Annotated in this window: 57 protein-coding genes (1 of these 57 running past the window's edge); 28 read left to right on the forward strand and 29 right to left on the reverse strand. The window is 65.9% G+C overall.

The window, feature by feature from the left end; all coding sequences use genetic code 11:
* A partial coding sequence (locus tag V7082_RS08125; RefSeq protein WP_334147515.1) for a class I tRNA ligase family protein occupies positions 1-349 on the reverse strand: 349 nt, incomplete at its 3' end.
* Positions 350-481: 132 nt separating this feature from the next.
* Positions 482-1,612 carry a protein adenylyltransferase Fic gene (gene fic / locus V7082_RS08130; protein WP_334147517.1) on the reverse strand — a complete coding sequence of 377 codons (1,131 nt, stop codon included), beginning with the start codon at positions 1,610-1,612 and terminating at the stop codon, positions 482-484.
* Between the two features lie 218 nt (positions 1,613-1,830).
* On the opposite strand from fic, the gene V7082_RS08135 reads away from it, so the two are divergent.
* Together V7082_RS08135 and V7082_RS08140 are read left to right on the forward strand one after the other, a co-directional pair.
* Complete coding sequence (locus V7082_RS08135; RefSeq protein WP_334147519.1) at positions 1,831-2,517, forward strand: YggS family pyridoxal phosphate-dependent enzyme; 687 nt, start codon at positions 1,831-1,833, stop codon at positions 2,515-2,517.
* A gap of 209 nt (positions 2,518-2,726) precedes the next feature.
* A complete protein-coding gene (locus V7082_RS08140) occupies positions 2,727-3,623 on the forward strand; it encodes a hypothetical protein (protein ID WP_334147521.1) in 897 nt (298 codons plus the stop codon).
* A 106-nt stretch (positions 3,624-3,729) separates the two neighbouring features.
* Here V7082_RS08140 and V7082_RS08145 read toward each other — a convergent pair whose 3' ends face one another.
* Both V7082_RS08145 and V7082_RS08150 read right to left on the reverse strand, forming a co-directional pair.
* Complete coding sequence (locus V7082_RS08145) at positions 3,730-4,281, reverse strand: Crp/Fnr family transcriptional regulator (RefSeq protein ID WP_334147523.1); 552 nt, start codon at positions 4,279-4,281, stop codon at positions 3,730-3,732.
* A gap of 169 nt (positions 4,282-4,450) precedes the next feature.
* Complete coding sequence (locus V7082_RS08150; RefSeq protein ID WP_334147525.1) at positions 4,451-5,137, reverse strand: response regulator transcription factor; 687 nt, start codon at positions 5,135-5,137, stop codon at positions 4,451-4,453.
* A gap of 147 nt (positions 5,138-5,284) precedes the next feature.
* On the opposite strand from V7082_RS08150, the gene V7082_RS08155 reads away from it, so the two are divergent.
* Positions 5,285-5,785 carry a L,D-transpeptidase family protein gene (locus tag V7082_RS08155; protein WP_334147526.1) on the forward strand — a complete coding sequence of 167 codons (501 nt, stop codon included), beginning with the start codon at positions 5,285-5,287 and terminating at the stop codon, positions 5,783-5,785.
* A gap of 100 nt (positions 5,786-5,885) precedes the next feature.
* On the opposite strand, the gene V7082_RS08160 is transcribed toward V7082_RS08155, so the two are convergent.
* The 3 genes from V7082_RS08160 to tesB all read right to left on the reverse strand — a co-directional run bounded on the left by V7082_RS08160 (position 5,886) and on the right by tesB (position 8,759).
* Positions 5,886-7,226 carry an ammonium transporter gene (locus V7082_RS08160; protein ID WP_442909768.1) on the reverse strand — a complete coding sequence of 447 codons (1,341 nt, stop codon included), beginning with the start codon at positions 7,224-7,226 and terminating at the stop codon, positions 5,886-5,888.
* Positions 7,227-7,268: 42 nt separating this feature from the next.
* A complete protein-coding gene (locus tag V7082_RS08165) occupies positions 7,269-7,607 on the reverse strand; it encodes a P-II family nitrogen regulator (protein WP_334147527.1) in 339 nt (112 codons plus the stop codon).
* 252 nt (positions 7,608-7,859) lie between these two features.
* Entirely contained in the window at positions 7,860-8,759 is a 900-nt protein-coding gene (tesB, locus tag V7082_RS08170) for an acyl-CoA thioesterase II (RefSeq protein WP_334147529.1), read from the reverse strand.
* Positions 8,760-8,865: 106 nt separating this feature from the next.
* Between tesB and V7082_RS08175 the strand changes: the two genes are divergently transcribed.
* Positions 8,866-10,113: an FAD-dependent monooxygenase gene (locus tag V7082_RS08175; RefSeq protein WP_334147531.1), complete on the forward strand. Its 1,248-nt coding sequence runs from the start codon at positions 8,866-8,868 to the stop codon at positions 10,111-10,113.
* A 138-nt stretch (positions 10,114-10,251) separates the two neighbouring features.
* Here V7082_RS08175 and rimM read toward each other — a convergent pair whose 3' ends face one another.
* From rimM to ffh, 5 genes are all read right to left on the reverse strand, one after another.
* Entirely contained in the window at positions 10,252-10,821 is a 570-nt protein-coding gene (gene rimM, locus V7082_RS08180; RefSeq protein WP_334147533.1) for a ribosome maturation factor RimM, read from the reverse strand.
* A 23-nt stretch (positions 10,822-10,844) separates the two neighbouring features.
* A complete protein-coding gene (locus V7082_RS08185) occupies positions 10,845-11,216 on the reverse strand; it encodes a hypothetical protein (RefSeq protein ID WP_334147535.1) in 372 nt (123 codons plus the stop codon).
* 182 nt (positions 11,217-11,398) lie between these two features.
* Complete coding sequence (locus V7082_RS08190; protein ID WP_334147537.1) at positions 11,399-11,581, reverse strand: hypothetical protein; 183 nt, start codon at positions 11,579-11,581, stop codon at positions 11,399-11,401.
* 263 nt (positions 11,582-11,844) lie between these two features.
* Positions 11,845-12,216: a 30S ribosomal protein S16 gene (gene rpsP / locus V7082_RS08195; RefSeq protein ID WP_334147539.1), complete on the reverse strand. Its 372-nt coding sequence runs from the start codon at positions 12,214-12,216 to the stop codon at positions 11,845-11,847.
* A gap of 92 nt (positions 12,217-12,308) precedes the next feature.
* Positions 12,309-13,904, reverse strand: a complete 1,596-nt coding sequence (ffh, locus tag V7082_RS08200) for a signal recognition particle protein (RefSeq protein WP_334147541.1) — start codon at positions 13,902-13,904, stop codon at positions 12,309-12,311.
* 484 nt (positions 13,905-14,388) lie between these two features.
* Here ffh and V7082_RS08205 point away from each other — a divergent pair, with 484 nt between their 5' ends.
* The gene (locus V7082_RS08205) at positions 14,389-14,889 is read left to right on the forward strand and encodes an EF-hand domain-containing protein (protein WP_334147543.1); all 501 of its coding nucleotides are present in this window, start codon (positions 14,389-14,391) and stop codon (positions 14,887-14,889) included.
* A gap of 36 nt (positions 14,890-14,925) precedes the next feature.
* Here V7082_RS08205 and V7082_RS08210 read toward each other — a convergent pair whose 3' ends face one another.
* Entirely contained in the window at positions 14,926-16,071 is a 1,146-nt protein-coding gene (locus tag V7082_RS08210) for a PQQ-dependent sugar dehydrogenase (protein ID WP_334147545.1), read from the reverse strand.
* Between the two features lie 170 nt (positions 16,072-16,241).
* On the opposite strand from V7082_RS08210, the gene dapF reads away from it, so the two are divergent.
* From dapF to V7082_RS08235, 5 genes are all read left to right on the forward strand, one after another.
* Entirely contained in the window at positions 16,242-17,111 is an 870-nt protein-coding gene (gene dapF / locus V7082_RS08215) for a diaminopimelate epimerase (RefSeq protein WP_334147547.1), read from the forward strand.
* A 153-nt stretch (positions 17,112-17,264) separates the two neighbouring features.
* Positions 17,265-18,521: a tRNA (N(6)-L-threonylcarbamoyladenosine(37)-C(2))-methylthiotransferase MtaB gene (gene mtaB / locus V7082_RS08220; protein WP_334147549.1), complete on the forward strand. Its 1,257-nt coding sequence runs from the start codon at positions 17,265-17,267 to the stop codon at positions 18,519-18,521.
* Positions 18,518-19,702: a signal recognition particle-docking protein FtsY gene (ftsY, locus tag V7082_RS08225; protein WP_334147551.1), complete on the forward strand. Its 1,185-nt coding sequence runs from the start codon at positions 18,518-18,520 to the stop codon at positions 19,700-19,702. Before mtaB ends, ftsY begins: the two co-directional genes overlap by 4 nt.
* On the forward strand, positions 19,683-20,675 hold the full coding sequence (locus tag V7082_RS08230; RefSeq protein WP_334147553.1) for an inner membrane-spanning protein YciB: 993 nt from the start codon (positions 19,683-19,685) through the stop codon (positions 20,673-20,675). Before ftsY ends, V7082_RS08230 begins: the two co-directional genes overlap by 20 nt.
* Positions 20,676-20,942: 267 nt before the next feature.
* Positions 20,943-21,539: a septation protein A gene (locus V7082_RS08235; RefSeq protein ID WP_334147556.1), complete on the forward strand. Its 597-nt coding sequence runs from the start codon at positions 20,943-20,945 to the stop codon at positions 21,537-21,539.
* Between the two features lie 88 nt (positions 21,540-21,627).
* On the opposite strand, the gene V7082_RS08240 is transcribed toward V7082_RS08235, so the two are convergent.
* The gene (locus tag V7082_RS08240) at positions 21,628-22,662 is read right to left on the reverse strand and encodes an aspartate-semialdehyde dehydrogenase (RefSeq protein ID WP_334147558.1); all 1,035 of its coding nucleotides are present in this window, start codon (positions 22,660-22,662) and stop codon (positions 21,628-21,630) included.
* 422 nt (positions 22,663-23,084) lie between these two features.
* Between V7082_RS08240 and V7082_RS08245 the strand changes: the two genes are divergently transcribed.
* From V7082_RS08245 to V7082_RS08255, 3 genes are all read left to right on the forward strand, one after another.
* Complete coding sequence (locus tag V7082_RS08245; RefSeq protein ID WP_334147560.1) at positions 23,085-24,431, forward strand: ATP-dependent DNA helicase; 1,347 nt, start codon at positions 23,085-23,087, stop codon at positions 24,429-24,431.
* A gap of 279 nt (positions 24,432-24,710) precedes the next feature.
* The gene (locus V7082_RS08250) at positions 24,711-25,163 is read left to right on the forward strand and encodes a phasin family protein (protein ID WP_334147561.1); all 453 of its coding nucleotides are present in this window, start codon (positions 24,711-24,713) and stop codon (positions 25,161-25,163) included.
* 145 nt (positions 25,164-25,308) lie between these two features.
* Positions 25,309-25,821, forward strand: coding sequence for a GNAT family N-acetyltransferase (locus V7082_RS08255; protein ID WP_334147563.1), 513 nt, complete (start codon positions 25,309-25,311; stop codon positions 25,819-25,821).
* A 19-nt stretch (positions 25,822-25,840) separates the two neighbouring features.
* On the opposite strand, the gene V7082_RS08260 is transcribed toward V7082_RS08255, so the two are convergent.
* Positions 25,841-26,404, reverse strand: a complete 564-nt coding sequence (locus V7082_RS08260; RefSeq protein ID WP_334147565.1) for a hypothetical protein — start codon at positions 26,402-26,404, stop codon at positions 25,841-25,843.
* A 228-nt stretch (positions 26,405-26,632) separates the two neighbouring features.
* On the opposite strand from V7082_RS08260, the gene dapB reads away from it, so the two are divergent.
* From dapB to leuB, 4 genes are all read left to right on the forward strand, one after another.
* Positions 26,633-27,439, forward strand: a complete 807-nt coding sequence (dapB, locus tag V7082_RS08265; protein ID WP_334147567.1) for a 4-hydroxy-tetrahydrodipicolinate reductase — start codon at positions 26,633-26,635, stop codon at positions 27,437-27,439.
* Positions 27,440-27,483: 44 nt separating this feature from the next.
* The gene (locus V7082_RS08270) at positions 27,484-28,131 is read left to right on the forward strand and encodes a 2,3-bisphosphoglycerate-dependent phosphoglycerate mutase (protein WP_334147569.1); all 648 of its coding nucleotides are present in this window, start codon (positions 27,484-27,486) and stop codon (positions 28,129-28,131) included.
* Complete coding sequence (locus V7082_RS08275) at positions 28,112-28,717, forward strand: DUF4337 domain-containing protein (RefSeq protein ID WP_334147571.1); 606 nt, start codon at positions 28,112-28,114, stop codon at positions 28,715-28,717. The genes V7082_RS08270 and V7082_RS08275 overlap by 20 nt, the downstream gene beginning before the upstream one ends.
* 217 nt (positions 28,718-28,934) lie before the next feature.
* The gene (gene leuB / locus V7082_RS08280; protein ID WP_334147573.1) at positions 28,935-30,050 is read left to right on the forward strand and encodes a 3-isopropylmalate dehydrogenase; all 1,116 of its coding nucleotides are present in this window, start codon (positions 28,935-28,937) and stop codon (positions 30,048-30,050) included.
* A 285-nt stretch (positions 30,051-30,335) separates the two neighbouring features.
* On the opposite strand, the gene V7082_RS08285 is transcribed toward leuB, so the two are convergent.
* From V7082_RS08285 to mnmG, 7 genes are all read right to left on the reverse strand, one after another.
* Positions 30,336-30,590, reverse strand: coding sequence for a hypothetical protein (locus V7082_RS08285; protein ID WP_334147575.1), 255 nt, complete (start codon positions 30,588-30,590; stop codon positions 30,336-30,338).
* Between the two features lie 210 nt (positions 30,591-30,800).
* On the reverse strand, positions 30,801-31,820 hold the full coding sequence (coaA, locus tag V7082_RS08290; protein WP_442909769.1) for a type I pantothenate kinase: 1,020 nt from the start codon (positions 31,818-31,820) through the stop codon (positions 30,801-30,803).
* A gap of 48 nt (positions 31,821-31,868) precedes the next feature.
* Entirely contained in the window at positions 31,869-32,189 is a 321-nt protein-coding gene (locus tag V7082_RS08295) for a phosphoribosyl-ATP diphosphatase (RefSeq protein WP_334147577.1), read from the reverse strand.
* A 141-nt stretch (positions 32,190-32,330) separates the two neighbouring features.
* Positions 32,331-33,227 carry a ParB/RepB/Spo0J family partition protein gene (locus V7082_RS08300; protein WP_334147578.1) on the reverse strand — a complete coding sequence of 299 codons (897 nt, stop codon included), beginning with the start codon at positions 33,225-33,227 and terminating at the stop codon, positions 32,331-32,333.
* Between the two features lie 33 nt (positions 33,228-33,260).
* Entirely contained in the window at positions 33,261-34,085 is an 825-nt protein-coding gene (locus V7082_RS08305) for a ParA family protein (protein ID WP_334147579.1), read from the reverse strand.
* Between the two features lie 4 nt (positions 34,086-34,089).
* Positions 34,090-34,842 carry a 16S rRNA (guanine(527)-N(7))-methyltransferase RsmG gene (locus tag V7082_RS08310; protein WP_334147581.1) on the reverse strand — a complete coding sequence of 251 codons (753 nt, stop codon included), beginning with the start codon at positions 34,840-34,842 and terminating at the stop codon, positions 34,090-34,092.
* On the reverse strand, positions 34,839-36,713 hold the full coding sequence (gene mnmG / locus V7082_RS08315) for a tRNA uridine-5-carboxymethylaminomethyl(34) synthesis enzyme MnmG (protein WP_334147583.1): 1,875 nt from the start codon (positions 36,711-36,713) through the stop codon (positions 34,839-34,841). The genes V7082_RS08310 and mnmG overlap by 4 nt, the downstream gene beginning before the upstream one ends.
* A gap of 189 nt (positions 36,714-36,902) precedes the next feature.
* On the opposite strand from mnmG, the gene V7082_RS08320 reads away from it, so the two are divergent.
* Positions 36,903-37,340 carry a hypothetical protein gene (locus V7082_RS08320; protein WP_334147585.1) on the forward strand — a complete coding sequence of 146 codons (438 nt, stop codon included), beginning with the start codon at positions 36,903-36,905 and terminating at the stop codon, positions 37,338-37,340.
* 284 nt (positions 37,341-37,624) lie between these two features.
* Here V7082_RS08320 and V7082_RS08325 read toward each other — a convergent pair whose 3' ends face one another.
* A complete protein-coding gene (locus V7082_RS08325; RefSeq protein ID WP_334147587.1) occupies positions 37,625-37,975 on the reverse strand; it encodes a hypothetical protein in 351 nt (116 codons plus the stop codon).
* Between the two features lie 424 nt (positions 37,976-38,399).
* A complete protein-coding gene (gene mnmE / locus V7082_RS08330; protein ID WP_334147589.1) occupies positions 38,400-39,746 on the reverse strand; it encodes a tRNA uridine-5-carboxymethylaminomethyl(34) synthesis GTPase MnmE in 1,347 nt (448 codons plus the stop codon).
* 113 nt (positions 39,747-39,859) lie between these two features.
* Between mnmE and V7082_RS08335 the strand changes: the two genes are divergently transcribed.
* Together V7082_RS08335 and V7082_RS08340 are read left to right on the forward strand one after the other, a co-directional pair.
* The gene (locus V7082_RS08335) at positions 39,860-41,890 is read left to right on the forward strand and encodes a thioredoxin domain-containing protein (RefSeq protein WP_334147591.1); all 2,031 of its coding nucleotides are present in this window, start codon (positions 39,860-39,862) and stop codon (positions 41,888-41,890) included.
* Positions 41,891-42,022: 132 nt separating this feature from the next.
* Positions 42,023-42,955, forward strand: a complete 933-nt coding sequence (locus V7082_RS08340; RefSeq protein ID WP_334147593.1) for a sterol desaturase family protein — start codon at positions 42,023-42,025, stop codon at positions 42,953-42,955.
* A gap of 142 nt (positions 42,956-43,097) precedes the next feature.
* On the opposite strand, the gene rho is transcribed toward V7082_RS08340, so the two are convergent.
* From rho to hemE, 3 genes are all read right to left on the reverse strand, one after another.
* Positions 43,098-44,363, reverse strand: a complete 1,266-nt coding sequence (gene rho / locus V7082_RS08345) for a transcription termination factor Rho (RefSeq protein ID WP_334147596.1) — start codon at positions 44,361-44,363, stop codon at positions 43,098-43,100.
* Positions 44,364-44,582: 219 nt separating this feature from the next.
* Positions 44,583-45,110, reverse strand: coding sequence for a protoporphyrinogen oxidase HemJ (gene hemJ, locus V7082_RS08350; protein WP_334147597.1), 528 nt, complete (start codon positions 45,108-45,110; stop codon positions 44,583-44,585).
* 142 nt (positions 45,111-45,252) lie between these two features.
* Positions 45,253-46,302 carry a uroporphyrinogen decarboxylase gene (hemE, locus tag V7082_RS08355; RefSeq protein WP_334147599.1) on the reverse strand — a complete coding sequence of 350 codons (1,050 nt, stop codon included), beginning with the start codon at positions 46,300-46,302 and terminating at the stop codon, positions 45,253-45,255.
* A 412-nt stretch (positions 46,303-46,714) separates the two neighbouring features.
* Here hemE and V7082_RS08360 point away from each other — a divergent pair, with 412 nt between their 5' ends.
* The 5 genes from V7082_RS08360 to dnaQ are packed head-to-tail and all read left to right on the forward strand — an operon-like array spanning position 46,715 to position 50,423.
* Positions 46,715-47,590 (forward strand): pyruvate, water dikinase regulatory protein, encoded by an 876-nt coding sequence (locus V7082_RS08360; RefSeq protein WP_334147602.1) that lies wholly within the window; start codon positions 46,715-46,717, stop codon positions 47,588-47,590.
* A gap of 4 nt (positions 47,591-47,594) precedes the next feature.
* Positions 47,595-48,209: a Maf family protein gene (locus V7082_RS08365; protein WP_334147604.1), complete on the forward strand. Its 615-nt coding sequence runs from the start codon at positions 47,595-47,597 to the stop codon at positions 48,207-48,209.
* Complete coding sequence (locus tag V7082_RS08370; protein WP_334147606.1) at positions 48,206-49,054, forward strand: shikimate dehydrogenase; 849 nt, start codon at positions 48,206-48,208, stop codon at positions 49,052-49,054. Before V7082_RS08365 ends, V7082_RS08370 begins: the two co-directional genes overlap by 4 nt.
* Positions 49,054-49,668: a dephospho-CoA kinase gene (gene coaE / locus V7082_RS08375; RefSeq protein ID WP_334147608.1), complete on the forward strand. Its 615-nt coding sequence runs from the start codon at positions 49,054-49,056 to the stop codon at positions 49,666-49,668. Before V7082_RS08370 ends, coaE begins: the two co-directional genes overlap by 1 nt.
* Before the next feature lie 41 nt (positions 49,669-49,709).
* A complete protein-coding gene (gene dnaQ / locus V7082_RS08380; protein WP_334147635.1) occupies positions 49,710-50,423 on the forward strand; it encodes a DNA polymerase III subunit epsilon in 714 nt (237 codons plus the stop codon).
* 55 nt (positions 50,424-50,478) lie between these two features.
* Here the strand turns inward: dnaQ and secB are convergent, their stop codons facing one another.
* The gene (gene secB / locus V7082_RS08385; RefSeq protein WP_334147610.1) at positions 50,479-50,988 is read right to left on the reverse strand and encodes a protein-export chaperone SecB; all 510 of its coding nucleotides are present in this window, start codon (positions 50,986-50,988) and stop codon (positions 50,479-50,481) included.
* Positions 50,989-51,325: 337 nt separating this feature from the next.
* Between secB and V7082_RS08390 the strand changes: the two genes are divergently transcribed.
* From V7082_RS08390 to V7082_RS08400, 3 genes are read left to right on the forward strand one after another with little or no spacing between them, the layout of a single operon-like run.
* Positions 51,326-52,069, forward strand: coding sequence for a Tim44/TimA family putative adaptor protein (locus tag V7082_RS08390; RefSeq protein ID WP_334147612.1), 744 nt, complete (start codon positions 51,326-51,328; stop codon positions 52,067-52,069).
* Between the two features lie 60 nt (positions 52,070-52,129).
* Positions 52,130-53,248, forward strand: coding sequence for a murein transglycosylase A (gene mltA, locus V7082_RS08395; RefSeq protein WP_334147614.1), 1,119 nt, complete (start codon positions 52,130-52,132; stop codon positions 53,246-53,248).
* Positions 53,245-53,880, forward strand: coding sequence for a Smr/MutS family protein (locus V7082_RS08400; protein ID WP_334147615.1), 636 nt, complete (start codon positions 53,245-53,247; stop codon positions 53,878-53,880). Before mltA ends, V7082_RS08400 begins: the two co-directional genes overlap by 4 nt.
* A gap of 326 nt (positions 53,881-54,206) precedes the next feature.
* On the opposite strand, the gene V7082_RS08405 is transcribed toward V7082_RS08400, so the two are convergent.
* A protein-coding gene (locus tag V7082_RS08405; RefSeq protein WP_334147617.1) for an invasion associated locus B family protein crosses the window boundary here: on the reverse strand, positions 54,207-54,548 show its 3' portion. 183 nt of this gene lie beyond the right edge of the window; the window shows 342 of its 525 coding nt (coding positions 184-525); its start codon lies beyond the right edge, outside the window — the gene reads right to left on this strand; the stop codon is at positions 54,207-54,209.

The raw sequence follows: 54,548 nt of genomic DNA on the forward strand, positions 1-54,548 counted from the left end.
CCATCGACTTGAGCTGGCCCTTCATCGTCTCGATGTTGGCGTAGGTCCACGTCGCCGGATGCGTCTTGCGCTCGATGGCGGCATTCTCGGCCGGCATGCCGAACGCATCCCACCCCATCGGATGCAGCACATTGAAGCCGCCGGCGCGCTTGAAGCGGGCCACCACGTCGCCCATGGCGTAGTTGCGCACATGCCCCATGTGGATGCGCCCCGACGGATAGGGGAACATCTCGAGCACGTAGCTCTTCGGCATGGCGTGATCGTCGGAGGCGCGGAAGATCTCGCCCTCCTCCCAGACCTTCTGCCAATGCTTTTCGCGTGCGGGCGCGTTGTACCGTTCGGTGGCCATGTGACTTTCGTGGATCTTAGGGTGAATTTAGCCGGCTAATGAGCCCGAAACGAGCGAGCCGGTCAAGCGAGCCTCCTGTCGCCGGGTCCGGAGCCGATGCTGCGCATCGGCCAGGACCCGAAGCCCGCCATCTCACGCCCCGGCGGACGCCTCGGAGAACGGAGCGAAATCGTTGCTGTCGCTCGTCAGGAGATCCAGGAAGCGGACATTGACATAGAGCTTTTCGCGGCCCGCCTTCTCCTCGCGCAGAACCCCGGCATTGACGAGCTGGCCGAGATAGCCGGAAACCGTTTTTCGCGTCCCAAGACCCGCATCCACGAGGTTCTGGGTGCGCACATAGGGCTGCACGAAGAACAGCTCGACCAGTTCGCGGCTGTAGATCTTCGGCAGCGCCGTCGCGACGTAGCGGACCGTGTGATCCATGAGACGGCGGATCGCCCAGATCTTGCCGCGCGTCCAGTCCGCGGTCTCCTCGACCGCATGCAGCATGTAGAGAACCCACGGCTCCCAGGACTGTTGGCTCGTCACCTCGAGCAGCAGCCGGTAGTACGCGCTCCGCCGATCGTTGATGAACCGGCTGAGATAGAGGATCGGTAGATCGAGCAGCTCCGCCTCGATCAGGAACAGGATGTTGAGCACGCGTCCCGTGCGGCCGTTGCCGTCCGGAAAAGGATGGATCGCCTCGAACTGATAGTGCGCCACCGCCATTTTGATGAGTGGATCAAGATCGGACTCGTCGTGAATGAACCGCTCCCAGTTGGCCATCTTCTCGCGCAGCACCGCTTCGCCTTCGGGTGGCGTGTAGACGACCTTGCCGTGCTGGTTCTTGAGGTTCGTGCCCGAGGTGCGGCGGATATCGAGGTCCACGTCCTTGATGGCCCGGCACACGTCGACCGCCGTTTTCGTCGTCAGCGGCCTGCCCGCCTTGAGGCTCTCGTAGCCCCTGAGAAGCGCCGTGCGGTAGCGCAGCGTCTCCTTGGTCGCGGTGTCCGCCTGGGTCCCATCCGCATTGACGAACCGGAACAGCTTGTCGTTGGTCGTGACGATGTTCTCGATCGCCGAGCTGTCCTTGGCTTCCCGCAGCGGGATCGAGTTGATGAGCACGTCTTGGTTGGGGATCAGCGCCGCCGCCTCCTTGAGCGCAGCCAGCTTCGTCCGCGCGCTGACGCAGGTCTTGAGGACGGCACGGGACTCGAGCTCCACCCCCGGCGGCAGGGCGGGCAGATCGTTGAAAGGCCGGTTGGGATCGAAGGGATTTGACATGGGTAAATAATCGCGTTTTTTACCCACAAAATCCAGACCTGGGTAGCCGTTACCCACATCACCCTAGATATGGGTAAAAATATGAGTTTTTTACCCATATACGGGCCGACATGGGTAGCCGCGACCCACAACCAGCCTCATATGGGTAAAATACATGCATTCTTACCCAATTCGTCGCGCCGATGCGCATCGGACCGAGATCCGCTAAAACCCGGCCCATGACCGACCCCAAGACCGAGACCTCCGCCCATAACCCGGCCGCCGCCCTCTCCGACATCCAGACCCGTATCGCCGCCGCGGCCCGGGAGGCCGGCCGCGACCCGGACTCCGTGCACCTCATCGCCGTCACCAAGACCTTCGCGGCCAACGACATCCTCCCTGTGCTCGCCGCCGGCCATCGCCTGTTCGGCGAGAACCGCGTGCAGGAGGCCAAGGCGAAATGGCCGGCGCTGCGCCTGCGTTACCCAGACCTCGCGCTGCATCTCATCGGCCCGCTCCAGTCCAACAAGACCCGCGAGGCCGTCGAGCTGTTCGACGCCATCCACACCGTCGACCGCCCGAAGATCGCCAAAGCGATCGCCGAGGAGCAGGCGCGCCTGGGCAAGCGCCTCGCGCTCTTCATCCAGGTCAACACCGGCGAGGAGCCGCAGAAGGCCGGCATCGCACCGAAGGACACCGCCGCCTTTCTCGCCCACTGCCGTGACCTCGGCCTCGACATCGCGGGCCTCATGTGCATCCCGCCGGTCGAGGAGGAGCCCGCCGTCCACTTCGCCTTCCTGGCCAAGCTCGCCCGTGACCTCGGCCTCTCAGGGCTCAGCATGGGCATGAGCGGCGATTTCGAGGCGGCCGCGCAGTTCGGCGCCACCCATATCCGTGTCGGCTCCGCCATCTTCGGCCACCGCTGACACGTCTCTTCCCTACTGCCTACTGCCTACTGCCTACTGCCTACTGCCTACTGCCTACTGCCTACTGCCCACCCCTCCCCCTCTACCCACAGCTTTCAAGGCCCCCCCGCCTGCGCGTGGGGCTCCCCCGCCACCCCCCGATGCTAGCCTCTTGCGAACGGCGTGATTCGCGTTTTCGCAGTGCTCCGCGGGAGCCAAGGGAGACCGGCATGACTGCATCCGCCCTCAAGACAGCCGACGTGGAGGCCGACGCCGCGGCCGCCGATGTGGCCCGCGACGCCCGCGCCGAGGCGCTGAAGGGGGCCGCCGAGACCAAGTCCAAGGCGACGCGCGGCCGGAAGCCGAAATCCGACGGCTGGGACCGCTTCCTCGTCGACATCTGGCTCACCAACTTCAACTTCACCGAGTTCGGCTTCTACAAGCGCGCGCGCAACCGCGCCAAGTCGCGCCAGTTCACGACCGACATGGACATCTTCGGCGAGATCATCGAGAACGGCGAGCGCACCGGCCTCGTCGGCTACCGCGAGGACGCCTGGAAGAAGGCCGAGGGCATGGACAAGCGCCTCGTCTTCAAGCTCTTCACCGAGAGCCTGAACTGGCGCGCCACCATGGATCTGATGATCGGCCGCTCGCTGCAGCAGACGATCGGCGCGCGCGGTCTGCCGGTGATGAGCTTTTCGATCAACACCAACGACGATCACTACATCATCTATCTCGAGCGTTCGGCCAACAAGTACCCGTTCATGCCCGAGTATTTCTCGTTTTTCATCATCACCAACGATGGCACGCCCGAGTTCTACAAGCTGAAGCGCGCCGTCATCAATCTCGGCGGCGACTACGCCCTGATCGATCAGCGCGGCGAGACCGTGGGCTATCTCGACGGCAAGGTGTTCTCGATCGGCGGCAAATGGAAGGGCCGGATCAAGTCCGGCGCCGACAAGCGCCTGAAGACGGTGATGAAGCTGTTCGGCGCCATGATGATCTTCAACACCGATTGCCGCCATCACATGAAGCGGCTCTACAAGGACATGCGCCGCGGCAAGGTGAAGCCGACCCTCGATCGCCAGGAAGCCGACCTCTATACCAACCCGCGCCGCATGCGCTGAGCGGGCCGAAAAACGCAAAAGCGGCAAGCGCAAGTGCGGGAAACGAAGCAAGGCCGGAGCGGACACCGCCCCGGCCTTTCGCTTGAGAGATCCCGGCTTGCGCCGCTCAATGCACGGTCGCCGCAACAGGCTCTGACGACGCCGAGGATACCGGCACGAGAGCCGCACCCTCCGAACCCGACGCCGCATGCGCGTCTCCGTCGGGCGGCCCCAGCGCACGGTCGATCTCGCGCAGGCTCTCCACGAACGACGACAGACGCCCCGCGATCTTGGCTACGAAATGATCGGCAAGGCTCGGATCCGAGGCCATGTGCGCCTGCATCTCCTGGCGCGTGATGCGAAGCGCGCGGACGGGCGTGCGCGCCACCACCGTCGACGTGCACTCGGTCTCGATCAGCATCGTCATCTCGGAGATCAGCGCGCCGGCCGGGATGGCCTCGTTGGCACCTCTCTCGAGCCCCGGCCCCTCGGTGCGCACCGCCTCCCCCGAGACGACCAGCACCGCCGCGTCCGGCTCGCCGTGCGCGGTCACGATCACGTCGCCAGGCTTATAAACGATGCGGTCCGCGCGTCGCGCGATCTCGGTGAGCTGAAGCGGCTTCAGCCCCTGGAACAGCGGCACGTTGAGAAGTGGAAGAACGAACGCATCGATCGCCATTGAAAAACCCCCGCAACCGGAACCCCGCGTGCGCCCGGAAAAACTCCGGACGGCGGACCGAGGCGCGCCGCACGGCCAGCGCCAAACTCACGGGGCGGAAGACTCGGGCGATTCGCAGCCCGGGTCGAGGGTCACGAGGGCACGTGTTGAAAGGCTGAGGACAAGCTGTTCAAGACATCAGCTTGTAGCCGCCGGTCTCAGTCACCAGGATCTCGGCGCTGGACGGGTCTTTCTCGATCTTCTGGCGCAGCCGGTAGATGTGGGTTTCGAGCGTATGCGTCGTGACGCCGGCATTGTAGCCCCACACCTCGTGCAGGAGCGTCTCGCGCGACACCACCTTGTCGCCGGTGCGGTAGAGATACTTGAGGATCGCCGTCTCTTTCTCCGTCAGCCGGATCTTGCCGCCTCGCTCGTCGATCAGGAGCTTCGAGGCCGGCTTGAAGGTGTAGGGGCCGATGGTGAAGACAGCGTCCTCGCTCTGCTCGTGCTGGCGCAGTTGCGCACGGATGCGCGCCAGCAGCACGGCGAACTTGAACGGCTTCGTCACGTAGTCATTGGCGCCCGCGTCGAGGCCGAGGATCTGATCGGCATCGCTGTCGTTGGCGGTAAGCATGATGATCGGACTTTTGAAGCCGCCCTTGCGCAAGAGGCGCACGGCTTCGCGCCCGTCCATGTCGGGCAGCCCGACGTCGAACACCACGAGATCGTGGTGCCCGCTCTTGGCCGCCTCGATCCCCTTGCCCGCGGTGCCCGCCACCGACACCTCGAACTCGTCGTGCAGTGCGAGCTGATCGTGCAGGGAACCGCGGAGATCCTCATCGTCATCGACAAGCAGGATCTTGCGTGCAGTGCTCATGCGCGGCGGCTCCGGTTTTATCCAACGTTGCGGGCCCCTCTTAGCATCTGCCTGTCCTCGGAGGTAGGGTGCCCTGGGCCGGACGGTTATCGACCGTCCGTCCGCCGCCGGACAAGGGGATGCGCCATTATCGCCCATAACATCGTCGTGAGAAGCCTCGGCGCGCAAAGCACCTCGGGCCGGCTCGTCTGCGGCAATCTGGTGCTGCGCTGCGCCCTCGGCCGCAGCGGCACGCGGACCCTGAAACGCGAGGGAGACGGGGCGACGCCGCGTGGGCGCTTCCGGCTCGAAAGCGCCCTTTACCGGCGCGATAAAATCGTGAGGCCCTTATCCGCCCTGCCGCTCTCCGCCACGCGCCGGGACGACGGATGGTGCGATGCAGCGAACGACCGCAATTACAACCGCCGCATCCGCCACCCCTATCCGGCACGTGCGGAGCATCTGTGGCGCCACGACGGTCTTTACGACGTCGTCGTCGTGATCGACTACAACCGCCGCCCGCGGCGGGCGGCGGCCGGCAGCGCCATTTTCATGCATGTGGCTGGGCCGGGCCTCGCGCCCACCGAAGGCTGCGTCGCGCTGTCGCGCAAGGATCTTCTGAAGGTGATGGCGCGGATCGGCCCGCGCACGCGCATCGTCATCGTCTGAACGCAGGCCCGGACAAAGACCCGGGGAGTGCCAAGCAGGGCAGACGAACGGCCCCATGACGGGGCTCGGCCGGCAACGCGGGTTGCCGGCCGAGGAGAGGCTACTGAACGGTCTCGCCGTGCAGGCCCGCATCGAGGCCTTCCACCTCGACCGATTCCGGCACGCGCAAACCCATCACGACCTTGATCAGGAGCAGGATCACGAACGTCGCCAGCGCGCACCAGACGATGGTGGCGAGGATGCCGTAGACCTGAATGCCGACCTGCGCCGCGTTGCCCTCGATGAGGCCGGCGGTGCCGCCGATCGCCTCGCGGGCGAGCACGCCCGTCCCGATGGCGCCGACGATGCCGCCCACGCCGTGCACGCCGAACACGTCGAGGCTGTCGTCATAGCCGAACGCGCGCTTCACGGACGTCGCGAAGACGTAGCAGACGACACCTGCAACGGCACCGATCAGCATCGCGCCGACGGGATCGACGAACCCGCACGCGGGCGTGATGGCCACCAGGCCGGCGATGGCGCCGGACGTTACGCCGAGCACCGTCGGCTTGCGGTGAACGACCCACTCGACGACCATCCACGCCAGCGCCGCCGCAGCCGTCGCGACCTGGGTGTTGAGCGCCACCATCGCCGCGCTCTCGTTGGCGGCGACCGCCGAGCCAGCGTTGAAGCCGTACCAGCCGACCCACAGCAGCGAGGCGCCGATGAGCGTCAGCACGAGGTTGTGGGGCGCGAGGTTCTCGGTGCCGTAGCCCTTGCGGCGGCCGACCATGATCGACGCGACGAGACCCGCGATACCGGCATTGATGTGCACCACGGTGCCGCCGGCGAAGTCGAGCACGCCGTCCTGCGAGAGGAAGCCGCCGCCCCAGACCCAGTGACAGACCGGAATGTAGACGACGACCGCCCACAGCGCGAGGAAGACGAGCAGGCTCGAGAACTTCATGCGATCGACGACGGAGCCGACGATCAGAGCCGGCGTAATGGCGAAGAACGTCATCTGGAAGAAGACGAACAGCGATTCCGGGATAGTGCCCTGCAGGCTCTCCTTGGTGACGCCCGCGAGCAGCATCTTGTCGAGGCTGCCGACGTAGGCCTGCAGCGCGCCGCCGTCCGTGAACGCCAGCGAGTAGCCGAAGAGCATCCAGACGATGGAGAGCAGGCAGACCGGCGCGAACACCATCATGGTGGTGTTGAGCACATTCTTCTTGCGCACCATGCCACCGTAGAAGAGGGCGAGGCCTGGAAGACTCATCATCAGCACGATGACCGACGAGACGAGCATCCATGCCGTGTCGCCCGAGTTGAGAGCGGGTATCGTCGCGGCCGCCGGTGCCGCCTCGACTGCCGCGTCCTGCGCCACCGCCGGAAGCGTGGCGGTCATGAACGCGCCGAGGATCGCGAGGGCACGCGTCGCACCCGTGAACAAGTGTGGCTTCATGTCGTGAACTCCCTGTCTGTCAAGCTGGATGCGAGCGGTTGCTCAGAGCGCCGCGTCGTCGGATTCACCCGTACGGATGCGTAGCGTGTGCTCGATCGGGGAGACGAAGATCTTTCCGTCGCCGATCTGGCCGGTCTTGGCGGCCGCCACGATCGCGGCGACGGCCTTGTCGACGAGGGCCGAGGACACCGCGACCTCGATCTTGATTTTGGGCAGGAAGCTCACGGCGTACTCGGCGCCGCGGTAGACCTCGGTGTGACCCTTCTGGCGGCCGTAACCCTTGACCTCGGTCACGGTCATGCCCTCGAGGCCGATGTCGGTCAGATGGGACCGCACCTCCTCGAGCTTGAAAGGCTTGATGACGGCGGTGATCAGTTTCATGGAGAGCACCCCTTTTTGAGTTTCGTCCCCCGCGTGTCTGTCGGCGCGAGACAGGTCTCCGGCTTGCCGCCGGCGACGCCGGCAGCAATCGAGCGAGGGAGAGTCAAGAGATGTGCCAAGTCGGAGCTATGATCGTAGCGGATTGAAACCGCTAATGATTCAGGAAAGCGACAGCAGAGATCCGCCATCGCGGCCTCGTGTGGACGCACAAATTTCGTGCAACGAAATGAGGTTGCTTATTATTTAATCAGCCTATTTAATTACGAAGGCCGTCGCGCGTTTGCGGATGAGCCCTTCCTGCGCCGTCGAGGCGACGAGCTCGCCGTCGCGTGTGAAGAAGCTGCCGCGGCAGAACCCGCGCGCGCCCGAGGCGCTCGGGCTGTCCTGACTGTAGAGCAGCCACTCATCGGCCCGGACCGGCCGGTGCAGCCAAAGGGCGTGATCGAGGCTCGCGAGCTGGATGTCGCGGTCGAACAGCAGCTTGCCGTGGGCGATCAGCGCCGTGTCGAGCAGGGTGAAATCCGACGCGTAGGCGAGCACGCACTGGTGGAGCCTTGGATCGTCGGGCAGCCGGCCGTTGGCCTTGAGCCAGATGTGCTGGACCGGCGGATGCGGTTCGCGACTGAGATAGCGCGAGACGTCGACCGGGCGGAGCTCGATGGGGTTCTCGCGCTGCCAATAGCTGCGCATGTCCGCGGGAAGCGCATCGATCAGCTCCGCCACCCGCTCGGCCGCCGAAGGCAACGCCTCGGGCGGGGGCACGTCGGGCATGGCGGCGCCATGCGCGAAGCCCTCCTCGTCCTTCTGGAACGAGACGCTCATCGCGAAGATCGGGCGGCCATGCTGGATGGCCTTCACCCGGCGCGTCGTGAAGCTGCTGCCGTCGCGGATGCGCTCGACCTCGTAGAGGATCGGATGCGTCGGATCGCCGGCCAGCAGGAAATAGCCGTGCAGGGAGTGCGCGGTGCGCGGCTCATCGACCGTCCGTCCGGCCGCCACGAGGGCCTGCCCCAGCACCTGCCCACCATAGACGCGTTGCCAGCCGTTCTGCGGACTGATGCCCCGGAACAGGTTGACCTCGAGCCGCTCGAGATCGAGCACCTCCATGAGCCCGGCGAGTGCGCGCGAGGGTTGCTCCGGACCGGCAGACATGGGACGCTCTCCAAAAAAGATGCTATCGATCAAGGACGTAAACGATGGTCTGCGCCGCACGGGCGGTCAAGGCCGCCCGCGACGCAGCCCTCACGCGAGACCCGTGATGCCCCCCGCGACGATGCCCTCACGCTTCGACATTGCCATCTCGGGCGCGAGCTTCGCCGGCCTCGCCTTCGCGCGCGCCCTTCTCGCCGCATTTGGAAGCGAGATCCGCATCGCTCTGATCGACCGCAGCGTCCGCAACCGGGCTGCCCTCCCGGATGCGCGCGCCTTCGCGCTCTCGGCCGGATCGCGCCGCATGCTGGACATGCTGGGCGTCTGGTCCGCCATCGCCGCGGAGGCAGAGCCCGTGCGCGAGATCGAAATCACCGATTCCAGCCTCGACGCGGGCATTCGCCCGATCCTCCTCAGGTACGACAACACCGTCGAGAAGGATGGGGAGCCGGCAAGCCACATCGTCCCGGCGCCGGTCCTCGAGCGCGCGCTCTACGATGCCGTCGCCTCCGATCCCGCCGTGACGCTGCTTGTTCCCGCCGAGATCGCGCGCTTCGCCGAGGCCGTGAGCCACATGGCCATCGCCCTCCGCGACGGCACCGAAATAGCGGCCTCCCTTCTGGTCGGGGCCGAAGGCCGCCGCTCCGCCTCTCGGGAGGCGGCAAACATCAAGACCGTCGGCTGGCGGTACGGCCAGACGGCGATCGTCACCACCATCGCCCACGAGCATCCACACGCCGGCCGCGCCATTCAGCATTTCCTGCCCGGCGGGCCGTTCGCGATCCTGCCGCTCACCGGCAATCGGGCCTGCCTCACCTGGAGCGAGGAGGCGAACGAGGCGACCCGCATCCTGGCGCTCGACGACGACGCCTTCCTGGCCGAGGTCGAAACGCGCGTCGCAGGCCGCCTCGGCGCCCTGAGCCTCGCCGGCCCGCGCCAGTCCTGGCCGCTCGAGATGCACCTGGCGCGCGCCTACGTCGCCCCGCGCTTCGCGCTCATGGGTGATGCGGCCCATGGCGTCCACCCGATCGCGGGCCAGGGCGTCAACCTCGCCTTCCGCGATGCGGCCGCCCTCGCCGAGATCGTTGCCGACGGCCTGCGCCTCGGCCTCGACCCCGGCAGCATGGAAAGCCTCGGCCGCTACGAGACATGGCGCCGCTTCGACAGCTTCGCCTCCGCCGCGGCCTTCGACGGCCTGAACACGCTGTTCTCGAACGACGCGCTGCTGGTGCGCGCCGCGCGCGACTTCGGCCTCGGCCTCGTCGATCGCCTTCCAGCCCTGAAGCGCCGCTTCGTGGCCGAAGCCGCCGGCCTCACCGGCGACCTCCCCCGCCTCTTCAAGTCCGAACGGCTTTAGCGCCGGCACGCCCTGGCCCCCAGGTCGGCGCGACGCGCCGCGCAGAGCCGGGCCTCCGGCGCAGGCCGGGGCCTACGCCAGTCTCAGCAAGCGCAACATCTGACGAATTGACGACAGCAGCAATGCGCGCTCACGCGTTTATGCGTCGTCCGGCTCCGATGCACCTTGATCGCCCGCGTCCACCTCCTCGGGCGGGGCGAGTACGATCATGCCCTTGGCGAGGTCGACACCCAGCACGACGGCCTCCGTCATGGGATAGAGCACCGTGCGCGTCTCACCCGCCGGCCGCACCTCGAGAATGTCGCCCGCGCCGTAGTTGAGGACCGCGATCACCGTGCCGAGCGGTGCGCCAGCCCCCGTCGCCGCCTGAAGGCCGATCAGATCCGCATGATAGTATTCGCCCGCACCGGGCGGCGGCAGCCGGTCGCGCCGCACATAGAGCGCAACGCCCTTGAGCGCCTCGGCCTGCGTGCGATCGCCAATGCCCTCGACACGGCAGATGAGGCCTTTCGCGGTCGCCCCTTCCACGTGCAGCACGTAGCAGCGACCGCCCGCCTCATCCTCAAGCGGTCCGTACCCGGCGATAGCCTCCGGTTCGGCCGTGTAGCTGCGCACCAGCACCGCGCCCCGAATACCGTGCGCACCGGCAATATGCCCGAGCAGCACGCGCCGCTCTCCTTCGGTCTCACCTCGTCCGTCTTCTGTCATGGATGAAAGTCTGAACCGCCGATTTATCTGCGGAGAGGGCCGACGAAACGCAACTCGACCACCATCGGCACTCCGCCGAGATCGACGACCGTGGACGACACCGGTTTCGGCGACGGAAAGCGCCCCGAGACAGCGAGCACCGCGCCGTCCGGACCAGCCTCAAGGCCGGTGAGCAGCACCCCGTTCGGCGGCACCGTCAGGCGCACCTCGACGATCGATTCGCCGCGCGCCGCATCATACCGGCACTCTCCGCGAAAGACACTCCCGTAAGGATCGGAGCCCAGAATGTGACCCTGCCTGAGCACGGCCAGCGCCTCGCTACGCAGGGTCGCATCGCCAATGCCGTCGGCATTGCGGAGAGCGAAACTCAGCCCGTAGACACCGTCGTCGAGCATCGCCGATCATCATTTGAGACGCAGGGTCCGGCGGAGCTGCATGTCCGCCACCAACAAGAGCTCGAGAGGGCCACCGAGAGGACCAAAGGCTTCGAGCCAAGGCAAATTTCTACCATGGATTGCGAAACAAGCCATCCGGCTTCTGGACACATCCTTAAATTGTAATTGCCCCAGGTGCCCGCCTACTGGAGGCGTTCGATCCGGTTGCCGATGGCAAGGGCATAAAGCCAGATACGGCGTTCGCGGCGCGTCCACGTCTCGACATCCGGCTTGTCGCTCATCAGCTTGGTGCCGCGCGCCAGGATCTCGCTGCGCCGATCCCACCAAGCCGCCTCGGCCGCACTGAGGTTCGTCCTCAACGGCATGAAAGTAAGCCCCCCGTTCCCGTTTCCCGCCGTGGCATCGTGCGGTCCTGCCCAAACCCTCGGGCCGGGCCGCATCACCAAGCTATGCCAATTCCGGGCGCCGTTCGACACCGCCGTGACGCGCGCCGACACGGGTTCGGAGCCCTGATGCGGATTTGCAGCATCCATACCCGGGCGCCGAGCCGCGGGCGCGCATCCTCCGGACATGCGAACGGGCACCGGCAACCGGTACCCGCAAAAGTCTTCGCACGAACGGAAGAGGCTTACGCCTCGCCGCCTGCAGCGGCCGCCGCCGCATCCTCCGCCGCCTTCGCCTTGGCGGCCGCACGCTCCTGCGCCTTCTTCTTCGGCTGGGCCTTCTCGGGGTTGTTGCGTGCCTCACGCTTCAGAAGGCCCGCCCCGTCAAACAGGCGCGACACGCGGTCCGTCGGCTGTGCGCCGACCGAGATCCAGTGCTTGCAGCGGTCGACGTTGAGCTTCACGCGCTCGGGGTTGTCCTTCGGCAGCATGGGATTGAAGGTGCCGATCTGCTCGATGTAGCGCCCGTCGCGGGGGGAAGCGCTGTGCGCCACGACAACGTAATAGTAGGGGCGCTTCTTGGCGCCGCCGCGCGAAAGACGGATCCTGGCTGACATGACGTGAAGTCCTTTCTCTCTGGATGCTGTTTGGCGGCAGGCCGCCTATGTTCGTGGTACGTGTTCGTGACCTGTGTCCGTGATAGGTATCGTCACTTCTTCTTCCCCGGACCTCCGGGGAATTTCGAGAGCTGCCCGCCGAGCCCGGGAAGACCGCCCGGCAGCCCGCCGCCGAGGCCCGGAAGCCCGCGCGGCACGCCGCCGCCTCCCAGTCCCGGCAATCCTTTCGGCCCCGACAATCCTTTCGGCAGTGCGTCCTTGAGATCCGACGGCAGCTGCTCGAGCGCCTTCGGATCGAGCTTGGCGAGCTCGCCCTGCATTTGGGCGAGCTCCGCTTCGCTCGGACCCCCGCCGCCGCCCATGCCGAACATGCGCGCCATCATTCCGCGGTTCTTGCCCATGGCCTTCATCATGTCGGCCATCTGCCGGTGCATCTTGATGAGCTTGTTGACGTCCTCGACCTTGGTGCCGGAGCCGGCCGCGATGCGCCGCTTGCGCTTGGCGTCGAGCACCTTCGGTTGCCGCCGCTCCTTGGGCGTCATGGACGAGATGATCGCGCGTTGCCGCTTGATGATGCGGTCGTCGAGGTTGGCGGCCGCAAGCTGATTCTTGATCTTGCCGACGCCCGGCAGCATGCCGAGCACGCCGCCCATGCCGCCGATCTTTTCCATCTGGGCCAACTGCTCGGCGAGATCCTCGAGGTCGAACGACCCCTTCTTCATCTTCTCGGCGATCGAGCGCGCCTTTTCGGCGTCGATCGTCTGCGCGGCCTTCTCCACGAGGCCCACGATGTCGCCCATGCCGAGGATGCGGCCTGCGATGCGCGCCGGATCGAAGTCCTCGAGCTGATCCCACTTCTCGCCCGTGCCGATGAGCTTGATCGGCTTGCCGGTGACCGCGCGCATGGAGAGCGCAGCACCGCCGCGCCCGTCTCCGTCCGCGCGCGTCAGCACCGTGCCCGTGATGGCAAGCCGGCTGTCGAACGCCTTCGCCGTGTTGACCGCATCCTGGCCCGTGAGGCTGTCGAGCACGAGCAGAACCTCGTGCGGGTTGGTCGCGGCCTTGACCTCGGCGACCTCGACCATCAGCTCCTCGTCGAGCGTCGTGCGGCCGGCGGTGTCGAGCAGCACCACGTCGTAACCGCCGAGGCGCGCCGCCTCCATCGCCCGCTTGGCGATCTGAAGCGGCGTCTGCCCGGCGACGATGGGCAGCGTCGGCACCTCGGTCTGCTCGCCGAGCACGCGCAGCTGCTCCTGCGCCGCCGGACGGCGCGTGTCGAGCGACGCCATCAGCACTTTCTTCTTGTCGCGGGTCTTGAGCCGCCAGGCGATCTTGGCCGTAGTGGTCGTCTTGCCGGAGCCTTGCAAGCCCGCCATCAGGATGGCGACCGGGGGGGCCGCATGCAGGTCGATGGGCTCGGCCTCCGAGCCCAGCGTGCGGACCAGCTCGTCATTGACGATCTTGACGACCATCTGCCCGGGCGTGACCGAGCGCAACACTTCCTGGCCGATCGCTTTCGCCTTCACGCGCTCGATGAAGTCGCGCACGACGTCGAGGGCCACGTCCGCCTCGATGAGGGAGCGGCGCACCTCGCGCATAGCTTCCGACACGTCGCTCTCGGCCAGCGCGCCGCGCCGCGTGAGCTTTTCGAAAACGCCTGACAGGCGGTCAGAAAGCGATTGGAACATTGCGACCTTTCCGCAAAACACGACAGCACCCGAGGGCGCCACGCGCTGTCGGATGTTGACCCCCCGGCCTCCCGGCTCTGTGACAAGCCATGTGCGGGGCGGCGGCTCTGAGTTCAAAGCCGGTTGAAATTTGGCCGCACCATCTCCGATCGGGCCGGCCCTGTCAATGCGTGCCCGGTGAGACGCGAGCCCACGCCGCAACCGAATCGATGCCGGCCGATGCGCGGCGAAGCAGGTGCCTGTTCAGAGTACCGGTATCCCGTCAGACACGAACAAACAGCGAACAAAGGGACGGAGTCCGACCCATTCGGAGGCTTGGAGGGGCCGCGACGGCCAACGGCGCCAACGGTTTGGTGCATGACGCGCTCAAACGGTTTGATGCGCATGGCTCGGGCGCAGTAGACCGGCTTCAGCCGGGGACACCACATTTCGGCGCCGATCTCGGTCCAGGAACGCAGCCGAGAACGAAGGGGGAGACTTCTCGATGTATGAGCGACGCACGCTTGGCGCGCTGACGGGCCTGGCCCTCTTGCCGGCCGCCCTTGCCGGAGGCTGCGCATCGGGCGGCAACCCGTTCAAGAACACCTCGGACTTCGACCGCACCTTCATCGCCGCCGCCCAGACCTGGGACCTCGACAAGAACGGCTCCGTGAGCTGCGACGAGTGGGCGCGGTACGTTTCGAGCGAGTTCCGCCAGGCGGACGCCAACGGCGACGGCGCCCTCGACGCGGAGGAGTGGAAGAAGCTCGTCTCGAGCGATCGCCTCTTCGAGGTCGCCAACATCGCCTACTACGACGCCAACGGCGACGGACGCGTCACGCTCGAGGAGATGACCGGCAAGCAGAACCTCGCCTTCAAGCTCCTCGACCGCAACGGCGACTGTCAGATCGACCGCACCGAAAGCGTGCAGGTGCACGGCGTCGATCGCGAGAAAGCGACCGGGAAGGCGCCTGACACGACCCAGCAAGGTCCCGCCGGCCGATGATCCGGCGGCGGCAGGTAACGGCGGCTTCCGCAGCCGCTACTGCGGCGTCATGCGCACGATGCGCCCGTCCTCGGCGTCGGTGACGAGATAGACGGCGCCGTCCGGCCCCTGCCTGAGGTCGCGCACGCGCTGGCCGATGTCCTCGGCCAGCGTCTCGTGCTGGACCACCTCGCCGTCCTTCATGACGAGCCGCTGCACCTGCATGAATTTGAGCGCGCCGACCAGGATATTGCCTTTCCACTCCGGAAAGAGATCGCCGGTGTAGAAGAGGACCGACGAGGTCGCGATCGAAGGCTTCCAATAGTAGACCGGCTGCTCGAGTCCTTCTTTTGCTGTCAGGCCCGAGCCCACCGGCCCGCCGGAATACTCCTCGCCGTAGGTGATGATCGGCCAGCCGTAGTTCTTGCCGCGCTCGGGCTGGTTGAGCTCGTCGCCGCCCTGCGGCCCGTGCTCGAGCGTCCACAGCTTGCCGGTTGCGGGATCGAGGGCAGCGCCCTGCACGTTGCGGTGGCCGATCGACCAGATCAGCGGGTCCCAGCCCTCATGCGCGGGCGTGTCTGCGCCGGGCGCGCCGTCCGCCGTGATGTAGATGATCTTGCCGAGATGATTTTTCGGGTTCTGCGCTTCGACGCGCGTCTTGACGTCGCTGCGCTCACCAACCGTCACGAACAGCTTGTCGTCCGGCGTGACGACGATGCGCGATCCGAAATGCAGCTTCCCGTTGTAGGACGGCTGCTGGCGGAAGATCACCTTGAGATCCTCAAGCGCGCCGCCGTCGGCCGCCAGAACCAGCTTGGCGCTGGCGACGCTCGTGCCATTCTCGCCCTTTCCGCGCGGCTCCGAATAGGAGAGGAAGATCCGGCCGCTCGCGGCATAATCGTTGGCCAGCGCCACGTCGAGCAGGCCGCCTTGCCCCTCGGACATCACCTCCGGCACCCCTTTGATGGGTTCGCCGAGCTTGCCGTTCGTCTCAACGACTCTGAGCCGGCCCGGCTTCTCGGTGACGAGCATGCGCCCGTCGGGCAGGAACACGAGCGCCCAGGGGTTCTCAAGCCCCTGCGCGACCGTCTCCAGCCGGACCGCGGTCTTGGGCGCCTCGGGCGCATTGGTCTCAGCCGCCGGCGTCGCATCGGCCAGGAGGATCAAAAGAGGAGCGGCGGCAAGGCCGGAATGAAAGCGCATCGGGAAACCTCGTCTGTTGCAGCACGTCGTCACCCCTTATGTAAGCGGATTGACGCGCTTGCCGAGAGGCCCCGCGGCCAGCAGGTCTTAAAAGCAGGCCGAAAAGAGGCACCCGATATCGCCCTCGCCGTGTTTGTCTTTTGGCGCTGCTTCGCCCATATAGTCGCGTCATGAGCGCCCTCCCTCCCCTCCGCTACATCAAGATGAACGGGCTCGGCAACGAGATCGTCGTCGTCGATCTGCGCGCAGGCGGCCGTCCACTGGACGGAGACCAGATCCGCGCCGTCGCCAGTAATCCGCGCACGGCGTTCGACCAGATGATGGTGCTCAACGCACCACGCACGGCCGGAACCGACGCCTTCGTGACCATCTTCAACACCGACGGGTCGGAATCGGCCGCCTGCGGCAACGGAACGCGCTGCATCGGCTGGCTCGAGACCGAGCGCACCGGGCGTCGCGCGCTACGCTTCGAGACCCGTGCAGGCATTCTCGATGTCAGCGTGACGGACGCCTCCGCGATCACCGTCGATATGGGCGAGCCACGCTTCGGATGGGCGGAGATCCCGCTCGCCGAGCCGTTCCACGACACACGCGCCATCGAGCTGCAGATCGGTCCGATCGACGACCCGGTCCTGCATTCCCCCTCGGTGGTCAACGTCGGCAACCCCCACGTCGTGTTCTGGGTCGACAAACCGGTCGCCGACTACGACCTCGGCCGCTTCGGCCCGTTGATCGAAAACCACCCGCTCTTCCCCGAGCGCGTCAACGTCACCATCGCCCGCGTGACGTCGCCGGCCTCCATGGACATCCGCACCTGGGAGCGCGGCGCGGGCCTGACCCGGGCCTGCGGCACCGCCGCCTGCGCGTCCGCCGTCGCGGCCATGCGCAAGAAGCTCGTGGAGCGGCGGGCTGCCGTGACCCTCCCCGGCGGACCACTGACCATAGAATGGACGCCAAGCAATCGGATCCTCATGACGGGCCCCGCCGCATTCGAGCACGAGGGCAGCCTCGCGCCCGCCTTGTCGCCGAAGCCCGTTTGACCTAGACCATGATCGCCTCCGGCCCGAACCGGTCCTGAGCATCCCTCATCGGTCGCATCGAAGAGCCGGAGCGTGATCCGATCGAACCAAGAACCGCCGCACGCCGGGCAGCCCCGTATGACTCGCCGCGCCGAAGAAGACAGAGCAACAGGGATGCCTGAACCGCAGATCGTCACGCTGGGCTGCCGGCTCAACGCCTACGAATCCGAGGTCATGCGCCGCCATGCCGTGGACGCGGGCTTTGCCGACTGCGTGATCGTCAACACCTGCGCCGTCACCGGCGAGGCCGTGCGACAGGCCGAGCAGACGATCCGCAAGCTCCGCCGCGAGCGGCCGGACGCCCGCCTCATCGTCACGGGCTGCGCTGCCCAGATCGAGCCCCAGCGCTTCGCCGGGATCGACGGCGTGGACCATGTGATCGGCAACGCCGAAAAGCTCGAGCCCGCGACCTTCCGCGCCCTCTCGACCGACGCGCTCGCCCGCGTCGCGGTCAACGACATCATGAGCGTGAAGGAAACCGCCCTGCACATGATCGACGGCTTCGGCACGCGTGCCCGCGCCTATGTGCAGATCCAGAACGGCTGCGACCACCGCTGCACCTTCTGCATCATCCCGATGGGGCGCGGGCCCTCCCGCTCGGTCGCGCCCGGCGAGGTCGTGCGCCAGATCCGCGCCCTCGTCGAAAAGGGATATCCCGAGATCGTGCTGACCGGCGTCGACATCACCTCCTACGGCACCGACCTGCCCGGCACCGCGTCCCTCGGCCGCCTCGTCAAGCAGATCCTGTCGGGCGTCCCCGAGCTCAACCGCCTGCGCCTCTCGTCCATCGATCAGGTCGAGATCGACGCGCATCTCCTGGACGCCATCGCCACCGAGCCGCGCCTGATGCCGCACCTGCATCTCTCCATGCAGGCCGGCGACGACCTGATCCTGAAGCGGATGAAGCGGCGCCACCTGCGCGACGACGCGATCGGCTTCTGCTCGCGCGTGCGCCGGCTGCGTCCCGACATCGTCTTCGGCGCCGACCTGATCGCTGGATTTCCGACCGAGACGGAGGATATGTTCGCCAATACGCTCGATCTCGTGGACGCATGCGGTCTCACTTATCTGCATGTCTTCCCGTTCTCACCGCGCCAGGGCACGCCGGCCGCGCGCATGCCCCAGGTCGACCGCCGCATGGTCAAGGCGCGCGCCGCGCGCCTGCGCGAGAAAGGCGAGGTCGCCCACGCGCGCTACCTCGATCGCCTCGAAGGCACGCGCATCGAGCTCCTCATGGAGCGCGAGGATGTGGGCCGCACGCCGCACTTCGCCGAGGTGCGCGTCGATCGCAAGACGGCGGTCGGCACGATCCATTGGGCAACCCTCGGCCGCCACGATGGCCGCCGTCTGAACGGAACGGTCGACGCGTGAGCACGAGCGAGCCCAAACGCAAAGGCTTTTTCAGCCGCATGTTCGGAACGGGCACCGCGCCCGCCGAGCCGCAGCCCGACGCGCCGGATAAGCCGGATCAAGAGCGCACCGAGAGCGCGGCATCCACGCCTGAAGCCATCACACCCGAAATCGGTGCCCCGGAAACCGGCACTCTCGAAACCGCCGTCCCGGAAACCACCGCCGCCGAAGCCGCCGCCCCCGAGGCTGCGGCCGTGCCGGAACCGGCGCTAAAGCCCGCGCCAGAGCGCAAGGGCTGGTTCGCGCGCCTGAAATCCGGATTGGCGAAAACCTCCTCGCGGCTGACCGAGGGCATCGCCGGCCTCGTCACCCGGAAGAAGCTCGACCAGGCGACGCTCGACGAGCTCGAGGAGCTGCTGCTCGCCGCCGACCTCGGCATCGAGACCTCCGAGCGGATCACGACATCGCTGGCCAAGGGGCGGTTCGACAAGACGATCTCCGCCGACGAGATCCGCGAGACCCTCGCCGACGAGGTAGCGGCCGTGCTGGCGCCGCTCGCCCGGCCCCTCGTGATCGACGCGACCAAGAAGCCCCATGTGCTGCTCGTGCTCGGCGTCAACGGCTCGGGCAAGACGACCACCATCGGCAAGCTCGCAGCCAACCTCAGCCGCGAAGGCCGCCGCGTCATGCTGGCCGCCGGCGACACTTTCCGCGCCGCCGCCATCGATCAGCTCAAGGTGTGGGGCGAGCGGACGGGCGCCCCCGTCATCGCCCGCGACGTCGGCGCCGACGCCTCGGGCCTGGCCTTCGACGCCATGAAGGAGGCGCAGGCCGGCGCCTACGACGTGCTTCTGATCGACACCGCCGGCCGCCTTCAGAACAAGGAAGGGCTGATGGCGGAGCTCGAGAAGATCGTGCGCGTCATCCGCAAGGTGGATCCGACCGCACCCCACGACGTGCTGCTGGTGCTCGACGCCACCACCGGCCAGAACGCGCTCCAGCAGGTCAGCGTGTTCCGCGAGCGCGCGGGCGTCACCGGCCTCGTCATGACCAAGCTCGACGGCACTGCCCGCGGCGGCATCCTGGTCGCCATCGCCGCCCGGCACGGGTTGCCGATCCATGCCGTCGGCGTCGGTGAGGGCATCGACGACCTGCAACCTTTTTCTGCCAAGGATTACGCCCGTGCGATCGCCGAACACTGAGGCTCCGCCGCCCGAGCAGGACGGCGCCGGGAAAGAACCGGGCGAATCAATCGAGGTCAAGGGTCACGCACCGCACATGAGCCCCCGCAAGCGTCTCTACCCATTCAACGCCGAACAGACCGTCAACATCCTGAGCGAGTTCGGCCCGCTGGTGACGATGTTCGTCGTCAACGCAGCCTACGGCATCAACGCGGGCACCTGGGCGTTGATCCTGACCACGCTCATCGCCATCGCGGCCATGGTCTATATGTTCCACCGGCCACCGGTGTTCCCGCTGATCGCCTCGACGGTAACCATCGTCTTCGGCGCGCTCACCCTGGTGACGCACGACCCGATGTGGGTCCAGATCAAGGTCACCATATTCAACGCGCTGTTTGCCGGGTTCCTCTTCTCGAGCTTCTGGCGCTACAAAGGCCCGCGTCAGCTCCTGAGCGAGCTCGGCCCCATCGCCGCCATGCTGGCCGTGAGCTGGCTCATCGGCTTGCAGGCCGGCGTCCTCACGCTGTTTGCGCTTATGGGGCTAGCCTTGATCGCCGCGCGCGGCCGGCTGTCGGACCTGGACTGGGTGACGATCGGCATCGCGTCGGTCTTTCTCGGCCTCGATCTCCTCGCCCACGATACCATCTGGCTCAAGACGAACCTGATCGTCTGCAGCGCGCTCGCCGTCGGCTTCGCGCTCGGCGCCCTGATCATGCGCGAGAACTTCTTCCAGTACGTGTTCGAGAAGACGTTCCACTACACGCAGGAGGGCTGGGACTTGTTCACCCGCAGCTTCGCCTGGTTCTTCGTTTTCACCGCCGTCGCCAACGAGATCGTGCGCCTGACCTTCAGGGACGATCAGGTCTACACCCTGCTCGGGTCCCAGATGACCGGCGTCGACATCTGGATTGCCTTCAAGCTGTTCATCATTCTGCCCTTGAGCGGCCTCTACGCCTGGCTCTTGACCAAGTGGATGAGCAGGCACCACCTTTGACCGGCGCGCAGATCGGCAAAGGGCTCCCAGCGACGGCCAGACCCGTTTCTTTTGCCACTATCGCCCTTTATGGTCGCACGTGTCTGGACCCCGGCCGTCCATGCGGAGCTTGCCTTCACCAAGGCGTCGGGGTGAGGGTGCGTTCAGGCGATCCGCGCTCTCAGTAACGTCATCCCGGCATCATGGCGGAGCCATGCTCCGCATGGACGGCGGGAATCCAGATACGTCTCAAGAGAAGACGCACCAGTCCAACGGACACGGGGGATCATGAGTCAAACCGACACGACCAAGACCGGAACGGACGAGAGCGGCACCCGGCAGCTCCTGAAGTTCGTCGTCGAGCTCGGGCCGCTCGTCGTATTCTTCCTGACCAACGCCCGCGCCGGCATCTTCTGGGGCACGGGCCTCTTCATTGGCGCGACGCTGATCTCGCTCGCCGCCTCCCGCATCCTGTTCGGACGCATCCCCGTGATGCCGCTCATCACCGCCTTCGTGGTCGTGGTGTTCGGAGGCCTGACGCTGCTTCTGCAGGACGAGCTGTTCATCAAGCTGAAGCCCACCATCGTCAACGGCATCTTCGCCGCCGTTCTCTTCGGCGGCCTCCTCTCCGGGCGCTCCCTGCTCAGCTATCTCTTCGGCGACGTGTTTGCGCTGACGGAGGAGGGCTGGCGCAAGCTCACGTTCCGCTGGGCCTGCTTCTTCGTGTTCCTGGCGCTGCTGAACGAGCTCGCCTGGCGCCTTCTCACGACCGATCAGTGGGTGACGTTCAAGGTCTTCGGCATCATGCCGATCACGATGGTCTTCGCCCTCAGCCAGATGGGCCTTCTCCAGCGCCACGCGCTCGAGAAATCCGAGAGCAAATAGCGCGATACGGCAAAACCAACCCCCCACCATGGCCGGGCTTGCCCGGCCATGGAGATTGGGGAGAAATCTGTAGCCTACGGAACCGGCTTTAAGCCGCCGCTTTCGCCTTGATGAGGTCGCGCTCGACCAGCGTCTCAGCGATCTGCACCGCGTTGAGCGCCGCCCCCTTCAAGAGGTTGTCGGCGACGATCCAGAGCACGAGCCCGTTCTCGACGGTCGTGTCCTCGCGGATGCGCGACACGTACGTCGCATACTCGCCCGCCGCCTCGACCGGCGTCACGTAGCCGCCCGGCTCCCGCTTGTCGACGACCAGCAGGCCCGGCGCCTCGCGCAGGATCTCGCGCGCTTCGTCCGCCGTGATCGGGCGCTCGAACTCGATGTTGACCGATTCCGAATGGCCGACGAACACCGGCACGCGCACGCACGTCGCCGTGAGCTTGATCTTCGGGTCCATGATCTTCTTGGTCTCGGCGACCATCTTCCATTCCTCTTTCGTGAAACCGTCCTCCATGAAGACGTCGATGTGAGGAATGCAGTTGAACGCGATCTGCTTCGGGAACTTGGTCGGCTCGACGTCCTGGCCCGGCACATACTTGGCCTTGGTCTGGGCCCACAGCTCGTCCATCGCATCCTTGCCCGCGCCCGAAACCGACTGGTAGGTCGAGACGACGACGCGCTTGATGCCGGCCGCATCGTGCAGCGGCTTCAGCGCCACGACCATCTGTGCCGTCGAGCAGTTCGGGTTGGCGATGATGTTCTTCTTCGTGAAGCCCGTGACCGCGTCCGCGTTCACTTCCGGCACGATGAGCGGCACATCCTGGTCGTAGCGCCAGCAGGACGAGTTATCGATCACCACGCAGCCCTTGGCGCCGATCTTGGGGCTCCACGCCTTCGACACGGCCGAACCTGCCGACATCAGGCAGATGTCGGCTTTCGAGAAATCGAACTGCTCGAGGTCCTGACATTTGAGCGTCGTGTCGCCGCAGGAGACCTCGGTGCCGAGCGAGCGGCGCGAGGCGATCGCATGGATCTCATCCGCCGGAAAGCGGCGCTCGGTGAGCACGTTCATCATCTCGCGCCCGACGTTTCCCGTCGCGCCGACGACAGCGACTTTGTAGCCCATGGTTCAGGGTCCCTTCGAAGCGCGTCGGATAATTCCGACGAAAGCTCAAGCTGCGTCGGAAATACCCGACGGTGCGGGGTTCACTTACGCGCGCCGGCCCCCCCTTTCAAGGACCAATTGGTGCACTGCAGGCCGGAGGCAACCTGCCAGACTTTCCGCCTGCCGGAATTTGAAGCGCGTCTGGACTCCGGCCTTCGCCGGAGTGACGTCATTTTTGCCGATAGCGCATGGCCCAACATTCAACGTCATCCCGGCGCAGGCCGGGATCCAGTCACGTATGAAAAGCGCACATCATTATTTTCCCCGGCGACACAAGACCGGGCCGGACCTGCATGCCGAGTGGGGGCAACCGAGCCCCCACTTTGACATACCTGCCCGCATCACCTTAGGTCGTAGCCCCGTTGCCGGTCAGAAGGTCGCCCGTGCAGACACCCCCTTTGACAGCGCTCGCGCCGGCCGCCGCAGCCGACGCCGTCTGGCCCGACGGCATCACGCCGACCGAGGAGTTTGCAACCGCGCTCGCCCACGTCCGCGACGGCGAGGGCCACCTGTTCGTCACCGGCCGCGCCGGCACCGGCAAATCCACGCTGCTGCGGGCCCTTCGCAACGCCACCGATCAGGAGCTGGTCGTCGTCGCGCCGACCGGCCTCGCCGCCGTCAACGTGGGCGGCCAGACCATCCATTCGTTCTTCGGCCTTCCCCCGCGCCTGATCCGCTCCGACGACATCCGCCGCTCCCGCAACGGCCAGGTCATGCGCAAGCTCAAGTTCCTCGTCATCGACGAAGTGTCGATGGTGCGCTCGGACCTGATGTGGGCCATCGACCAGTCGCTGCGCGTCAATCGCGGACGCCCGCGCGAGCCCTTCGGCGGCGTACGCCTGGTGCTGTTCGGCGACTTGCATCAGCTGCCGCCCGTCGTGCAGGAGGCCGAGGTTGCGGGGCATCTGCACGAGGAGTTCGGCGGCCCCTTCTTTTTCTCCGTCCCCGCGCTCCGCGAGGGGGCCGGCACCACGCGCCTCGAGCTGACGCAGGTGTTCCGCCAGAGCGACGAGGCTTTGATCTCCGTCCTGAACCGGATCCGCGACGGCGAGGCCGAGGAGGAGGACCTTGCCGAGCTCAACCGGCGCGTGGCGCCCATCCGCACGCTCGGCGAGGGAGAAAAATTCGTCATCCTGACGCCGACCAACGCCGCCGCCCAGCGCATCAACACCGCCTATCTCGATGCGCTCCCCGGCCGAGCTTACACCTATGAAGCCGGAATCACGGGTGATTTCACGCAGGCTTCGCACCCGACCGACAGCGCGCTGACCCTGAAGCCGGCCGCCAAGATTATTCTCCTGCGCAACGATCCGGAGAAACGCTGGGTCAACGGCACCATCGCCCGCATTTCCCGCCTCGAGGAGAAAAAAGTCTTTGTCGAGGTCGCGGGCCGCGAGCACGAGCTCGAGCCGGTGAGCTGGGAGCAGCGCCGCTACGCCTACGACAAGGATGAGGAGAAGATCGTCGGCACCGTCGCGGGCACCTTCAAGCAGTACCCCGTCCGCCTCGCCTGGGCGCTGACGATCCACAAGGCCCAGGGCCTTACCCTCGACAACGTGTATATCGACCTCGGCCGGGGCACCTTCGCCCACGGCCAAGCCTATGTCGCTTTGTCGCGGTGCCGGTCGCTCGAGGGCTTGGCGCTCGCCCGCAGGCTCGAACCCCGCGACATCCTGTTCGATCGCACCGCCATGGGATACCGGGACCTGTTCCCTTCCCTTCAGCCGTAAGACGATGGTCTTGTTCGCGTTTTCGCATTTGCGAAATAAACGATCGTCAACTCGATCCGCGGTACGGGAAAAATTCCCAATGCAGGAGCGTTGATGCCGAAGAAAACGGGCCTATTGCGGGGCAACGAATTTTTATGTTGCACTGCAATATAGATCTGCTATGGTGCCTCTCGAAGTTAGGACGTTCGCGCGGGCTGCATGTAAAGCGTAGCGTGGCTTGAGCACCGGCAGCGTTCCCTCGTCCCGTTGAGATTGCCAGACCCACCAAGGAGCATTGCCGTGAACGACTTTACCCGCCAGACCCAAGAATTCTTTTCCGCCGCCAAGGATGCCCGCATTCCCGAGCAGGTCCAGGCCATCGCCGAGGACGGCGTGACCAAGGCACGCGAGACCTATGACAAGCTCTCGACCGTCACTAAGGACAACGCGAAGGTTCTCGAGGAGGCGACCGCCGCCGCGTTCGCCGGCGCCAAGTCGATCAGCGACAAGGTGCTGAAGAACACCGAGCAGAACACGGAAGCCGCGTTCGAGGCCGCGAAGGCGCTCGCCCGCGCCAAGACCCTTCCCGAGCTGATCCGCCTTCAGTCCGGCTTCGTTCAGCAGCAGCTCACCGTTGCCGGCGCCCAGTCGAAGGAGCTCTTCGATCTCTCGACCAAGGTCGCGCAGCAGACGTTCGAAAGCTTCAACTCGGCTGCCGCAAAGACGTTCGAGCAGCTCAAGAAGGCGAGCTGATCGCGCACGGTTCTCCGGCCCCTTGAGGCCGCGAGCCTAACATCGGACAGAGAGCGCCCGGCGAGTCTTCGCCGGGCGCTTCTTTTTTTGAAGCCGCGCGCGCGGACTGCCTTCCGCAGTCAAAAATTCACGCTATAGTGAAGCGATGTTAGGGTCGCGTTCCGATATCAAGATTCGCAAGGGCAGGCTCGCAGACGCCGCGGCCGTCGCCGATACGTTTCGCCAATCCTGGCAGCAGGCCTATCGCGGCATTCTCCCGCACAATCACCTGGAAAACATGATCCGCCGCCGCGGATCGGAGTGGTGGGCCAGCGTCATCCGCAGCGGCGACAGCCTGATCGTGCTCGAGAAGAGCGGCACCGTGATCGGTTATGCGACGCTCGGTTTCTGCCGCACGCGCGGCCCCTACCAGGGCGAGATCTACGAGCTCTACATGTCGCCGGTCTATCAGGGGCTCGGCTACGGCGAGCATCTCTTCGAGGCCTGCCGCTTCGGACTGGACCAGCGCCGCCTCAAGGGCCTCGTCGTCTGGGCGCTGGCCGAGAACACGATCGCCACCGACTTCTACTGGCGCCGCGGCGGACGCCCGGTGAAGCAGGGCTTCGAGACGATCGGCGGGCGAAAGCTCGAGAAGATCGCCTTCGGCTGGTCGTCCTGACCCCGATATCGGCCGGCCTCTACATCGGACTGAACCCTTGAGTGCCATGCGCGGAGGGTGCTGCGGGACACGCCTCGGAGCGCGCCACCGTGTCCGCAAGCTTGCGTGCGAGCACGATGGCGTCGGCGTTGGCGAGCGCGTCCACGTAGGCCACGTGGCAGGCTTCCCGATCGGTGACGCGCATCACGACCAGCACTTCCCCGTGTCCGCCCTCGTCGCGCGTGAAGTACCGCACGATGGTGGCATAGGGCACCGGCGTCCCGTCGCGCACGATGAAGCGCCACTCGACGGTCGTCCGCTGGCCACCCTTGTCGAACAGGGTGTTGCGGGAGCCGAGCGTCTGGCGTGCGGCCAACCGGCTGCCGGCATCCGCCCCGACGCTGAGGTAGGCTTTCTGCGCCCCTTCGGTCACATAGACGGGATAGCCGGGGAGCCCCTTGCACAGCCGCCCGCCGCCGGCGACGGCCTCGCATAGGGAGAGATCGATAGCCGTATAGAGGCTCTTGACCTGTTGGATGGCCCCCGCCGCACCGCACCAGCAAAGAACGGCAATGGCGGGGAGCCAGGCGCGAGAGGCCGCCATGGAGGATCCTCGTACGGTCGTCCCAAGGGCAAGAATTCCCTTGTACACGTCTTCGTGGCCAAAATCCGCGACCGCCTCGCGGACCCCGGCGCGGGGTTGCGGCCTAGGGCCCGCGCGTCGGATGCGAAACCTTACCGCAGTTGAGAACCGTCCCTCCGCCAAAAGCCGCACTTCCTCTATGCGCCTGCCGTTGCTATATCGGCGCCCAACGCAACCCCTGAGGATGTGATGAGCGAAACCCGGATCGCCGTGACGGGAGCTGCAGGCCGTATGGGCCGCGAGCTCGTCCGCGTGATCTCTGCGACCTCGGGCTGTCGGGTGAGCGGCGGGACCGAGGCGCCCGGCTCGCCCCATCTCGGCGCCGACCTCGGGACGCTCGCCGGGCTCCCCCCTCTGGGCATCGCCGTCACCTCAGACCCGCTCGCGCTCGCCGCCGGAAGCGATGCGATCATCGATTTCACGGTTCCTGCCGCGACGGTCGAGCTCGCGGCCATCGCCGCCAACGCGCGCATCGTCCACGTCATCGGCACCACGGGCCTCACCGAAAGCGACGAAGCCGCAATCAAGGCCGCCGCGCGCCATGCCACCGTCATCAAGGCCGGCAATATGAGCCTCGGCGTCAACCTGCTGACGGCGATCACGCGCCGCATCGCGGAAGCACTCGACGCGGATTTCGACATCGAGATCGTCGAGATGCACCATCGTCAGAAGGTGGACGCGCCGTCCGGCACCGCATTGATGCTGGGTGCTGCGGCCGCCGAGGGGCGAGGGATCGATCTCAAGTCGAAGAGCGTACGCGTACGGGACGGCCACACCGGACCGCGCCAGCGGGGCGACATCGGCTTCGCCACCCTGCGCGGCGGCACCGTGGTCGGCGATCACACGGTCGTCTTTGCCGGCGAAGGCGAGCGGATCGAGATCACGCACCGCGCCGCCGACCGGAGCATATTCGCGCGCGGCGCCGTCAAGGCGGCGCTGTGGGGCCAGGGCAAGGGTCCGGGCCTTTTCAACATGAGCGATGTACTGGGACTCTAGGATCTTAGATGTCGACATTGCAGAGAACGAAACGGGCTTCCTCCATGACGAACAAGTTAGTGCTCGTGCGCCATGGAGAAAGCGAGTGGAACAAGAAGAACATCTTCACGGGCATCCGCAATCCGGATCTGACCGATAAGGGCCTGATCGAGGCCGTCTGGGCGGGGCGCGTGTTGAAGGCCGAGGGGCTTCACTTCGACATCGCCTTCACGAGCAAGTTGAAACGCGCGCAGCACACGCTCGACATCATCCTGGGCGAGATCGGCGGCGCGGCGACGGACGTGATCGAGGATGCCGCGCTGAACGAGCGCGACTACGGCGAGCTCTCCGGATTGAACAAGGATCAGGCGCGCGAGCGGTGGGGCGAGGAGCAGGTTCTGGCCTGGCGCCGCAGCTTCGATACACCGCCGCCGGGCGGCGAGAGCCTGAAGGACACGGCTGCGCGCGTGCAGCCCTACTACCTTGAGAACATCTGGCCGCACGTCGCGGCGGGCCGCAACGTCATCGTGTCGGCCCACGGCAATTCTCTGCGCGCCCTGATCATGTACCTCGAGAAGCTGACGCCCGAGCAGATCCTCGACCGCGAGCTCGCCACCGCCGCACCTCAGGTCTACCGGTTCACCCCCGCGGGCGACGTCGCGGAGCACCGGGAGCTGGTCCGCTCGGAGGGTCGTGACAGTGGCATGGGGTGACGACCGCGGCCGCGACGGCGCAGACGAGACCCATCACAGACGGGAAAAGTGGATCGGCGTCTATATCGGCGTTCTGGCCGTGATTCTCGCCGTCAGCGCCATGGGCGGCGGCAATGCCTCCAAGGAGGCGACGCTCAAGAACATCGAGGCGACCAACGTCTGGGGCTTCTTCCAGGCGAAGAACATGCGCCGCCACGTGCTGCGCCTCGAGATCGACGAGCTCGAGCTGACGGCGCTCGCCAACCCGGCGCTCACGGCCGAGGGGCGCACCGCCATCGAGAGCAAGATCGCCGATTACCGGAAGCTCGACGCCGAGCTCACCTCCAACCCCAAGACGGGCGAGGGACTAGACGAGCTCTTCAACCGCGGCAAGGCGCTCGAGGCCGATCGCGACACGGCCATGCTGAAGGACCCGTATTTCGACTACGGCCAGGCGCTCTTGCAGATCGCCATCGTGCTGGGCGGTGTCGCCATCATCTCGGGCGGCGCGGCGATGCTGGTCACGAGCGCCGTCATGGGTGCCCTCGGCACGCTGATGACCCTCAACGGGTTCACGCTTTTTCTCGACCTCCCCTTTATCGGCTGAGGCTGGCAGCCGATCCTGCCAGGAGAGAGCGAATCCGCCACGCGTCCGATGGCGAACCGCGAGCTTGCCGCTGACCCATCCGCGCGCTAGACCATGATCGCGTCGGACCTCTTCCTGTTCGACGCATGAATCATCGGCCTCATCAAAAGCTTAGAGCGCGGTTCCGATCCGGATGAAACCAACCGCGCCGGCGAAATCCTTGCGACGGAACACCCTCATGACCACCCACAAGCTGCTCCTCCTGCCCGGCGACGGCATCGGCGTAGAGACCATGGCCGAGGTCGAGCGCATCATCGCCTTCTTCAACAAAAAGAGCGGCAAGCACACATTCGAGACCGAGAGCGATCTCGTCGGCGGCGCCGCCTACGACAGGCATGGCGTCGCCGTCACGGACGCCTGCGTGGCGAAGGCCAAGGCGTCCGACGCCGTGATCTTCGGCGCCGTCGGCGGCCCCAAGTGGGACAGCGTCCCTTACGCGGTGCGCCCGGAAGCAGGCTTGCTCCGCCTGCGCAAGGACCTCGACCTGTTCGCCAACCTGCGCCCCGCGATCTGCTACCCTGCCCTGGCCGATGCCTCGTCCTTGAAGCGCGAGCTCGTCGAGGGGCTCGACATCATGATCGTGCGCGAGCTGACCGGCGGCGTCTACTTCGGCGAGCCGAAGGAGATCGTGACCCTCGAGGATGGCCAGAAGCGCGCCGTTGACACCCAGCTCTACACCACCCGCGAGATCGCGCGCATCGCCAAGGTGGCGTTCGATCTGGCGCGCAAGCGCGGCAACAAGGTGCACTCCGCCGAGAAGCGCAACGTCATGAAGACGGGCGTGCTGTGGAACGAGGTCGTGACGGCCACGCACAAGGCTTATGCACCCGACGTCGAGCTGCAGCATATCCTCGCCGACAACTGCGCGATGCAGCTCGTGCGCAATCCCAAGCAGTTCGACGTGATCGTCACCGACAACCTGTTCGGCGATGTGCTGTCTGACGAAGCGGCGATGGCCACGGGCTCGCTCGGCATGCTGCCGTCCGCCTCCCTCGGCGCCGCGGACGAAAAGACCGGCAAGCGCCTTGCCCTCTACGAGCCGGTGCACGGCTCCGCGCCCGACATCGCCGGCAAAGGGCTCGCCAACCCGATCGCGACCATCGCAAGCTTCGGCATGGCGCTACGCTATTCCTGCGGCATGGCCGAGGAAGCCGACCTCGTCGACAAGGCCATTGCGGGAGCCCTGGCGGATGGGCTGCGTACGGGCGACATCATGCAGCCCGGCATGCGCCAGGTGGGAACCTCCGAAATGGGCGGCGCAATCCTCGCCAGGCTGGAGCAACTCGCCGCCTGACCACTTGCCATCAATGAAAAAGGCGCCTCTCCATCCGAAGAGGCGCCTTTATCTTGCGCGAGCACACCGCTCCATCCATCCGAGACGCAGCTCCGCCCTCCTCCATGCGCCGCATGGCGGGGCGACGGTGACACACGAGCCGCCGCCAGCCCAAACCGATCTTACGATCGGTTCCGGGTGCGGAACGGCTTGCGGTCCACCGAAAAGGCCCGACCGTCTCGGATCTGATCCGTCCGACGCCTCACGCATCAAGAACGTGGAGCCCGTTCAGATCAGAGCCGCGCTCTAGTCTCTCGTGATCACGAACACGTTGAAGTCTTTGTCGAGGCGGAAGTCGTACTGGCCAGCCTTGCACTTCACGTCCTCGGCCTCGAACACGCCCGAGCCCTCGGACTCCTTCTCGTAGGTGCCGCCCTCGCAGCCCCACACGGCAACGGCAGCCTTGATCTTGGCAGCCTCCTCGTCGGTGGGCTTTTCATCGGCAAATGCAGCGCCCGAGCACAACGCCAAGACAGCCGCCGCGGCGAAAATGCGCTTCATAGATAATCTCCTTGCAACGAAAAAACGGGAACGGATCCTTATGTCAGTGCTACGTTGTCCCAAGTCTATAGGGACAAGTTCCCGATTTAGTGCGGGAATGCGCAAACGGTTCCAAAAACAGCAAATTTTTTCACATTTTCCCGGTTATCAAGCGACTTAAACAACCAGAAATTGTACCGCAGGCAACGCCCGCGCCGCGGACCAGACTCGCTATAATTTCCGCAGAGCGACTGTGCGCACGCTGTGATCCTTGTCCTTGCGCAGGATGAGGCGCGCGCGCGGACGCGTCGGCAGAATGTTCTCGGTCAGGTTCTTGAGATTGATCGTGCGCCAGATTTCGAGCGCGCGCGCCACGGCGTTGTCGTGCGTGAGCGTCACGTAGCGATGGAAGAACGACGCCGGATCGCGGAACGCGGTGCCGCGCAGGCGCATGAAGCGTTCCACGTACCACGCCTCGATCAACGTCGGATCGGCGTCGATGAAGATCGAGAAGTCGATGAAGTCCGAAACGAAGGGGCCCGGATCTCCGCCCTTGTGCGCCGCCGCCGGCTGTAGGACGTTAAGCCCTTCCACGATCAGGATGTCCGGCCGCTCGACCACCGTCTTCTGGCCGGCCAGGATGTCGTAGTGGAAGTGCGAATAGATGGGCGCTTCGATGGACTCCTTGCCGCTCTTCACATCGGCGAGGAAGGCAAGAAGCCGCGTCGTATCGAAGCTCTCGGGAAAGCCTTTGCGCTCCATCAGATGGCGCGCTTCGAGCTCGCGGTTGGGGTAGAGGAAGCCGTCGGTCGTGATGAGATCCACGCGCGGATGGTCGGGCCAGCGCGCGAGAAGGGCCTTGAGCACGCGCGCCGCAGTGCTCTTACCGACGGCCACCGAGCCGGCGACGCCGATGATGAACGGCACCTTGCAGTCGGTCCGGCCGAGAAACGTCGAGCTCACCGCATGCAGCTTCTGCGCCGCCGCCACATAGAGGTTGAGCAGGCGCGAGAGCGGAAGGTAGATCGTCTCCACCTCCTCCACCGACAGCTCGTCGATGATGCCGGACAGGACCTCGAGCTCCTGCGGCGCGAGCGTCATCGGCGTATCGGCGCGCAGCTTGGCCCACTGCTCGCGGCTGAAGACGCGATAGGGCGAATAGGCGGGAGCGACGGTTTCGTCACCCTGGCTGCCCACCAGCTCGAGGCGCGGGCCGTCACGCATCGAGGCTGCATTTTCCCGCAGTGTCATGAGAGGTTCACCCGGAAACCCTGAGGTTTCTCCATGCTACACAGAACCCTATGACGTCCGCGCCGCTTTTTCCGCGATCCCCGACTGCCCAGTGCGCCGATCCAGCACCGCGAGCACCTCGTCGAGGCCGACCCCGCGCGCTTCGAGCAGCACGAGAAGATGATAAAGCAAATCCGCCGCTTCCGCACGCAGGGCATCATCGCTCTGGCTGACGCCGGCAATGACCGTTTCCACCGCCTCCTCGCCGAGCTTCTTCGCGCACCGCTCGGGCCCCGCGTCCAGAAGCTGGCGCGTATAGGATTTTTCGGCCGTCTCGCTGCGCCGGGCCCGGATGGTCGCCGCCAGCTTCATAAGAACGGTGTCACTCATGGAGCTCAGGTCCAATCCTCCTCGCCGGCGGGCCGGTCAGAGACCCCGGCTTCGAGCCAGCAGGATCCTCGTGCGAGGCCATACGCACCGCGAGAAAGGATGTCCAGCAGAGAGCACCGGGCACGCTTAACAGGCCGCACCTCAGCCGCCCGACGTCCCCGTCAGCCGCAGGCGGATATAGTCGAGCTGATCGAAGTTGCCGTACTTGATGACGAGGTTGCCGCTCTCGCCGGAGCCGCGCTTGACCTCGACCTTGAGGCCAAGCGAATCCGCGAGCTCCTTTTCGAACGCTTTCGTATCGGGATCTTTCTCGCGCGCCCGCCGTCCGCCGCCCGTGGGCCCGGGCGTGCCGATGGGGCCGGCCTGCGCCAGGGCTTCGGCCTCGCGCACGTTGAGGCTCTGCTCGAGGATCCGCTGCGCCAGTGCCTCGGCATCCTCGCGCCCGACGAGCGTACGCGCATGGCCGGCCGTCAGCCGGCCGTCCTGCACGTAGGCCTGAACCGACGCCGGAAGCTTCAGAAGCCGCAGCGTATTGGCGACATGGCTGCGGCTCTTGCCGATGATCTCGGACACCTGCTCCTGGCTGTAGTCGAACCGCTCGATGAGGTCGCGGTAGCCGCCCGCCTCCTCGATCGCATTGAGGTCGGCCCGCTGGACGTTCTCGATGATGGCGATTTCCAGCACGTCGCGATCCGAAAGATCGCGCACGATGACCGGCACCGAATGCACGGCGGCCTTCTGCGCCGCCCGCCAGCGCCGCTCGCCGGCGACGATCTCGAACGCCTGCGGGTCCTCCGGATGCGGCCGCACGACGATCGGCTGAACGAGGCCCTTGGTGCGGATCGATTCAGCGAGCTCCGCCAGGTCCTGCTCACCGAAATCCTTGCGGGGATTGAACCGGCTGCTGCGCAGCTGCGCGACCGGCAGCGTCCGCTGCTCGCCCTCGGCGGGGATCCGCGCCTGAGCGGGCTGCGGTCCCTCCCCGATCAGCGAGGCCAAACCCCGGCCGAGCCGGCTCCTGGGCAGCGGTGAGTTCATATCGAGACCCGTTTTCTTTTGTTCTACAGCAAGTTACGCAGCTTTCGTCTTACGCTCGCGCTCGATGATCTCGGTCGCGAGCCGGATATAGGCCTGGCTGCCTGCGCAATCGTAGTCGTAGAGCAGGATGGGCTTGCCGTGCGAGGGCGCCTCGGCGACCCGCGTATTGCGCGGGATCACCGACCCGTAGACTTTGTGCCCGAAGAAGGCCCGCACCTCGTCGGCGACTTCGCGCGAGAGCGTCGTGCGCGCGTCGTGCATGGTCAGCACGACGCCCTGGATCTCGAGGCGCGGATTGAGCGTCGCGCGGATCTGGTCGATCGACTCCTTGAGCTGCGAAATGCCTTCCAGCGCGAAGAATTCGCACTGGACCGGCACCAGCACGGCGTCGGCCGCCGCCAACGCATTGAGCGTCAGGATGCTGAGCGACGGCGGACAATCGATGAGGACGTATTTGAAGGCTTGATCCGCGGGCTTTCCCTGCATGTGCGCCGCCAGTCCCGCCACCGCGTCGCGGAGCTTATAGGCGCGGCTCGCATCGCCCGACAGGTCGCTTTCGAGGCCGACCAGATCCTGGTTCGCCGGAACCACGAACAGCCCCGGAATGGCCGTCGGAACGGCCGTATCGAGGAGGCTCGAGGTGCCCATGATGGCATCGTAGGAGGTTCTGGTCCGCGTTTCCGCCGGGACGCCGAGCCCGGTCGAAGCGTTTCCCTGGGGATCGAGATCGATAACGAGCACGCGCTCGCCGATGGCTGCCAGCGCCGTGCCGAGATTGATGGCCGTCGTCGTCTTGCCGACGCCACCCTTCTGGTTGGCGATGGCCAAGGTCCTGAGTTTCTGAGCCGGGCCTGTCACGAGACTAACCCTCCGTCCTCACAGCCAAATTCTGTACTATCACGATACGCGCCTCTGCGTCCGTCAGACTGGGGACGAGCTGGCAATCGAAATCGAATCGCGTCCTCGCCTCTGCAATTTCTACCTCGGCTTCGCGACCTTTGGGAAACAAGGCCACAGTCGGGGGAGAAAAAAACGGCTGGGCAAGCCCGAGCAGCTTCGGAAGGGGTGCCAACGCGCGTGCCGTGATGACGTTTCGTATCCGAGAGTTAGCCTGAGTCGCGCACTTTTCGCTCCGTTCCGCGCGAATCTCCACAGCGACGCCCGTTTTCCGGGCTACCTCGCCGAGGAATGCCGCCTTCCGGGCATCGCTCTCGACCAGCGTCATGCGAGCTTGCGGCGCCTTTTCCGCCAGCAAAATCGCCAGCACGAGGCCAGGAAACCCGCCACCGGACCCCAGGTCCAGCCAGCTCTGGCCTCCCGAAGCTTCCCCGGGACGCGGTATTTTTCCTCCCTCCTCGAGGGCGCGGCCTCTCGCGCCCGGTCCCTCCCCACCAAGCGGGGAGGAAATATCGGCCAGATCGAGAAGCTGGGCCGAATCCGCGAAATGCCGATGCCAGACATCGTCCAGCGTGGCCGGCGAAACCAGGTTGACAACCCTCTGCCAGGATTTGAGCAGCGCCTCGTAAGTCCGCAGCCTGTCCAGCGTTTCACGTGAAACGCCAAAGGTTTCCTGAAACGCCTCGGCCGTATCGATTCGGCCCGACGCCGTCCTCATGACGCGCGTTTCCGTTGCGTTTGCTTCTTTACCGCGCTCAGGATGAGCATCAGCGCCGCCGGAGTCATGCCCTCGATGCGGCTGGCCTGCGCCAGCGTCGCCGGACGCTCGGCGGCGAGCTTCAGACGCAGCTCCGACTTGAGACTCGGCAAAGTTGCATAATCAAATTGAGAGGGGATCTCGATCGCCTCGTCCCGGCGCAGCGCGGCCACGTCAATCTCCTGCCGCCGAACGTAGGAGTCATACCGAGCGTCGTTTTCTATTTGCGCCGCGATGGCCGGATCGACACTTTTCAATTCAGGCCAAATCTCAGCCAAACGATCGAAACCTACGCTTGTATATGACAGAATTTCAAAAGCGGTCCGGTGCCGTCCGTCCTTGTTGATTTCGATTCCGTTTCGTTCCGCTTCTGTCGGTGTGAGCGTTTTTTGAGAAAGAACTTTAGTAAAATACAATAACTGATTGTTTTTATTGAAATACAGGCGTGAACGAACAGCGGACACGCAGCCCACACGTTCGCCTGCGGGCGTCAAACGCTGGTCCGCGTTGTCCGCGCGCAGCCGCAAACGGAATTCCGCCCGCGACGTGAACATCCGATAGGGCTCGGTCACCCCGCGCGTCACCAGATCGTCGATCATGACGCCGAGATAGGCGTCCGCGCGCGAGACGACGAACGTCTGTCCCCCGCCGGAGGCCGAAAGCGCCGCGTTGACGCCGGCAGCGAGCCCCTGCGCGCCCGCTTCCTCGTATCCCGTCGTGCCGTTGATCTGTCCGGCAAGAAAAAGCCGCTTGAGCCGTTTGGTCTCGAGCGTCGGCAGGAGCTCCCGCGGATCGACGTAATCGTACTCGATCGCGTAGCCAGGACGCTTTAACTCAACACGACTAAGTCCTGGTAATGTCTTGAGAAAGGATTCTTGCACATCTGCCGGAAGCGAGCTCGAGACGCCGTTTGGATAGACGGTGTCGTCGTCGAGCCCTTCCGGCTCGAGGAACACCTGGTGCGCCTCCCGGTCGGCGAACCGCACCACCTTGTCCTCGATGGACGGGCAATAGCGCGGCCCGCGCGAGGCGATCTGTCCCGAATACATCGGCGCACGCGCGAGATTGGCGCGGATGATGGCGTGCGTCGCGTCGTTGGTCGACGTGATGGCGCAGGTCACCTGCGGATTGGTGATCTTCTCGGTCAGGAACGAGAACGGCACGGGGTCGTCGTCCGCCGCCTGCTGCGGCAGCCCATCCCAGTCGATGGAGCTGCGCACCAGCCGTGCGGGCGTGCCGGTCTTGAGCCGCCCCATGCGGAGCCCGAGACCGTAAAGCCGCTCCGAGAGCTTGAGCGCGGGCGCATCGCCGACCCTACCCGCCGGGTGAGTCTGATCTCCTAAGTGGATGAGACCGTTCAGAAAAGTTCCAGTGGTCAACACCACTGCGCCGGCCCGGATCGTCTCCCCCGTCTGCGTGATGACGCCACCGACGATACCGTCCTCGACCACCAGGTCCTCGACCGCACCCTCGATCACTGCGAGACCGTCCGTCTCGCGCACGGCCTGCTGCATGGCCGCCTTGTAAAGCGCGCGATCCGCCTGCGCGCGCGGCCCCTGGACCGCCGGCCCCTTGGACCTGTTGAGAAGCCGGAACTGGATGCCGGCAGCATCGGCGATGCGACCCATGTAGCCGTCGAGGGCGTCGATTTCGCGCACGAGATGGCCTTTGCCGAGCCCGCCGATCGCCGGGTTGCAGCTCATTTCGCCGATGGTCGCGAAGCGGTGCGTGACGAGCGCCGTCGCGGCGCCCATGCGCGCCGCCGCGCCGGCCGCTTCCACGCCCGCGTGCCCACCGCCGACAACGATGACATCGTAGATCTGCTCGGCCATTTCGCTCATCTCGAACCTGGCGGAGAGATACAGGAGCCCCGCCCGCCGGTCAAAACGACGCGTGAATTATCTCCATCCTGATTTCATGTGGATACGGAGGACAACACACAGCCGGATCGTCACGCGATCTTGGCTGCGCCATTTTGTGGCCCGTACGCTGGCCCCGTCGTAAGTGTCGGGGGGCGACGCATGCTGAAGATCGGTATCGTGTGTCTAGGGGTCTTGTCTCTGACCGCCTGTGCCGGTCGCGTGCCACAACCCGTGCCGATGGTCCTCGCCTCGGACCCGCAGCTCGATTGCGCCGCCATCGAAGCCGAGCTCGCGCTGAACAACCAGAAGATCTCCGACCTCGCCATCGAGCGCGGCTGGAAGATGGGCCAGAACGCCGTCGCCGGCGTCATCGGTTTCATGGTCTGGCCGGCTTGGCTCGGCCTCGATTTCCAGGACGCCGCCGGCAAGGAGGCCGCGGCACTTTCCGAGCGCAACCAGTACCTGCTCGCCCTCTACAAGAAGCGCTGCGCCGCCAAGACCCAGACCGCGAGCCTCCCGCCTCCGGAACCGCGCGAGCCGGTGCTGTCGCCGCTCGCCTCCAACGCCGAGCTCACCGTCGGATTCGTGAACCGCTGACCGCGCCTGGGCAATTGAGACAGGTGATTCACGTGAAACAAGCATCGCCACTCATCCCGGCTGGCCCGGACGCGACCCAAAGCCATCAACAGAACCAATGGCCGCCAAGCGGCGCCTGATGAACGCTTGAGCCAGCTCGAGATTGAGCTTTTGGCAGTCGTCCTCCGCGAGTGACCACGTGATTCACGTGAAACATCTTATGGCGCATTTGGCCAAAAACGGACCCAAAAACGGATTCACGTGAAAACGTCTTCCGCGGAATAAAACGGCCCGGCCGGCCGCGCTCAAGAGCTCACGAGCCCGTAGAGACCACTTTCATCGCGTCTGACGGCTGCCGGCGCCGCGCGCACCCCGGACTTGCGATCTTCTCCATCGTCAAGCCCAAGATCCTTCTTGAGCGCCGCATCGACCTTCCGCCCGTCGTCGCCTTTGGGATCGATGATCGCGGCCACGAACGTATCGAGCGAGAACCCGAGCTTGTCAAAACCGAGCTTCCGCTCGATGGCCGCGAGCACGAAGGTGCCACCCGGCTTCATTCTGATGTCCGCGATCGCCGCGCGAAGGGCCGAGCCGAACGACGCATGCGTCTCGTGATCCTCGAGCGCGATCCCAAGCTCCTGTCCCAGCCGCTTCATGAGATGGATCTTCGTCTCGGTAACGCTCGGAGCATTCGGCTTGAACAAGGCTTCCGAAAGCTTTGCCTTCGCACGTTGCGTCGGCCCACCCGCACTGTCAGCAACTGCAATGCCATTGGCCGCTGCGACGAACCGGGCCCCTGCGCTGGTTGCCGCCGCCCCGGCCGAGGCAGATAGCGGGCTCGCATGCCGGAGGATCTGCACAGCGCTCGATTGCGAGATTGCGGCGGGCGTCATGATGGATTTTTGCGGCAGTGACGGCTTAAGCGTTCATCCACCATGTCGTACCCGTCTTAGGGGAACGTTAACGACGGGCGCCCTGCCGCAGCGGCTCAAAATCGATTCACGTGAAACACGTGATGCCGATCCTTCACCTGAAATGGATTCACGTGAAACATCGCATGCCCGCACGATCACCGCGCCGTCACTTCCCGATGCAGAAGCGTCCGAAGATGTGATCCAGGACGTCCTCCACGTCCACGCGCCCGGTGATGCGCCCCAGCGCGTCCGCAGCGCGGCGGAGATCCTCAGCGCGAAGCTCCACATCCTGAGCCGCCCCGAGCAGAAACGCCTCGAGGCTGTCGCGACACCGTTCCACGAGTTGCCGGTGACGGACCTGCGTCAGCGCCGGCTCCTCGTGGTGACCGATGCGCTCGCGGGCGATCACCCCGATCCGGGCGAAGAGGTCATCGAGCCCTGCACCGGTCAAGACCGACAGCGGCACCATGACGTCCGGCAGCGTTGGCGCGCTCCCGCGTGAGAGGAGATCCAGCTTGTTGAGCACGAGCAGCGTCCGGTCGGCGACGGCGGCGAGCTCCGCCGGCAGCATCGTTCGGGGGGCGCTCGCGTCCGTGAGCCACAGCACCAGGTCCGCGGCCTCGGCCACCGCCTGGCTGCGCCGCATCCCCTCGCGCTCGACGGCGCCCTCCGTCTCCCGGAACCCGGCCGTATCCGACACGATGACCGGCAGCCCGCCGAGATCGAGCCGCACGTCGATCACGTCGCGCGTCGTCCCCGCTTCCTCCGAGACGATGGCCGCTTCGCGCCGGGCGAGCGCGTTGAGCAGGCTCGACTTGCCCGCATTGGTAGGCCCGGTGAGCGCCACCCGGAACCCGTCGCGCAGGATCTCGCCGCGATGATCGTCTGCAAGGTGATGGCGCACCGCGCGTGCCAGCACCGAGATGATCGCTGTTGCTTCAGTGAAGGTCTTCGCGCCGATATCGCCTTCATCGGCGAAATCGAGGCCCGCCTCGATGAGGCCGAGCGCCTCGATGAGGCTCGCCCGCCAGCCGTCGTAGAGATCGGAGAGCGCACCCGACGCCTGCGCCAGAGCCTGGCGCCGCTGCGACTCCGTCTCCGCCTCGATGAGGTCTGCGAGCCCTTCGACCTCCGCGAGGTCGAGCTTGCCCGCCTCGAACGCGCGCCGCGCGAACTCTCCGGGCTCGGCGAGGCGCAGCCCCGGCACCAGAGAGAGCGCATCGAGCACCGCCCGGATCACCGCGCGCCCGCCATGCAGGTGAAGCTCCGCCACGTCCTCCCCGGTGAAGCTCTTGGGCGAGGGGAACCACAGCACCACGCCGCGGTCGAGCTTCTCACCGGTTTTCGGGTGGCGGATGAAGCGCCCGACGGCGCGCCGCGGCTCGGGCCGCGGACCGGCCATGAAGTCGAGAACCCGCCCCGCGCCCTCGCCGGAAACGCGAACCACGGCGACGCCCGCCCGCCCGGGGGCACTCGCCAGCGCGAAGATGGTCGGATCTGGAGATTGAGCCATGCCGTGCCCGATGACTTGAACTTTCCGCCGCAAGCCCTTTCATGCGCTGTGCGCGCCTATCAGGAAACAGCGCATCAGAAAAGTCCGCAACCGAAGCCCTGGGAACCCGAACCATGAGCCGCAACCGCCTCGGGGAGGAGACGAGCCCCTACCTCATCCAGCACAAGGACAACCCCGTGCACTGGTGGGCCTGGGGCCCCGAGGCGCTGGCCGAGGCCAGGAGGACCGGCAAGCCCATACTCCTCTCGGTCGGCTATTCGGCCTGCCACTGGTGCCATGTGATGGCCCACGAGAGCTTCGAGGACGAGGTGACGGCGCGCGTGATGAACGATCACTTCGTGAGCATCAAGGTCGACCGCGAGGAGCGTCCCGACATCGACGCCATCTACATGGGCGCCCTTCACCGCCTAGGGCAACAGGGCGGCTGGCCGCTGACCATGTTCCTCGATAGCGACGCGCGCCCCTTCTGGGGCGGCACCTACTTTCCCAAGACCGCCGTCTACGGCCGCCCCGCTTTCGTCGACGTGCTGGAGCGCATCTCCGCCGTCTACCACCGGGAGCCGGAGAAGGTCGCCGGCAATGTTGAGGCGCTGATGGCGGCGCTCACCGAGAGAGCCGACGGCAGCGGCGGGCCCGAGATCACCGACCGGCTCCTCAGCGAGGTGACGACGCGCCTTGCCCGCGCCGTCGATCCCACCCACGGCGGCATCGCAGGTGCGCCCAAGTTCCCGCAATGGAGCTTCTTCTGGCTGCTCTGGCGCGGCGCCATCCGCTACCGCGATGACACGGCCAAGGCCGCCGTGGTGACAACGCTCGAGCGGATGAGCATGGGCGGCATCTACGATCACCTGGGCGGCGGCTTCGCGCGCTACTCGGTGGACGAGCTCTGGCTCGTCCCGCACTTCGAGAAGATGCTTTACGACAACGCGCTGCTGATCGACCTGATGACAGAAGTCTGGCGCGAGACGCAGAGCCCGCTTCTCGAAGCGCGCATCGCCGAGACGGTCACCTGGCTCGCCCGCGAGATGATCGATGAAAACGGAGCCTTCACCGCCGCGCTCGATGCCGACTCCGAAGGGGAGGAAGGCAAGTTCTACGTCTGGTCACCGGACGAGATCGACGCGGTGCTCACCCCCGCCGATGCCGCCCTCTTCAAGGAAACCTACGGCGTCACGCCCGAGGGCAACTTCGAAGGCCACACCATCCTGAACCGGCTCCACGCCAAGACCCTCGGCCCGCCGGACGAGGAAGCAAAGCTCGCGCAGCTCCGCGCAGAGCTGCTCAAGGCGCGCGCGGAACGTACGAGACCGGGTTGGGACGACAAGGTTCTCGCCGACTGGAACGGCCTCGCGATCGGCGCGCTGGCCCGTGCAGGATCCGTCTTCGATCGTCCATCTTGGGTGACCATGGCGCGTCGAGCCTTCACCTTCGTTGCGGAAAGGATGACCGTTGACGGTCGGCTCGTTCACGCCACCCGTCACGGCAAGGGACGTGCACCCGCGACCGCCGGCGATTACGCGAACATGATCTGGGCCGCCCTCCGCCTTTACCAGGTCACCGGCGAAGCCGGCGACCTCGCCCAGGCGATCCGCTGGGCCGAGATCCTCGACCGGCACTATTGGGATCATGACGCGGGCGGCTACTTCACCACGGCCGACGACACGGACGATGTGATCGTCCGGCTGAAAACCGCGAGCGATGACGCCACCCCCTCGGCCAACGCCATGATGGTTACCAATCTCGTCGCCCTCGGAACCCTCACCGGAGAGCAGCGTTTCCTCGATCGAGCCCAGTCCATTCTCAGCGCGTTCGCGGCCGACGTCGCCCGCAACCTCGGAGGCCACACCGGTCTGATGGCCGCCGCCATCAACATCTTGTCTCCACAACTCATTGTCATTGTGGAGAGTTCAGGGTCTCCGGATACCGGTCTCCGGGCGGCGCTGAACCGCATGTCGATCCCCGGGGCCATGGAGATCCGCGTCAAAGAAGAGGTCTCCGACCAGGGCCCGCCCGTCGTGCGAGGCAAGTCGGCAGACGGGGAGAGAACAACGGCCTACGTCTGTCTGGGTCCGCAATGCTCGTTGCCGGTCACGACCGCAGACGACCTGCGACAGCTTGTCATCGACCGAAGGTCTGTTGCGTAAGATCAAAGTTTCTTACTGCTGACGTAACAAAAAATGCTGTGAAATCCGCGTTTAGCATAGCTAGACTTACAGCGAGATTCACATAGCCGGTCAAGCGTATGACAGACCGGCGTGTTTAAGACAGAGGTTATCATGACGTCCGGAGTCGCACGAGCTGTCGTCCGTTACGCTTATTTCCCGTTCATGTTCTTCGGCCTCAACGGCGCGGCCTACTATGTCGTGTCGCAGGGCCATTCCTATCTCTGGATCGCGCCGTTGATGCTGATCGCGATCGGCACCGCCTTCCTGGCCGAGCGCATCCTGCCCTGGTACGAGGAGTGGAACGAGTCGCACGGCGACGGGCAGACCAACGTCGTGCACGCCATCGTCTACGAGCTCCAGAACCTCAACGGCATTCTCACCATCCCTCTCATGGGATGGTTGTTCTCGGGCGGTCTCAACGCCGGCATCTGGCCGCGGGACTGGCCGCTCTGGGGCCAGTTGCTGCTTGCCGTCGTGCTCGCCGATTTCGCCCTCATGTTCCTGCACTTCCTGAGCCACCGCTACGCGTTCCTGTGGCGGCTCCATGCCGTCCACCACGGCGTATCGCGGCTTTACGGCTTCAACGGCCTCGTGCGCCACCCCCTGCATCAGGTGGTCGATCTCGTGCTCGGCACGGCGCCGCTCGCCATCGCCGGCATGCCCGTCGAGGTTGCACTGCTGCTTGGCTTTGCCATCTCGGTACAGCTCATCATCCAGCACTCGAACGTCGCCTACGCGCTCGGGCCGTTCCGCAACCATCTCTCCATCGGCCAGATCCACCACCTGCATCACGTCAACTGGGGCAAGGAGGGTGACTGCAACTTCGGCCTGTTCCTCACCGTCTGGGACCGCATCCTCGGCACGTTCCACGCCGAGCCGCCCCGTCCCATCACAGCCAACGACATGGGCATCGACGAGGTGCCGCAGTTCCCCAAGGGCTATGTCGAGCAGCTCGTCTTCCCGATCCACTACAAGCCGGGCCAGGGCGTACAGCACCTGATGGCAGCCGCCAGGGCCCGCGCCGTCCACGATATCGGCGAGTAGCGGGTACCCTCTCGCGATGCTGAAACGACAAGGCCCGCAAGCCGACGCTTGCGGGCCTTTTTTTCTTGTGTCGAGCAACGAAAAAGGCCGCCCCTTGGGGTGGCCTTTCCGTCATATCCAGCGCAGGGGCGCCCGAAGGACCTCAGGTGTTCATCGACTGGAAGAACTCGCCGTTGGTCTTGGTCGAGCGCAGCTTGTCGATGAGGAACTCGATGGCGTCCATGGTGCCCATCGGGTTCAGGATGCGCCGCAGTACGTAGACCTTCTTGAGCTGATCCCTCGGCACCAGGAGATCCTCCTTGCGCGTGCCGGAGCGGGCAACGTCGATGGCCGGGAACACGCGCTTGTCGGAGACCTTGCGGTCGAGGATGATTTCCGAGTTGCCGGTGCCCTTGAACTCTTCGAAGATCACCTCGTCCATGCGGCTGCCGGTCTCGATCAGGGCCGTAGCGATGATGGTGAGCGAGCCGCCCTCCTCGATGTTGCGCGCCGCGCCGAAGAACCGCTTCGGCCGCTGCAGCGCATTGGAATCGACGCCGCCCGTCAGCACCTTGCCCGAGGAGGGCACGACGGTGTTGTAGGCGCGGCCGAGGCGCGTGATGCTGTCGAGCAGGATGACGACGTCGCGCTTGTGCTCGACGAGGCGCTTTGCCTTCTCGATCACCATCTCGGAGACCTGCACGTGCCGCGAGGCCGGCTCGTCGAACGTGGACGAGATCACCTCACCTTTAACCGAGCGCTGCATGTCGGTGACTTCTTCCGGACGCTCGTCGATGAGCAGCACGATCAGATAGCATTCCGGATGGTTCGCCGTGATCGAGTGGGCGATGTTCTGGAGCAGCACCGTCTTGCCGGTGCGCGGCGGCGCAACGATCAGCGCGCGCTGGCCCTTTCCGAGCGGCACCACGATGTCGATCACGCGCGCCGAGAGATCCTTGATGGTCGGATCCTCGATCTCCATCTTGAGCCAGTTCGTCGGATAGAGCGGCGTCAGGTTGTCGAAGTGGATCTTGTGCTTGACGTTCTCGGGATCCTCGAAATTGATCCGGTTGACCTTGAGCAGCGCGAAATAGCGCTCGCCCTCCTTGGGGCTGCGAATCTGGCCCTCGACGGTGTCGCCGGTGCGGAGCGCAAAGCGGCGGATCTGTGAGGGCGAGATGTAGATATCGTCGGGACCCGGCAGATAATTGGCGTCCGGCGAGCGCAGGAAGCCGAAGCCGTCCTGCAGCACCTCTACGACGCCGACGCCGGTGATATCGATATCCTTGGCAGCGAGCTGCTTCAGCGTCGCGAACATCAGCTCCTGCTTGCGCAACGTGCTGGCGTTCTCGACGCCGTTCTCTTCGGCAAAGCTTAAGAGCTCGGTGGGGGACTTGAGCTTGAGGTCCTCGAGCTTCATTTCGGTCATGAAACCGCTCCATGGCGGCCACGGCGGAGGGAGGTGGGAAGGACGAAGAGCCGGGCCTGACGGTAGGAAGGGATGAGATGTGGGCTGAAAGCCATTGGCTCGCGCGGCGGGGCGCCGGGTAGCCGAACTCCGACCGGAGAGATCGGAGGGTCTATGCGATTAACTCCTTATAGCAAACGAATCGGGCGAGCGGAAGTGCGTCCCATAAACGCAAAACCCTCAGAAAGGTTTCACGATAACGAGGATGACGATCAGCGCCATGAGCACGGCCGGAACCTCGTTCCAGATCCGCCACTGGCGCGCGGTGAGCCGATTGCGGTCCTCCGCGAAGCGGCGGACGGACGCCGAGAAAAAACCGTGAACGCCTGAAAGGGTGAACACCAGCGCCAGCTTGGCGTGGAGCCACCCGTCGGTGAAATAGCCCGCGCGCCAGGCGAGCCAGAGGCCGAGCACCCAGGTGGCGATCATCGCCGGATTGACGATGATCCTGAGCAGGCGCTGCTCCATGACCTTGAAGGTCTCGCTCGTCTCCGAGCCCGGCGCCGCACCGCAGTGGTAGATGAAAAGCCGCGGCAGATAGAGCATCCCCGCCATCCAGGAGATCACGGCGATCACGTGCGCCGCCTTGAGCCATGGATAGGCCGCCTCGCCGGCCAGCACCGCGACAGCGAGACACAGGACTCCCGTGACCGCGAGCGCCACTGCCGCCCGCTTCGCAGGTGAGTCCTCTCGCCGCCCCTCACCCATACGACATGCCGTCCTTGTCTGCGCACGCGCAGGTCCCTCCCCCCTTGTGGGGGAGCAAAACGTCAGCCGGTTGGAATCCGTCCCCACACAAGGGAGGGGAATGCGTCGGCCTGTCCGGATTAGCCACCCAACCCATCACAACTCAGCCCCTGCTCCGCACCCGCGCGACCAGCCGCGCCACGTGCTCCGGCGGCGTTTGTGGCACGATTCCATGCCCCAGGTTGAAGATGAATCGCTTGCCCTCCATGAGATCCAGAATCTCGTCCACACGCTCGTCGAGCCGCGCGCCGCCGGCGACCAGCAGCAGCGGGTCGAGATTGCCCTGCACCACCACGTCCTCCTCGTCGAACGCCTCGCTCATCACGAACGGCGGCGTGGCCGTGTCGCATCCGATGCCGTCGACCCCCGTCTCCGAAACATACCAGACCGCCGTCGCGCCGGCCCCGCGTGGAAATCCGATCACAGGCACGTCGGGATGGAGATCCGCGAGCGCCTCCCGGATCGTGCGCGTGGGCTTCACGACCCAGCGGTCGAACTCGTCGTCCGGGAGCGACCCGGCCCAGGTATCGAAGATCTGCAGGCAATCCGCGCCCGCCTTCACCTGCCGGTCGAGATAGTCGATCGAAGCCGCAACCAGAACATCGATCAGAGCCTCGAACCCTTCGGGGTCGCGATAGGCCCACAGCCGCGCCTCCGCCTGGTCGGGAGAACCCTGGCCCTGCACCATGTAGGTCGCCACCGTCCACGGCGCGCCGCAAAACCCGATCAGGGCTGTCTCGGGCGGCAGGTCCTGCCTGAGCCGCTGGACCGTCTCCGCGACGATATCGAACTTGGACGACGTGCCCGGAAGGTCGAGCCCGGCTAGCCCCTCGCGCGATCGGATCGGGTCGAGCCGCGGCCCCTCGCCGTCCGCGAACCGCACCGGCTGGCCTAGCGCATCCGGAACCACGAGGATGTCCGAAAAAAGGATCGCCGCATCGAACCCGTAGCGGCGGATCGGCTGCAGCGTCACCTCGGCCGCGAGGCGAGGCGTATAGCAGAGCTTGAGGAAATCCCCCGCCTCCGCGCGCGTCGCCCGGTATTCCGGCAGGTACCGCCCGGCCTGGCGCATGAGCCAGACCGGCGGCACCCTGAGCGCCTCGCCTCGAAACGGCCGAAGAAACCGTTTCACGACCGATCCACCGTCGCCCATCGTCGTCCCTTCAATCAAAAACTAAAGACTCTGAAATTGTTTTTATTGTTATTAGGGGCGTGGGTTGCGGGCATCGCTGTCCCATCCCCAACTTTTCCCAAGCCTGTCTGTCCCTTAAAGCCTCGGACGCAACCCCTGGCGTCCCATCGGAAGCCGCGCCACTAGGCCCGCAGAGGCTCATGCGAGTCAACAGCTTGCTCGCCGGCCACTCGGCCTGCCCGGCGGGGAAATCCTGTTGATTGTCGCCAGGAGACTGTCGAGGATGGGCCGATCAACAGAACCGCGCCGACGATGAGAAAACAGGTTCACAGCGGCGATATTCGGGGTAATCCCGTGGACAACCCGTCGGGTTGTCCCGCCGTCCGCCATCCCGGCCGGCCCGTCCCCGCACAAGAAGGCGCCTGATCCACAGATGGCCCACAGCCCGCCGAGCTACTTCCATCTCCATCTCGTGTCGGATTCGACCGGCGAAACCCTGACCACGATTGCGAAGGCGGCGGCCGTCCAATACGCGCAGTTCCGGCCCATCGAGCACGTCCATCCCCTGGTGCGCAACGCACGCCAGCTGAAGCGTGTGCTGCAGGAGATCGAGCAGGCGCCCGGCATCGTGCTCTATACGATCGTCAATCTCGATCTCATCGCGGAGCTCGAACTGCGCTGCAAGGAGTTGAAGGTCCCGTGTCTCGCCGTCCTGCAGCCCATCATGCAGGTGTTCGAATCCTACCTTGGCGCGCCGCAGACGCCGACGGTCGCCGGCCAGCACGTGCTCGATGCCGACTACTTCCGCCGCATCGACGCCCTGAACTTCACGATGGCCCACGACGACGGCCGCCTGCCCGATGACCTCAACGAGGCGGACATCATCCTGCTCGGCATCTCGCGCACGTCGAAGACGCCGACCAGCATCTATCTCGCCCAGCGCGGCTACAAGACCACCAACGTGCCGCTCGTGCCGGCGCTGCCGTTCCCCGAGCAGATTGCAGGAGAGCATTCGGCCTTCGTCGTCTGCCTGATCGCAAGCCCGGACCGCATCGCGGAGGTACGCCGCAACCGCGCGCTCCTGCTCGCCGATCGCGACCTCGACGACTATGTCGATCGCAGCCGCATCGCGGCCGAGGTCGCCTTTACGCGGAAGCTTTGCGCCCGGCACGGATGGCCGGTCATCGACGTCACGCGCCGCTCGGTCGAGGAGACGGCCGCCACCATCATCAGCCTCATGCACGACCGGAAGGCCGGCGAGCTGACGCAGGGGGTCGAGGACGTCGCCACCCAAGGCCAGGGCAAATAGCGCCATGATCCGGGAACCGCCCGCCCTGGTTCTGGCGTCGGGAAGCGCGACACGGCGCGCATTGCTCGAGGCCGCCGGCGTCGCGACCGACATGCAGCCGGCCGATGTCGACGAGCACGCGCTGCGGGACCGGCTGATGGCTGCCGATCCTGATGTTTCACATGAATCGGTCGCCCTCGCTCTGGCGGACGCGAAGGCCGAGGCCGTGAGCCGCGCGAGGCCGGATGCCCTCGTCATCGGTGCCGATCAGGTTCTCTCATGCAACGGCCATCTGTTCGAGAAGCCCGCTTCGATCGACGAGGCGCGCCGGCATCTGGCCTGGCTGCGCGGAAAGACACATGCCCTGCATTCGGCGGTGGTGCTCGCCGCGAACGGAACGGTCGTGTGGCGGACCGTGCAAACGGCCCACCTGACCTTGCGGCCGTTCAGCGATGCCGCGCTTGATGCCTATCTCGCCCGCGCGGGCGAAAGCGTCTTGACCTCCGTCGGCGCCTACCGGATCGAAGGCCCGGCCGTGCAACTCTTCGAGAGCATCGAGGGCGATCATACGACCGTCCTCGGGCTCCCGCTGTTGCCGCTGCTTGCGGAATTGCGCCGCCGCGAGGTGCTAATCCCATGAGCTCCACGCCCTTGAAGCAGGCATGTGTCGTCGGCTGGCCCGTCGCGCATTCGCGCTCGCCCTTGATTCACGGCTATTGGCTCTCCCGCTATGGGATCGACGGCCGCTACACGAAGCGCGCCGTGCCGCCGGAGGAAATCGAGGCGTTTTTCTCCTCGCTCGCCGCCGAGGGCCTCGCCGGCTGCAACGTCACCATCCCCCACAAGGAGGCAGCCTTGCGCTCGGCCGAGGTGCGCGAGCCGTCCGCCACGGCGGTCGGGGCCGCCAACACGCTCTGGCTCGACGAGCGCGGACGGCTCTCGGCCGCCAACACCGACACCTACGGCTATATGACCTATCTGGCGCTCGAAACCCCGGATTGGAGCCGGCGCGATGCGCCGGTGTCCGTCCTCGGCGCCGGCGGGGCGGCGCGCGCCATCGTCTACGGATTCCTTGAGGCCGGCGTCGGCGAGGTCCGTCTCTTCAACCGCTCGGCGGCGCGCTCGGCGGCGTTGGCGGAGAGCTTCGGTCCGCGCGTGAAAGTGCACGCATGGGAGGAGCGGTCCCGCGCCTCGACGGAGGCCGCCGTGCTCGTCAACACGACGACGGTGGGACTCAAGGGCGACGGCACGCTCGACATCGACTTCACGGATTTCCATCCCGACTGCATCGTCTCCGATATCGTCTATGTGCCGCTCGAGACGGGACTGATCCGCGAGGCCCGCCGCCACGGCCTGCGCACGGTCGACGGCCTCGGCATGCTGCTGCACCAGGCGGTCCCCGGCTTCGAGAAGTGGTTCGGTGTCCGCCCCGAGGTGACGGCGGAGCTTTACGAGCTCATCGCAGCCGACATCGAGGCCACCTGATGCTGGTCGTCGGCCTCACCGGATCCATCGGCATGGGAAAGTCCACGGTCGCGGGCATGCTCCGTGCGCGCGCCATCCCCGTGTTCGACGCCGACGCGGAGGTGCATCGCCTCTACGCTGGCGAAGCCGCCCCGTTGATCGAGGCGGCCTTCCCCGGCACCACTCTAAACGGCGCCGTCGACCGCGCGCGGCTCGCGGCCACTCTGGCCGATAGCGCCGGCCGCTTTCGCGAGCTGGAGGCGATCGTGCATCCGCGCGTGACCGCCGCCGAGCGGCGCTTCCTCAAGGACGCGCACGAGCGGGGCGACCCGGTCGCCGTGCTCGAGATTCCGCTGCTTCTCGAGGTCGGCCGCCACCTCCATGTCGATGCCGTGGTCGTTGTCTCGGCGCCGGCCGATCATCAGCGCGCCCGCGTGCTCGATCGCCCGGGAATGACCGAAGCCCGCCTCGAAGCCTTGCTCGAGCGGCAATTGCCGGATGCGGAAAAGCGCCGCCATGCCGACTTCGTTGTGGATACCGGGGGGACCCTCGCCGACACCGAGGCCCAGGTCGATGCTATCCTCAAAGCTCTGCCGTCGCGTCCCGCCGAGGCTTACGAGCGCCATTGGCGTTGAGGCGGATCGCCGTTTTCCGACGAGACAAAGGCTACCCGATGCTGCGCGAGATCGTGCTCGACACGGAAACGACCGGCCTCGACCCCCGCAAGGGTGACCGGCTGATCGAGATCGGCTGCATCGAGCTCGTCAACCGCATCCCCACGGGGCGCGAATTCCACCGCTTCATCAATCCGGAGCGCGCGGTCCCCGCAGAGGCCGAAGCCGTCCACGGCCTCTCGACGGCGTTCCTGCTTGACAAACCGCTGTTTGCGGAGGTGTCGGAGGAATTCCTCGATTTCATCGCCGGCGACACCCTCGTCATTCACAATGCCGTGTTCGACGTCGGCTTCCTCAACGCGGAGCTCGAACGTCTCAAGGGTCCCGCCATTTCCATGAGCCGGGTCGTCGACACGCTGCAGCTCGCACGCCGCAAGCACCCCGCCGGCCCCAACAGCCTGGACGCCCTGTGCAAGCGCTATGGCATCGACAACTCGAAACGCCTCAAGCACGGCGCCCTGGTGGATTCGCTGCTGCTGGCCGAGGTCTACGTCGAGCTTCTGGGAGAGCGCCAGGCGAGCCTGGTCCTCGCCGGCGATCGCGCCGCCGCGGCGCGAGGAGCAGAGCGCGGCACCGTTGCGGCGCGCGGGCCGCGTCCGACGCCGCTCCCCGTCCGCCTGACGGAGGAGCTGATCGCGGCCCATCGCGCGTTTATCGAGACCTTGGGACCCAAGGCGCTCTGGAAGCGCTATTTCGCCCCCGACAAGGCGACCTGACGTTTTCCGATCGACCTGAAAAAAAGCGCGCGGCCCATCGGCCGCCGCCCGGAGGTCAATTCGGCTTCTGCGGCGCGCCCGCTGCCGCCTGCTCCTGCATGCGCCGGATGAAGAGCTGACCGAAGTCGATCGGATCGAGCATCAGGGGCGGAAAGCCGCCCTCCCGCGTCAGGTCGGCGACGAGACGGCGCAGGAACGGGAAGATCAGGGTCGGGCAGTTGACGAGCAGGAACGGCTCGATCGCCTGGTCGGGGATGCTCTTGATCTGGAACAGTCCGGCATAGACGATCTCGAGATCGTAGACGGTACCCTCCTTGGCGGAGGCGACGGCCTTGAAGTCGATAGCGCTCTCGTAGAGATCCGGTTTGAGGCGCTTTGCGCCGACGTTGATCTCGAGCTTGATGTTGGGCCCTTCCCCGGGGGTACCGAGCAGCTTTTCGATGTTCGGGTTCTCGAACGACAGGTCCTTGATGAACTGGCCGACGATGCGCACCTCGATCGGCGCCTGCGCGGCCTCGTTGTCACCGTCGCCGCCCTTCGGGGCGGGCTTTGCCTTGTCTGTCATGTCGGGCCTTGAGTTGCGAGGGCAGGCCGAAGCGTATGACGGGGCGGGATCGGCTTGCCAGGGGTTTGCAGATGGGGGTGGTGGCTATCACGGCCGGCCGGGTCCCGCAATTGGGCAATACCTCCCGGGCGCGGCCGTAAACGGTCCTGACAGCAAGAATATTGGCTTTCCTTCTCGTTGTGGCCTAAGTTGAGAGGCACGCTCTGCGCGCCACCGATGCGCGGCCCTCCGCGATCTTCGGCCGCCGGAAGACGGTACGCCTGGACGGATCTCAAGAGCGATCTTACATCAGTGCAAACGCCCCGGTTCCGCGGGCCTTGCCAGGAAGTTGCCGAGAATGAATGGCGAAATCAATCTACTGACGCTTCTGTCCCTCATCGTTGCCGTTATCGCGATCGTGAAGCTGCGCGGCGTGCTCGGCCGCAAGACGGGGGACGAGGAGGCGCGTGTCGATCAGCGCCGGCGCGAGGCACTCCAGAAGACGGCGGCGCCTGCGCCGTCGGACAAGGTGGTCGCTCTGCCGCGGCGCGAGCGCGAGCCGGAGCCGGTGGAAAGCGCGGTATCCGTGGCCGAGGTCGAGGAGCGCATCAAGTCGTTTGCCGGTCCGGATACGGCCTTGGCCAATGGCCTGACCGCCATCCTGAAGCTCGACCCCAAGTTCGATCCCGAGCAGTTCCTGCGCGGCGCGAAGGCGGCCTACGAGATGATCGTCACCGCGTTTGCCGAGGGCAACCGGCGCCTGTTGCGGGATCTCCTCTCGGCGGACGTGCTCGACAGCTTCGGCCGCGCGATCGGCGAGCGCGAGCAGCGCGGCCACGTCATCGACCAGAGCTTCGTCGGCATCAACAAGGCGGACATGCTCGAAGCCGAGGTCAGCCCCAAGGGCATGGCCAGCATCACCGTGCGTTTCGTCAGCCAGTTGATCAGCGCCACCCGCGACAAGTCCGGCGCCGTGATCGAAGGCGACGAGCAGCGCATCAAGGACGTGACCGACATCTGGACGTTCTCGCGCGATGTGTCCACCCGCGACGCGCGCCGGAACCTCAACTGGAAGCTGGTGGGAACGCAAGCGCCGAACTGAACGACCCGTCCCGCCGCCAACCGATGCCGCGCCATGCCGCTTGGAGCCCGAACGTCTGAGTTGGCGAAAGTCACCGCGACGTTCGAGCCCGTCCCGTTCTCCGCGCTTCCCGGCTGGGAGGGGGACAATCACCTCGCCGCGTTCCGGGCCTTTCTCCGCTCCGCTGCAGCACTTGACGGATCGGGCGCAGCGGATGGGGCGGGCGGGACCAAAGTGGATGATGCGCCGCTGGTCGCGGTCGCCGGTCGCGCCGTCGCATGCCAGGCCAGCATCACGACGCGGGACGACGCCAGAGCCTTCTTCGAACGCCATTTCGTCCCCCACCGCGTCGTCCACGATGGCGCCGAGGGCCTGCTCACCGGTTATTACGAACCAGTGCTGGCCGGAGCGCGCACGCCCAACGGCCCGTTCCGCATCCCCGTCTATCGCCGCCCGCCGGACCTCGTGAACCTCGTGCGCGAGGAAGAGCGCGGGGCGCTCGCCGACGGCCTGACGCACGCGCGCCGGACGGCGGACGGCGTCGAGCCCTACGCCACCCGCGCCGAGATCGAGGAGGGCGCGCTCTCGGGCCAGGGCCTTGAGCTCGTCTGGATGACGGATCCCGTCGATACGTTCTTCATGCACATCCAGGGCTCGGGCCGCATCCGTTTCCCTGACGGCCGGACGATCCGCATCACCTACGACGGCAAGAACGGCCATCCCTACACGTCGGTTGGGCGCGTCTTGATCGACGCCGGCCATTTCACGCCCGACGAGATGACGCTCGCCGCCTTGAAGACCTGGCTTGCGGCCGACCCCGTGCGCGGCCGCGAGACCATGCGCGAGAACCGCTCCTTCGTGTTCTTCCGCGAGCTTGCCAACGAGGCCGACGGTCCGCTCGGCGCACGCGGCATCCCGCTGTCGGATGGACGCAGCCTTGCCGTCGATACGGGCTTCCACGCCATCGGCACGCCGGTCTACGTCAGCGCGCCGACGCTCGAGACGGGAAACGGCGCGCCGGCCTTCGAGCGGCTCATGATCGCGCAGGACGTGGGCTCCGCGATCCGCGGCCCCGAGCGCGGCGACATCTATTTCGGCTCCGGCGATGAGGCCGGCCAGCTGGCCGGCGCTACCAAGCATCCGGGCCGCTTTTTCGTGCTGCATCCGCGCGCCGGCGGGGCGCCGGACGGAACGTCATGAGCAAGCCGCCCCACCCGCCGCGGCGCCGCCACCTCAGCAAGGAGGACGAAGCGCTCTGGGAGCACACTGCCGCCTCGCTGAAGCCACTGCGCCAAAGGAAGGGGCGCCATCATCCGGGCGTCACCGAAGCAGACGAAACGCCCCCGTTCGCGCCGAAATCGAAAAAGACCAACATGGCCGCACCGCACGGCGCGGCAAAGCGCGATGCGAAAACGCCGCCGGCGGCTGCGAAACCAAGCGGCAAAGCGACGCCCGGTCTGGCGTCCTTCGACCGCAAAGCCGCGCGCCGCCTGCGCCAGGGACAGTTCGAGATCGATGCCCGTATCGACCTGCACGGGATGCGGCAGCACGAGGCCCACGCGGCGCTACGCCGGTTTCTGATCTCGTGCTTCGGGCGTGGCTTGAAGTGGGTGCTGGTCATCACCGGAAAAGGCGGGCCACAGAAGCCGCGCGACGACGACTATGGCTGGTCGGCTCCCGAGCGCGGCGTATTGCGCAAGAACGTTCCCATGTGGCTCGCCGAGCCTGAGCTGCGCGCCATCGTCGTGAGCTTCACGACCGCCGCCGTTCCCCATGGCGGCGAGGGGGCGCTCTACATTCAGCTCCGCAACCCCGGCCGCGCCCGTCCCTAGGGTCGTTCCGACTTAGGTGGAAACATGGTCATGCGAGCAATTGGCGTGTCTGGATCCCGGCCTGCGCCGGGATGACGTCATTTGTATGCAGGCGGGCTACGCAAACTCAACGTCACTCCGGCGAAGGCCGGAGTCCAGACGGGCTTGCGCATGTCGAACCGCTGTTCCATCTGAAACGGAAACTCTCAAGGGTCGTTCCGTTTCAGATGGAATTGTCCCTCCCCCTCACTCGCGCGCTTGCGTGCGCGACCTCTCCCCGTCATGGCGGAGCCATGCTTCGCATGGACGTATCGCTTCCGGGTGAGGGGGGTGAGCGCCGTGAGCCTTTACTGGCAGGCGCTCGTGATCGCCTCGAGCGCCTGCCCGAAGCCGGCGAGCGAATAGGTGTCGGTCGTCCGCGTGCCGCGCGTCGAGGTCGCCTGTAGAACGAGCTTCGAGCCCGTCTTCATGGCTTGGATGAGCTTGGCTTCCTCGGCGGCGTCGGCAACGTAGGCGCGGTCCTCGTCGGCGAAGAGCCGGAAGGCGGTGTCGTCGACCGTGGCGGACACGGGTGCCTCCGGACTCATGCGATAGCCGAGCTTGGCGGAGAATTCGGCCTTGACCCCGTCCTTCGGCCACGCCGAGACGTAGAGCACGACCTTCGAGCGATTGGCGCCCGCCGGCTCCTT

It is taken from the genome of Hyphomicrobium sp. (assembly GCF_036833075.1).
Taxonomy (GTDB): domain Bacteria; phylum Pseudomonadota; class Alphaproteobacteria; order Rhizobiales; family Hyphomicrobiaceae; genus Hyphomicrobium_C.

Bases quoted from the DNA above. Each gene is read 5' to 3' on its own strand.
- V7082_RS08285 (WP_334147575.1), bottom strand. From the start codon at position 30,590: ATGAAGCGCATTTTCGCCGCGGCGGCTGTCTTGGCGTTGTGCTCGGGC.
- hemE (WP_334147599.1), bottom strand. From the start codon at position 46,302: ATGGGCGACGGTGGATCGGTCGTGAAACGGTTTCTTCGGCCGTTTCGA.
- mnmG (WP_334147583.1), bottom strand. From the start codon at position 36,713: ATGGCCGAGCAGATCTACGATGTCATCGTTGTCGGCGGTGGGCACGCG.
- V7082_RS08370 (WP_334147606.1), top strand. From the start codon at position 48,206: ATGAGCTCCACGCCCTTGAAGCAGGCATGTGTCGTCGGCTGGCCCGTC.
- dapB (WP_334147567.1), top strand. From the start codon at position 26,633: ATGAGCGAAACCCGGATCGCCGTGACGGGAGCTGCAGGCCGTATGGGC.
- V7082_RS08310 (WP_334147581.1), bottom strand. From the start codon at position 34,842: ATGAGGACGGCGTCGGGCCGAATCGATACGGCCGAGGCGTTTCAGGAA.
- fic (WP_334147517.1), bottom strand. From the start codon at position 1,612: ATGTCAAATCCCTTCGATCCCAACCGGCCTTTCAACGATCTGCCCGCC.
- V7082_RS08295 (WP_334147577.1), bottom strand. From the start codon at position 32,189: ATGAGTGACACCGTTCTTATGAAGCTGGCGGCGACCATCCGGGCCCGG.
- V7082_RS08365 (WP_334147604.1), top strand. From the start codon at position 47,595: ATGATCCGGGAACCGCCCGCCCTGGTTCTGGCGTCGGGAAGCGCGACA.
- V7082_RS08390 (WP_334147612.1), top strand. From the start codon at position 51,326: ATGAATGGCGAAATCAATCTACTGACGCTTCTGTCCCTCATCGTTGCC.
- V7082_RS08210 (WP_334147545.1), bottom strand. From the start codon at position 16,071: ATGCGCTTTCATTCCGGCCTTGCCGCCGCTCCTCTTTTGATCCTCCTG.
- V7082_RS08260 (WP_334147565.1), bottom strand. From the start codon at position 26,404: ATGGCGGCCTCTCGCGCCTGGCTCCCCGCCATTGCCGTTCTTTGCTGG.
- mtaB (WP_334147549.1), top strand. From the start codon at position 17,265: ATGCCTGAACCGCAGATCGTCACGCTGGGCTGCCGGCTCAACGCCTAC.
- V7082_RS08135 (WP_334147519.1), top strand. From the start codon at position 1,831: ATGACCGACCCCAAGACCGAGACCTCCGCCCATAACCCGGCCGCCGCC.
- leuB (WP_334147573.1), top strand. From the start codon at position 28,935: ATGACCACCCACAAGCTGCTCCTCCTGCCCGGCGACGGCATCGGCGTA.
- V7082_RS08335 (WP_334147591.1), top strand. From the start codon at position 39,860: ATGAGCCGCAACCGCCTCGGGGAGGAGACGAGCCCCTACCTCATCCAG.
- V7082_RS08270 (WP_334147569.1), top strand. From the start codon at position 27,484: ATGACGAACAAGTTAGTGCTCGTGCGCCATGGAGAAAGCGAGTGGAAC.
- V7082_RS08190 (WP_334147537.1), bottom strand. From the start codon at position 11,581: ATGCCGTTGAGGACGAACCTCAGTGCGGCCGAGGCGGCTTGGTGGGAT.
- V7082_RS08165 (WP_334147527.1), bottom strand. From the start codon at position 7,607: ATGAAACTGATCACCGCCGTCATCAAGCCTTTCAAGCTCGAGGAGGTG.
- V7082_RS08255 (WP_334147563.1), top strand. From the start codon at position 25,309: ATGTTAGGGTCGCGTTCCGATATCAAGATTCGCAAGGGCAGGCTCGCA.
- V7082_RS08150 (WP_334147525.1), bottom strand. From the start codon at position 5,137: ATGAGCACTGCACGCAAGATCCTGCTTGTCGATGACGATGAGGATCTC.
- V7082_RS08400 (WP_334147615.1), top strand. From the start codon at position 53,245: ATGAGCAAGCCGCCCCACCCGCCGCGGCGCCGCCACCTCAGCAAGGAG.
- mnmE (WP_334147589.1), bottom strand. From the start codon at position 39,746: ATGGCTCAATCTCCAGATCCGACCATCTTCGCGCTGGCGAGTGCCCCC.
- tesB (WP_334147529.1), bottom strand. From the start codon at position 8,759: ATGTCTGCCGGTCCGGAGCAACCCTCGCGCGCACTCGCCGGGCTCATG.
- V7082_RS08240 (WP_334147558.1), bottom strand. From the start codon at position 22,662: ATGGGCTACAAAGTCGCTGTCGTCGGCGCGACGGGAAACGTCGGGCGC.
- V7082_RS08145 (WP_334147523.1), bottom strand. From the start codon at position 4,281: ATGGCGATCGATGCGTTCGTTCTTCCACTTCTCAACGTGCCGCTGTTC.
- V7082_RS08235 (WP_334147556.1), top strand. From the start codon at position 20,943: ATGAGTCAAACCGACACGACCAAGACCGGAACGGACGAGAGCGGCACC.
- V7082_RS08340 (WP_334147593.1), top strand. From the start codon at position 42,023: ATGACGTCCGGAGTCGCACGAGCTGTCGTCCGTTACGCTTATTTCCCG.
- V7082_RS08300 (WP_334147578.1), bottom strand. From the start codon at position 33,227: ATGAACTCACCGCTGCCCAGGAGCCGGCTCGGCCGGGGTTTGGCCTCG.
- V7082_RS08320 (WP_334147585.1), top strand. From the start codon at position 36,903: ATGCTGAAGATCGGTATCGTGTGTCTAGGGGTCTTGTCTCTGACCGCC.
- V7082_RS08175 (WP_334147531.1), top strand. From the start codon at position 8,866: ATGCCCCCCGCGACGATGCCCTCACGCTTCGACATTGCCATCTCGGGC.
- V7082_RS08205 (WP_334147543.1), top strand. From the start codon at position 14,389: ATGTATGAGCGACGCACGCTTGGCGCGCTGACGGGCCTGGCCCTCTTG.
- coaE (WP_334147608.1), top strand. From the start codon at position 49,054: ATGCTGGTCGTCGGCCTCACCGGATCCATCGGCATGGGAAAGTCCACG.
- V7082_RS08360 (WP_334147602.1), top strand. From the start codon at position 46,715: ATGGCCCACAGCCCGCCGAGCTACTTCCATCTCCATCTCGTGTCGGAT.
- hemJ (WP_334147597.1), bottom strand. From the start codon at position 45,110: ATGGGTGAGGGGCGGCGAGAGGACTCACCTGCGAAGCGGGCGGCAGTG.
- rho (WP_334147596.1), bottom strand. From the start codon at position 44,363: ATGACCGAAATGAAGCTCGAGGACCTCAAGCTCAAGTCCCCCACCGAG.
- V7082_RS08160 (WP_442909768.1), bottom strand. From the start codon at position 7,226: ATGAAGCCACACTTGTTCACGGGTGCGACGCGTGCCCTCGCGATCCTC.
- secB (WP_334147610.1), bottom strand. From the start codon at position 50,988: ATGACAGACAAGGCAAAGCCCGCCCCGAAGGGCGGCGACGGTGACAAC.
- dapF (WP_334147547.1), top strand. From the start codon at position 16,242: ATGAGCGCCCTCCCTCCCCTCCGCTACATCAAGATGAACGGGCTCGGC.
- V7082_RS08140 (WP_334147521.1), top strand. From the start codon at position 2,727: ATGACTGCATCCGCCCTCAAGACAGCCGACGTGGAGGCCGACGCCGCG.
- rpsP (WP_334147539.1), bottom strand. From the start codon at position 12,216: ATGTCAGCCAGGATCCGTCTTTCGCGCGGCGGCGCCAAGAAGCGCCCC.
- ffh (WP_334147541.1), bottom strand. From the start codon at position 13,904: ATGTTCCAATCGCTTTCTGACCGCCTGTCAGGCGTTTTCGAAAAGCTC.
- V7082_RS08325 (WP_334147587.1), bottom strand. From the start codon at position 37,975: ATGAAGCGGCTGGGACAGGAGCTTGGGATCGCGCTCGAGGATCACGAG.
- V7082_RS08185 (WP_334147535.1), bottom strand. From the start codon at position 11,216: ATGCTCGACGACGGTGTCTACGGGCTGAGTTTCGCTCTCCGCAATGCC.
- rimM (WP_334147533.1), bottom strand. From the start codon at position 10,821: ATGACAGAAGACGGACGAGGTGAGACCGAAGGAGAGCGGCGCGTGCTG.
- coaA (WP_442909769.1), bottom strand. From the start codon at position 31,820: ATGACACTGCGGGAAAATGCAGCCTCGATGCGTGACGGCCCGCGCCTC.